Origin of the sequence: Effusibacillus consociatus (assembly GCF_042652925.1) — a bacterium.
Classification (GTDB): domain Bacteria; phylum Bacillota; class Bacilli; order Tumebacillales; family Effusibacillaceae; genus Effusibacillus; species Effusibacillus consociatus.
The window spans coordinates 1-57,671 of record NZ_JBHSHC010000002.1 but is presented as its reverse complement, the minus strand read 5'-3'; the positions used below and the strand labels follow the sequence as shown (position 1 = coordinate 57,671).

At 44.8% G+C, this 57,671-nt stretch carries 57 protein-coding genes and 2 pseudogenes (1 of these 59 running past the window's edge); 46 read left to right on the top strand and 13 right to left on the bottom strand.

Annotated elements, in window-relative coordinates; translation table 11 throughout:
* On the top strand, positions 1–1,098 hold the 3' portion of the coding sequence (gene betB, locus ACFO8Q_RS00315; RefSeq protein ID WP_380023430.1) for a betaine-aldehyde dehydrogenase. Its footprint begins 360 nt before the window's first position; 1,098 of the gene's 1,458 nt are visible here — the last part of the coding sequence; its start codon lies off the left edge, out of view; the stop codon is at positions 1,096–1,098.
* Between the two features lie 33 nt (positions 1,099–1,131).
* Positions 1,132–2,334, top strand: a complete 1,203-nt coding sequence (locus ACFO8Q_RS00310; protein WP_380023405.1) for an iron-containing alcohol dehydrogenase — start codon at positions 1,132–1,134, stop codon at positions 2,332–2,334.
* A gap of 85 nt (positions 2,335–2,419) precedes the next feature.
* Here ACFO8Q_RS00310 and ACFO8Q_RS00305 read toward each other — a convergent pair whose 3' ends face one another.
* Complete coding sequence (locus tag ACFO8Q_RS00305; RefSeq protein ID WP_380023404.1) at positions 2,420–2,836, bottom strand: DsbA family oxidoreductase; 417 nt, start codon at positions 2,834–2,836, stop codon at positions 2,420–2,422.
* A 94-nt stretch (positions 2,837–2,930) separates the two neighbouring features.
* On the bottom strand, positions 2,931–4,508 hold the full coding sequence (locus ACFO8Q_RS00300; RefSeq protein ID WP_380023402.1) for a glycine betaine uptake BCCT transporter: 1,578 nt from the start codon (positions 4,506–4,508) through the stop codon (positions 2,931–2,933).
* A gap of 395 nt (positions 4,509–4,903) precedes the next feature.
* Here ACFO8Q_RS00300 and ACFO8Q_RS00295 point away from each other — a divergent pair, with 395 nt between their 5' ends.
* From ACFO8Q_RS00295 to ACFO8Q_RS00210, 18 genes are all read left to right on the top strand, one after another.
* Positions 4,904–6,211 carry a glycine/sarcosine/betaine reductase component B subunit gene (locus ACFO8Q_RS00295; RefSeq protein ID WP_380023401.1) on the top strand — a complete coding sequence of 436 codons (1,308 nt, stop codon included), beginning with the start codon at positions 4,904–4,906 and terminating at the stop codon, positions 6,209–6,211.
* 11 nt (positions 6,212–6,222) lie between these two features.
* The gene (locus tag ACFO8Q_RS00290) at positions 6,223–7,536 is read left to right on the top strand and encodes a glycine/betaine/sarcosine/D-proline family reductase selenoprotein B (protein WP_380023400.1); all 1,314 of its coding nucleotides are present in this window, start codon (positions 6,223–6,225) and stop codon (positions 7,534–7,536) included.
* A 40-nt stretch (positions 7,537–7,576) separates the two neighbouring features.
* Complete coding sequence (gene trxB / locus ACFO8Q_RS00285; protein ID WP_380023399.1) at positions 7,577–8,542, top strand: thioredoxin-disulfide reductase; 966 nt, start codon at positions 7,577–7,579, stop codon at positions 8,540–8,542.
* 13 nt (positions 8,543–8,555) lie between these two features.
* On the top strand, positions 8,556–10,007 hold the full coding sequence (grdC, locus tag ACFO8Q_RS00280) for a glycine/sarcosine/betaine reductase complex component C subunit beta (RefSeq protein WP_380023396.1): 1,452 nt from the start codon (positions 8,556–8,558) through the stop codon (positions 10,005–10,007).
* Entirely contained in the window at positions 10,004–10,321 is a 318-nt protein-coding gene (locus ACFO8Q_RS00275) for a thioredoxin family protein (RefSeq protein WP_380023395.1), read from the top strand. Before grdC ends, ACFO8Q_RS00275 begins: the two co-directional genes overlap by 4 nt.
* 20 nt (positions 10,322–10,341) lie before the next feature.
* Positions 10,342–10,800 (top strand): glycine/sarcosine/betaine reductase complex selenoprotein A, encoded by a 459-nt coding sequence (grdA, locus tag ACFO8Q_RS00270; RefSeq protein ID WP_380023394.1) that lies wholly within the window; start codon positions 10,342–10,344, stop codon positions 10,798–10,800.
* Between the two features lie 216 nt (positions 10,801–11,016).
* Positions 11,017–11,364: a hypothetical protein gene (locus tag ACFO8Q_RS00265; protein WP_380023392.1), complete on the top strand. Its 348-nt coding sequence runs from the start codon at positions 11,017–11,019 to the stop codon at positions 11,362–11,364.
* Between the two features lie 42 nt (positions 11,365–11,406).
* Complete coding sequence (locus ACFO8Q_RS00260) at positions 11,407–12,621, top strand: site-2 protease family protein (protein ID WP_380023391.1); 1,215 nt, start codon at positions 11,407–11,409, stop codon at positions 12,619–12,621.
* 161 nt (positions 12,622–12,782) lie between these two features.
* Complete coding sequence (mrdA, locus tag ACFO8Q_RS00255; protein WP_380023390.1) at positions 12,783–14,666, top strand: penicillin-binding protein 2; 1,884 nt, start codon at positions 12,783–12,785, stop codon at positions 14,664–14,666.
* 162 nt (positions 14,667–14,828) lie between these two features.
* Positions 14,829–15,302 carry a lipid II flippase family protein gene (locus ACFO8Q_RS00250; protein WP_380023389.1) on the top strand — a complete coding sequence of 158 codons (474 nt, stop codon included), beginning with the start codon at positions 14,829–14,831 and terminating at the stop codon, positions 15,300–15,302.
* Complete coding sequence (locus tag ACFO8Q_RS00245; RefSeq protein ID WP_380023429.1) at positions 15,238–15,459, top strand: lipid II flippase family protein; 222 nt, start codon at positions 15,238–15,240, stop codon at positions 15,457–15,459. The genes ACFO8Q_RS00250 and ACFO8Q_RS00245 overlap by 65 nt, the downstream gene beginning before the upstream one ends.
* A 40-nt stretch (positions 15,460–15,499) precedes the next feature.
* Entirely contained in the window at positions 15,500–16,330 is an 831-nt protein-coding gene (locus tag ACFO8Q_RS00240; protein ID WP_380023388.1) for a D-amino acid aminotransferase, read from the top strand.
* Positions 16,331–16,381: 51 nt separating this feature from the next.
* Entirely contained in the window at positions 16,382–16,933 is a 552-nt protein-coding gene (locus ACFO8Q_RS00235) for an RNA polymerase sigma factor (RefSeq protein WP_380023387.1), read from the top strand.
* Positions 16,930–17,652: a DUF881 domain-containing protein gene (locus tag ACFO8Q_RS00230; RefSeq protein ID WP_380023386.1), complete on the top strand. Its 723-nt coding sequence runs from the start codon at positions 16,930–16,932 to the stop codon at positions 17,650–17,652. Before ACFO8Q_RS00235 ends, ACFO8Q_RS00230 begins: the two co-directional genes overlap by 4 nt.
* Before the next feature lie 109 nt (positions 17,653–17,761).
* Positions 17,762–18,283: a D-glycero-alpha-D-manno-heptose-1,7-bisphosphate 7-phosphatase gene (locus ACFO8Q_RS00225; RefSeq protein ID WP_380023384.1), complete on the top strand. Its 522-nt coding sequence runs from the start codon at positions 17,762–17,764 to the stop codon at positions 18,281–18,283.
* On the top strand, positions 18,280–19,665 hold the full coding sequence (locus tag ACFO8Q_RS00220) for a class II fumarate hydratase (RefSeq protein WP_380023383.1): 1,386 nt from the start codon (positions 18,280–18,282) through the stop codon (positions 19,663–19,665). The genes ACFO8Q_RS00225 and ACFO8Q_RS00220 overlap by 4 nt, the downstream gene beginning before the upstream one ends.
* A 136-nt stretch (positions 19,666–19,801) precedes the next feature.
* Complete coding sequence (locus ACFO8Q_RS00215; protein WP_380023382.1) at positions 19,802–20,383, top strand: hypothetical protein; 582 nt, start codon at positions 19,802–19,804, stop codon at positions 20,381–20,383.
* A gap of 160 nt (positions 20,384–20,543) precedes the next feature.
* Positions 20,544–20,705: a hypothetical protein gene (locus ACFO8Q_RS00210; RefSeq protein ID WP_380023381.1), complete on the top strand. Its 162-nt coding sequence runs from the start codon at positions 20,544–20,546 to the stop codon at positions 20,703–20,705.
* Positions 20,706–20,837: 132 nt separating this feature from the next.
* Here ACFO8Q_RS00210 and ACFO8Q_RS00205 read toward each other — a convergent pair whose 3' ends face one another.
* The 3 genes from ACFO8Q_RS00205 to ACFO8Q_RS00195 are packed head-to-tail and all read right to left on the bottom strand — an operon-like array spanning position 20,838 to position 24,040.
* On the bottom strand, positions 20,838–21,755 hold the full coding sequence (locus ACFO8Q_RS00205; protein WP_380023380.1) for an NAD-dependent epimerase/dehydratase family protein: 918 nt from the start codon (positions 21,753–21,755) through the stop codon (positions 20,838–20,840).
* 19 nt (positions 21,756–21,774) lie between these two features.
* Positions 21,775–22,740, bottom strand: coding sequence for an NAD-dependent epimerase/dehydratase family protein (locus ACFO8Q_RS00200; RefSeq protein ID WP_380023379.1), 966 nt, complete (start codon positions 22,738–22,740; stop codon positions 21,775–21,777).
* Between the two features lie 13 nt (positions 22,741–22,753).
* Positions 22,754–24,040, bottom strand: a complete 1,287-nt coding sequence (locus tag ACFO8Q_RS00195) for a nucleotide sugar dehydrogenase (RefSeq protein WP_380023427.1) — start codon at positions 24,038–24,040, stop codon at positions 22,754–22,756.
* 364 nt (positions 24,041–24,404) lie between these two features.
* Here ACFO8Q_RS00195 and ACFO8Q_RS00190 point away from each other — a divergent pair, with 364 nt between their 5' ends.
* From ACFO8Q_RS00190 to ACFO8Q_RS00165, 6 genes are all read left to right on the top strand, one after another.
* On the top strand, positions 24,405–25,655 hold the full coding sequence (locus ACFO8Q_RS00190; RefSeq protein WP_380023378.1) for a glycosyltransferase family 4 protein: 1,251 nt from the start codon (positions 24,405–24,407) through the stop codon (positions 25,653–25,655).
* The gene (locus ACFO8Q_RS00185; RefSeq protein WP_380023377.1) at positions 25,630–26,433 is read left to right on the top strand and encodes a hypothetical protein; all 804 of its coding nucleotides are present in this window, start codon (positions 25,630–25,632) and stop codon (positions 26,431–26,433) included. Before ACFO8Q_RS00190 ends, ACFO8Q_RS00185 begins: the two co-directional genes overlap by 26 nt.
* A gap of 158 nt (positions 26,434–26,591) precedes the next feature.
* The gene (locus ACFO8Q_RS00180) at positions 26,592–27,518 is read left to right on the top strand and encodes a hypothetical protein (RefSeq protein WP_380023375.1); all 927 of its coding nucleotides are present in this window, start codon (positions 26,592–26,594) and stop codon (positions 27,516–27,518) included.
* A 145-nt stretch (positions 27,519–27,663) separates the two neighbouring features.
* Positions 27,664–27,810: a hypothetical protein gene (locus tag ACFO8Q_RS00175; RefSeq protein ID WP_380023374.1), complete on the top strand. Its 147-nt coding sequence runs from the start codon at positions 27,664–27,666 to the stop codon at positions 27,808–27,810.
* Positions 27,803–29,197, top strand: a complete 1,395-nt coding sequence (locus ACFO8Q_RS00170) for an arsenic transporter (protein ID WP_380023372.1) — start codon at positions 27,803–27,805, stop codon at positions 29,195–29,197. The genes ACFO8Q_RS00175 and ACFO8Q_RS00170 overlap by 8 nt, the downstream gene beginning before the upstream one ends.
* Positions 29,198–29,214: 17 nt before the next feature.
* Entirely contained in the window at positions 29,215–29,877 is a 663-nt protein-coding gene (locus tag ACFO8Q_RS00165; RefSeq protein ID WP_380023371.1) for a DUF2642 domain-containing protein, read from the top strand.
* Positions 29,878–29,991: 114 nt separating this feature from the next.
* On the opposite strand, the gene ACFO8Q_RS00160 is transcribed toward ACFO8Q_RS00165, so the two are convergent.
* Both ACFO8Q_RS00160 and ACFO8Q_RS00155 read right to left on the bottom strand, forming a co-directional pair.
* The gene (locus ACFO8Q_RS00160; RefSeq protein WP_380023369.1) at positions 29,992–30,294 is read right to left on the bottom strand and encodes a hypothetical protein; all 303 of its coding nucleotides are present in this window, start codon (positions 30,292–30,294) and stop codon (positions 29,992–29,994) included.
* Between the two features lie 121 nt (positions 30,295–30,415).
* Positions 30,416–31,993 carry a glycosyltransferase gene (locus ACFO8Q_RS00155; protein ID WP_380023368.1) on the bottom strand — a complete coding sequence of 526 codons (1,578 nt, stop codon included), beginning with the start codon at positions 31,991–31,993 and terminating at the stop codon, positions 30,416–30,418.
* A 335-nt stretch (positions 31,994–32,328) separates the two neighbouring features.
* On the opposite strand from ACFO8Q_RS00155, the gene ACFO8Q_RS00150 reads away from it, so the two are divergent.
* From ACFO8Q_RS00150 to ACFO8Q_RS00140, 3 genes are all read left to right on the top strand, one after another.
* Entirely contained in the window at positions 32,329–33,762 is a 1,434-nt protein-coding gene (locus tag ACFO8Q_RS00150; protein WP_380023366.1) for a glycosyltransferase family 4 protein, read from the top strand.
* 91 nt (positions 33,763–33,853) lie between these two features.
* Positions 33,854–34,948 carry an inositol-3-phosphate synthase gene (locus ACFO8Q_RS00145; RefSeq protein WP_465251870.1) on the top strand — a complete coding sequence of 365 codons (1,095 nt, stop codon included), beginning with the start codon at positions 33,854–33,856 and terminating at the stop codon, positions 34,946–34,948.
* A 153-nt stretch (positions 34,949–35,101) separates the two neighbouring features.
* Positions 35,102–36,124, top strand: a complete 1,023-nt coding sequence (locus tag ACFO8Q_RS00140) for a mannose-1-phosphate guanylyltransferase (protein WP_380023364.1) — start codon at positions 35,102–35,104, stop codon at positions 36,122–36,124.
* Between the two features lie 6 nt (positions 36,125–36,130).
* Here ACFO8Q_RS00140 and ACFO8Q_RS00135 read toward each other — a convergent pair whose 3' ends face one another.
* Positions 36,131–37,165, bottom strand: coding sequence for a glycosyltransferase family 4 protein (locus ACFO8Q_RS00135; protein WP_380023363.1), 1,035 nt, complete (start codon positions 37,163–37,165; stop codon positions 36,131–36,133).
* Positions 37,166–37,310: 145 nt separating this feature from the next.
* Here ACFO8Q_RS00135 and ACFO8Q_RS00130 point away from each other — a divergent pair, with 145 nt between their 5' ends.
* From ACFO8Q_RS00130 to ACFO8Q_RS00075, 12 genes are all read left to right on the top strand, one after another.
* Positions 37,311–38,609, top strand: coding sequence for a glycosyltransferase (locus tag ACFO8Q_RS00130; protein ID WP_380023362.1), 1,299 nt, complete (start codon positions 37,311–37,313; stop codon positions 38,607–38,609).
* Positions 38,606–39,724: a glycosyltransferase gene (locus ACFO8Q_RS00125; protein ID WP_380023361.1), complete on the top strand. Its 1,119-nt coding sequence runs from the start codon at positions 38,606–38,608 to the stop codon at positions 39,722–39,724. Before ACFO8Q_RS00130 ends, ACFO8Q_RS00125 begins: the two co-directional genes overlap by 4 nt.
* A 5-nt stretch (positions 39,725–39,729) precedes the next feature.
* A complete protein-coding gene (locus ACFO8Q_RS00120; protein ID WP_380023360.1) occupies positions 39,730–40,785 on the top strand; it encodes a glycosyltransferase in 1,056 nt (351 codons plus the stop codon).
* Between the two features lie 47 nt (positions 40,786–40,832).
* A complete protein-coding gene (locus ACFO8Q_RS00115) occupies positions 40,833–41,753 on the top strand; it encodes a glycosyltransferase family 2 protein (RefSeq protein WP_380023359.1) in 921 nt (306 codons plus the stop codon).
* Between the two features lie 15 nt (positions 41,754–41,768).
* A complete protein-coding gene (locus tag ACFO8Q_RS00110; RefSeq protein ID WP_380023357.1) occupies positions 41,769–42,467 on the top strand; it encodes a glycosyltransferase family 2 protein in 699 nt (232 codons plus the stop codon).
* A gap of 128 nt (positions 42,468–42,595) precedes the next feature.
* Complete coding sequence (locus ACFO8Q_RS00105; protein WP_380023355.1) at positions 42,596–43,345, top strand: sugar phosphate nucleotidyltransferase; 750 nt, start codon at positions 42,596–42,598, stop codon at positions 43,343–43,345.
* A complete protein-coding gene (gene rfbB / locus ACFO8Q_RS00100) occupies positions 43,342–44,304 on the top strand; it encodes a dTDP-glucose 4,6-dehydratase (protein WP_380023354.1) in 963 nt (320 codons plus the stop codon). The genes ACFO8Q_RS00105 and rfbB overlap by 4 nt, the downstream gene beginning before the upstream one ends.
* Positions 44,305–44,326: 22 nt before the next feature.
* Positions 44,327–45,487 (top strand): glycosyltransferase family 4 protein, encoded by a 1,161-nt coding sequence (locus tag ACFO8Q_RS00095; RefSeq protein WP_380023352.1) that lies wholly within the window; start codon positions 44,327–44,329, stop codon positions 45,485–45,487.
* Between the two features lie 81 nt (positions 45,488–45,568).
* Positions 45,569–46,528, top strand: a complete 960-nt coding sequence (locus ACFO8Q_RS00090) for a GDP-mannose 4,6-dehydratase (protein ID WP_380023350.1) — start codon at positions 45,569–45,571, stop codon at positions 46,526–46,528.
* 31 nt (positions 46,529–46,559) lie between these two features.
* Positions 46,560–47,333, top strand: coding sequence for a glucose-1-phosphate cytidylyltransferase (gene rfbF / locus ACFO8Q_RS00085; RefSeq protein ID WP_380023348.1), 774 nt, complete (start codon positions 46,560–46,562; stop codon positions 47,331–47,333).
* 5 nt (positions 47,334–47,338) lie between these two features.
* A complete protein-coding gene (gene rfbG / locus ACFO8Q_RS00080; protein WP_380023426.1) occupies positions 47,339–48,430 on the top strand; it encodes a CDP-glucose 4,6-dehydratase in 1,092 nt (363 codons plus the stop codon).
* 58 nt (positions 48,431–48,488) lie between these two features.
* On the top strand, positions 48,489–49,433 hold the full coding sequence (locus ACFO8Q_RS00075) for a GDP-mannose 4,6-dehydratase (RefSeq protein WP_380023424.1): 945 nt from the start codon (positions 48,489–48,491) through the stop codon (positions 49,431–49,433).
* A 68-nt stretch (positions 49,434–49,501) separates the two neighbouring features.
* Here the strand turns inward: ACFO8Q_RS00075 and ACFO8Q_RS00070 are convergent, their stop codons facing one another.
* From ACFO8Q_RS00070 to ACFO8Q_RS00050, 5 genes are read right to left on the bottom strand one after another with little or no spacing between them, the layout of a single operon-like run.
* Entirely contained in the window at positions 49,502–50,518 is a 1,017-nt protein-coding gene (locus ACFO8Q_RS00070; RefSeq protein ID WP_380023347.1) for a glycosyltransferase family protein, read from the bottom strand.
* Positions 50,515–50,934 carry a methyltransferase domain-containing protein gene (locus tag ACFO8Q_RS00065; RefSeq protein ID WP_380023346.1) on the bottom strand — a complete coding sequence of 140 codons (420 nt, stop codon included), beginning with the start codon at positions 50,932–50,934 and terminating at the stop codon, positions 50,515–50,517. Before ACFO8Q_RS00065 ends, ACFO8Q_RS00070 begins: the two co-directional genes overlap by 4 nt.
* An 8-nt stretch (positions 50,935–50,942) precedes the next feature.
* Positions 50,943–52,175 carry a glycosyltransferase gene (locus tag ACFO8Q_RS00060; RefSeq protein WP_380023345.1) on the bottom strand — a complete coding sequence of 411 codons (1,233 nt, stop codon included), beginning with the start codon at positions 52,173–52,175 and terminating at the stop codon, positions 50,943–50,945.
* Complete coding sequence (locus ACFO8Q_RS00055; protein WP_380023343.1) at positions 52,172–53,215, bottom strand: glycosyltransferase family 4 protein; 1,044 nt, start codon at positions 53,213–53,215, stop codon at positions 52,172–52,174. Before ACFO8Q_RS00055 ends, ACFO8Q_RS00060 begins: the two co-directional genes overlap by 4 nt.
* A gap of 20 nt (positions 53,216–53,235) precedes the next feature.
* Positions 53,236–53,835 (bottom strand): class I SAM-dependent methyltransferase, encoded by a 600-nt coding sequence (locus tag ACFO8Q_RS00050; protein ID WP_380023341.1) that lies wholly within the window; start codon positions 53,833–53,835, stop codon positions 53,236–53,238.
* Positions 53,836–54,067: 232 nt separating this feature from the next.
* Here ACFO8Q_RS00050 and ACFO8Q_RS00045 point away from each other — a divergent pair, with 232 nt between their 5' ends.
* The 5 genes and pseudogenes from ACFO8Q_RS00045 to ACFO8Q_RS00025 form a co-directional block, all read left to right on the top strand.
* Positions 54,068–54,667: a class I SAM-dependent methyltransferase gene (locus ACFO8Q_RS00045; RefSeq protein ID WP_380023340.1), complete on the top strand. Its 600-nt coding sequence runs from the start codon at positions 54,068–54,070 to the stop codon at positions 54,665–54,667.
* A 25-nt stretch (positions 54,668–54,692) separates the two neighbouring features.
* Entirely contained in the window at positions 54,693–55,595 is a 903-nt protein-coding gene (locus ACFO8Q_RS00040) for a glycosyltransferase family 2 protein (protein WP_380023339.1), read from the top strand.
* 36 nt (positions 55,596–55,631) lie between these two features.
* Positions 55,632–56,086: pseudogene (locus ACFO8Q_RS00035) on the top strand (dTDP-4-dehydrorhamnose 3,5-epimerase family protein).
* A gap of 45 nt (positions 56,087–56,131) precedes the next feature.
* Positions 56,132–56,971: a dTDP-4-dehydrorhamnose reductase gene (rfbD, locus tag ACFO8Q_RS00030; RefSeq protein ID WP_380023338.1), complete on the top strand. Its 840-nt coding sequence runs from the start codon at positions 56,132–56,134 to the stop codon at positions 56,969–56,971.
* 501 nt (positions 56,972–57,472) lie between these two features.
* Positions 57,473–57,671 (top strand): annotated as a pseudogene (locus ACFO8Q_RS00025) (IS1634 family transposase); the annotation flags it as partial.

Here is a 57,671-nt window from a genome sequence, read left to right as displayed (position 1 = left end):
ATCGAATCTCCGAATCCGAATTCGGTGAGTCGAATGGTCCGGGAGCCGGTAGGCGTATGCGGACAAATTGCGCCTTGGAATTATCCTTTGCTGCAAGCTTCATGGAAAATCGCCCCTGCACTGGCAGCCGGAAATACAGTCGTGGTTAAACCCAGCGAGATCACCCCTTTAACAACTATTAAACTTGCAGAAATTATGGAAGAAGCAGGATTTCCTCCAGGCGTAGTGAATGTCGTGCTGGGTCCGGGTTCGACGGTTGGACAGGAAATAGCGGAAAACCATGATGTGGATCTGATTTCCTTCACGGGGGGCGGAGTTGCCGGAAGACAGATTATGCAGGCGGCGGCCGGGAATTTCAAGAAGATTTCGCTTGAATTAGGCGGCAAAAATCCGAACATCGTGTTTGCGGATGCCGATTTTGAAACAGCGGTGGACTATGCCCTGAATGCTGTCTTTTTCCATGCAGGTCAGGTATGTTCCGCCGGTGCACGACTCCTGGTGGAGGAATCCATACACGATCGATTCGTCGAGGCGGTCGTGAATCAAGCCAAGAACATACAAATGGGCAGCGGTTTTGATGAAAAAACCCAGATGGGACCTGTTATTTCCGCCGATCAGTTAGCAAGCGTCGAGAGATACATTCACATGGGAATCGAAGAAGGAGCGAAGCTGGTCTTGGGGGGAAAACGTCCAAATGTTCCGGAATTGCAAAAAGGATTTTTCATTGAACCGACGATTTTTACAAACTGTCATACTGAAATGCGAATTGTACAGGAAGAATCATTCGGCCCTGTCATGACAGTTGAAAAATTTGCAACGGAAGAAGAAGCGATCCGACTCGCCAATGACAGTGTCTATGGCTTGGCCGGGGCGGTGTGGACGCAGGACATGAACCGGGCGGAACGTGTTGTGAAGCGGCTGCGGATGGGTACCACGTGGATTAACGATTATCATCCATATTTCCCGCAAGCGCCATGGGGGGGATATAAGCAGTCCGGGATCGGCCGGGAATTAAGTCACGTCGGCTTAGAGGAATATACCGAAATCAAACATATCTACATGAATATTAATCCGCAACCGATGGGGTGGTTTAAATAAATTCAACTATCAAAAAAGAGAGGGGCAAAAAGTATGTTCATGCGTTTTGAGAGAATGGGAAGATTGAAGAGCTTTGAGATGCCGACTGTAGTGAAGCACGGAATTGGTGTGATTAAAGATGCCGGTCAAGAAGTGAAAAATTTGGGAGTTGCGAAAGTTCTGCTGGTGACCGACCCGGGCGTGCGAAAAATGGGACTCGCGGATCCCGTGATTAACAGCTTGAAAGAAGCCAATGTGGCGGTCGTCATTTTTGATCAAGTGGAGCCTAACCCTTCCATTCATATCGTTGCAAAAGGAACAGAGATGTATTTGCAAAACAAATGTGACGGGCTTGTGGCTGTCGGCGGGGGGAGCTCGATGGATACCGCCAAAGCGATCGGGGTTGAGGTGGTTCACGGGGAACCCGTATTGAATTATGAATGCGCGGAAGGGAAGAAGCCCCTTGCAAAACGAATTCCCCCTCTGACCACGATTCCCACTACAGCCGGTACGGGAAGTGAAGTCACACAGTGGGCTGTGATTACAGACCCCTATCGTAAATTTAAATTTAATGTAGGCGGGCCCCTCATTGCAGCTCACTTGACGATTATTGATCCCGAACTCCATATTTCGATGCCTCCGCGAATTACAGCAGCGACCGGGATCGATGCTTTGTCTCATGCGATTGAGTGTTATACCTGTCACTATGCTCAACCCATGACAGATGCGGTCGCATTATTGGCGATGGAATATATCGCGAAATATTTGCGACGGGCATACTCAAACGGAAAAGATATTGAGGCTCGATACGGAATGGCGAAAGCTGCCATGCTTGCAGGATTGTCCTACGGCAGTGAATCTGCCGGCGCCGCCCATGCGATGGCACAAACGCTCGGAGGTATTATTCCGGTGGCGCATGGAGAATGTGTGGCCGCGATGCTCGGACCGGTGATGGAGTACAACTGGATGGGAGAACCTGAAAAATTCGCCCGCATCGCACAAGCTCTAGGCGTGAACATCCATGGTTTAGCTCTCGAGGAAGCAGCAAAAGCGGCTGTAAGAGAAGTTTACCGGTTGGTGAAGGACGTCCAAATTCCAACTTTGGAACAACAAGGAGTTCCTGCTGACATGATCCCGCAATTGGCAGAGGAAGCTTTTAAAGATCCGCAAACAGTGGGAAATCCTCGGGATATTAATGTGAAGGGGTATGAGTGGATCTATCGCCGTTGCTATAACTTGGAACCTTCCACTATTTAAAACGGAGTCTTCGACAGAATAAAAAGAATTACCGGCAAACCCATATGAGGCTTGCCGGTCCTTTAAATTGAAGGAACAGGTATATCTAACAACATCCATCAACACCACAAGTAAGTCCCTCGGGGACTTGCGCTTGTTGTTTTTGCAGCTCTTCGTGAATCACCTTTTCCAATGCAGATTGACTATACATTCCACGTAAAACTCGTTCACCAATCACAAAAGTGGGAACAGCCGTAATATTAGCCTCATGATAGGCGTGATCCAAAGCTTTTTTATGTGCTTCCTTGTATTTTCTGATCTCAAGAGCTTCTTTGAATTCCTTTGTGCTTAGGTCGATTTCACCCGCAAGCTTTGTTAAAACTTCAATGTTCCCAATGTCTTGCTCTTCCTGAAAGAACGCTGTAAACATGCGATGATTGTATTCGTTTGCCTTTCCATGCTCCTTGGCATACTGGTACCCTTCAAATGCAAGATGGGTGTGAGGTTGCGGCAGCTGCTTCAAGCGGACCCTCCGCCAAAAAGCAAAAAGGTCAAACATAATCGGAGTACACTCGGATTTTTAGAGTCATGTTGCATTTCCTCCTATATCCTGAATTTTATAAAGTATATATTTTTTGTTCAGTAACCTCCGTTACAGAATTTCCAATTTCATTTTCACTTTCACTTTCAGCTGTATGTCCATGGTTGGCTGCCATCTCATTTTTTAATCCTTTCAACAATGCCCAGCACATGATGACCATCACGATAGCGAAAGGAAAAGCAGCCGTTACGGAGGCGGTTTGCAAAGCCTCAAGTCCTCCGCTTAAAAGCAGGACAATTGCGACAAACGCCTGGATGGTGCCCCATGTGATCTTGATCTTATTGGAGGGATTCAAATTTCCCTGTTCGCTCAGCATTCCCAATACAAATGTGGAAGTGTCGGCGACCGTAATGTAGTAGGTGACAATGATTATGAACCCAAGCACGTTTAACAGGGAAGTGAAAGGAAAGAGCTCGAAAAGTTTGAACAAGGCCAGCGATACGTCGGCGGTTACCTGTTTGGCCAAGGCGGCATTCCCGAGATTATGAATAAAATGGAGTACGGAACCGCCGAAGACGGAAAGCCAAACAAATGTCCCCAGGGTGGGCGCAAGCAATACGCCGAACACAAACTCCTTTATCGTCCGGCCTTTCGAGATGCGGGCAATAAACATCCCGACAAACGGTGCCCAGGCAATCCACCATGCCCAATAAAACAAGGTCCAGTTGGCCAACCATTCATCTTTTTTGAAAGGTTCCAGGCGCAGACTCATGGATGGCAAATTGTTGATATAACTGCCCATGGTATGGATCAAGGTCTTGAAAATTTGTGTTGTGGGGCCGAGTACCAGCATCACCGCCATAATCAGAAACGACAGGATCATGGTTGTATTGGACAGGTATTTGATGCCCCGTTCCAGTCCCGTACTAATCGAAATCATATATAAAACGGCGGCGACAGCAATAACCAAAATCTGAACTGTGGTGGAATTAGGGGTAGCAAACAAGGAATTCATTCCACCTGCAACCTGCATGGCTCCCAGCCCCAAAGAAGTAGCGATCCCGAATACTGTGGCAAACACGGCCAGAATATCGATCGTCTTGCCAATGGGGCCGTGAATCCTGTTTCCAAGCAGCGGATAGAAAGCGGAGCTGACGAGTGCAGGAAGCTTTTTCTTAAATTGAAAGAAGGCGAGACTTAAACCGATCACCGTATAGATGGCCCAAGGGTGAAGTCCCCAGTGGAAAAAAGTGTACTGCATCGAGAGGCTTGCCGATTCCGCTGTGGATCCCGTACCGTAAGGCGGTGAGACATAATGATAGACAGGTTCCGCAACTCCCCAGAATACGATCCCTATACCCATGCCTGCACCAAACAACATGGCCAGCCACGAACCTGTACCAAAGCTTGGACGATCGGTATCATCTCCCAATCGGATGTTTCCGAAACGGGAAAAACATAAATAAACGGAAAAACAGAGGAACAACATTGCTGCGATCAGATAAAACCAGCCAAATTGATCGATGGTCGTTTTTAGAAATGTGGAAGAAATGGCCGATAAACTTTCGTTAAAGAAAATGCCCAGCAAAATAAAAATGCTGGTAAGCAATAACGACACACGAAAGACGATTCTGCTGTTTCTGTTTTGTTCCACCACACTAAGCCCTCCTTATGGATCTTCCCGTATGGAATCCCGACCTGGGTCCACGGAAGTGAGGGTCATCTGCAGAAAATTGTTCCCCTGGATACGGTCATGCAGTGAAAAACCTCCTTCTGCGCCTTTCCTACGACAATGCAATCGCTTATAAAAAATCGTACTGCATAGTCTTATCGGTTGTTGATTATGATTATATAGTAATCATGATTATTTTGGAATATAAAATTTAGAATATTCACTAAAAGTTTCAACGAATCTATTATTCTGTCTAAAAAAGCTAGTGAATACCCTGTTTAAAAATTTTGGAAATATTCTTTACAAAATCTCTAATCATGATTATTATATAATCAAGTTCTAAAAATCTAAATGCAATCTTCTGAAGGGGGAAAGTTATGAGATTGGAAATGGGGAATTTTTATGTCAAAGATGTTGTCTTTGGAGCCGCCACCTCCTTCCAAGATGGCGTGCTGACCATTCATAAAGACGAAGCGTTAAGTGTAGTTCTTCAAGATGACCATATCACCGAGGTTGATCTGGTGATCGCAAAACCGGGGGACCCAATTCGTATCACACCGGTCAAGGAGGCGATTGAACCGCGGTGCAAGGTTTCCGGCGGCGTGATGTTCCCTGGTGTACTCAATAAATTGATGCCTGCGGGCAGCGGACGGACTCATGCCTTGAAAGGCAGCTGTGTATTGGCTGTCGGAAAACGGTGGGGAGGATTTCAGGACGGTCTGATCGATATGAGCGGACCGGGTGCCAAGCAGACGATATTCTCGCAATTGATCAACATCTGCCTGGTCGCCGATACGGACGAAGAATTTGAACGATATGAGCAGCAAAAGAAAAATAAAGCTCTGCGCTGGGCAGGCATGCGCTTGGCGGAATATATCGGGAACTGTGTGAAAAATATGGAACCCGAAGAACTTGAGATTTTCGAGCTTCCTTCTCTGGATCAGCGAAGTGAAAAAGTCCGGAATCTGCCGGGCGTCGTTTACGTTATGCAGCTTCAATCTCAAATGCTTGAAAACGGTTACAATGCATTGGTTTACGGGTGGGATTCGAATCATATGCTGCCAACCTATATGCATCCCAATGAATTGCTGGATGGAGCTGTCATCTCAGGAAGTTTTATGCCCTGCTCATCCAAAATCTCCACCTATCAGCACGTTAACAATGCGACGATTAAGCGTCTGCTGAGCGAACATGGCAAGACTCTCAACTTCTTGGGAGTGATCGTTTCCAACCTGAATGTTCAGTTGGAAGAGAAAACCCGCTCCGCACTTTTTGTTCGCCAATTGGCCACCGCCTTGGGAGCACAGGGCGCCATTGTTTGCGAGGAAGGCTACGGGAATCCGGATGCGGATTTCATAGCAGTGTTTAATGCGTTGGAGGAGGCCGGCATCAAAACGGTCGGGATAACAAATGAGTGCACAGGACGTGACGGACGTTCCCAATCGCTCGTGGACTTGTCGGAAAAGGCGGATGCGATCGTTTCAACTGGCAACGTTTCACAGCTGCTGAAACTGCCACCGATGGAAATTGTGATTGGAGATCTTGAATCCCTGGCGCGGGACGGGAACTCCGGAGGTTGGGAAGGAAGCGTCAAAGAAGACGGTTCCATTGAAATGGAGAATAACGGGATGTTCTGCTCGGATGCGAACACCGGGGAGTATTACAAAACGGTAGTTGATTATTAGGGGGGTGCCGGATGAAAAGGGCCATTCATTATATCAATCAGTTTTTTGGACAAATAGGCGGGGAGGAGAAAGCCGACTACGAGCCTGACATCAGGGAAGGCGCAGTAGGACCGGGGCTCCTTCTGAAAAACCTGTTGGCCCCTGAAGTGGATCTCACTCATACGATCATTTGCGGCGATAACTTCTTCGGGTCCAGAAAAGAGGAAGCCATCACCAGAATTCTTCACTTTCTGGAAGACAAGGAATTCGATTTTTTCATTGCAGGACCGGCTTTCCTTGCTGGACGATACGGTTTTGCGTGCGCTGAAATCTGCAAAGCGGTGGAAGAAAAATTCGGAGTTCAGGTCATTACCAGCATGCACGCGGAAAATCCGGCTGTGGAAATGTTCCGCAAGGAGTTGTACATCTTCTCGGGCGGCAACAGTGCGTCCGCAATGAGAAAAGACGTACCCGTGATGGCCGATTTCGTAAAAAAGCTTGCGACAGGAGCGGAACTGGGCCCTGCCAAAGAGGAAGGATATTTCCCGCGCGGAATCCGCTTGGAGTCGTTTGTCACCCCACCGGTTTCCGGGGCGGACCGTGTCGTCGATATGCTGCTCAAAAAATTAAATGGAGAGCCGTTTGAGACGGAAATGCCGATACCACAAATTGACCGGGTGCCAATTGCTTCCCCCGCAGATTTGAGCACGGCGACAGTCGCTTTTGTAAGTTCCGGCGGGATTGTGCCTGTCGGCAACCCCGATCGTATCCAATCCGCTTCGGCAACCAAATGGGGGAAATACAACATTTCCGGGCTGGATTCTTTACAGGCGGGCGAATGGCAGACCATTCATGCCGGATTCGACCCTTCCTTTGCTAATGAGAACCCGAACGTGATCGTCCCTCTGGATGCACTGCGCGAGTATGAAAGAGAAGGGAAAATCGGCAGGATTCATGAGTACATTTATTGCACGGTCGGAACCGGGACGACTCAGGCTGACGCAAGCCGGATGGGACGGGAAATTGCCCAGCAGCTTCGCGATGCGAATGTTCAGGCGGTAATTCTCACTTCCACCTGAGGAACCTGTACTCGTTGCGGCGCAACGATTACGAAAGAAATTGAAAGGAGTGGCATTCCGATCGTACAGATGGCAAACCTGGTTTCGATTGCGACAACAGTCGGCGCGAACCGGATTGTACCTACAGTTTCCATCCCTTATCCGCTGGGGAATCCAAACGCTTCCCCGGAAGACCAGTGGAAACTTCGGAAGCATCGAGTGGGGGTTGCCTTGGAGGCACTGGCGACCGACGTCCAGGAAGCGACCGTTTTTGAAGTGAAGATCTGATGAGAGGCATGGCTGCAGTTCGGGAGAGGGGTGAGCTCAAGTGACCACCGATAAAGTCTACGACGTGATTATAGCAGGAGCAGGTCCAGGAGGAATGACCGCGGCCGTCTATACTTCACGGGCAAACATGAAAACCTTGATGATTGAAAAAGGGATTCCGGGCGGTCAGATGGTGAATACGGAAGACATAGAGAATTATCCCGGTTATGAATCGATTCAGGGACCTGAACTCTCGGAAAAAATGTTCGAACACGCAAAAAAATTTGGGACGGACTATCTTCGAGGCCATATCAAACAGATTCGAGACGGTTATCCCTATAAAACAGTGACCGTAGACGAACAAGAATTTAAGACAAAATCGGTTATTGTGGCTACCGGTGCGGAGCATCGGAAACTGGGGGTACCGGGGGAGCAGGAGTTTTCCGGCCGGGGTGTATCGTATTGTGCAGTTTGTGACGGTGCTTTCTTCGCTGATTTGGAGCTGGTGGTTATCGGAGGCGGGGATTCGGCCGTTGAAGAAGCCTTATTTTTGACCCGGTTTGCAAGCAAAGTCACCATTATTCACCGCCGGGACACATTGCGAGCCCAGAAAATCATCCAAAAACGGGCTTTTGAGAATGAAAAAATTGCATTTATCTGGAATCATCAAGTCAAAGAAATTCGTGGAGACGATATGGTTTCCGGTGTTTTGATTCAGGACACGGTGAACGGCGAGGAGTGTGAATATCCCTGCCAAGGCGTGTTTATCTATGTTGGAATGGATCCCATTTCGGAATGTGTAAAAGAGCTCGGAATTACGAACGAGTCCGGATACATTCTGACTGATGGGAACATGCGGACGAAGGTGCCCGGCATATTTGCCGCTGGTGACGTGAGGGAAAAAACTTTGCGCCAGGTGGTAACCGCTACAGGGGATGGAAGCTTGGCTGCTCTAGCTGCCCAACATTATGTAGAAGATCTGGAAGAAAAGTTGAAAGAACAAATGGTTGGTTCAAACCTCCAGTAAAGCAGGTGGTTCTATGTTTACACCGGTCATCAAAGGAACATCGAATGTGATTGTTCACACTCCCAGTTTGGTGAGGCATGGCTCGAAGCCGGAAAGAGAAATCCAAAAGGATCCCTCTCTTCTTGATAAGATCTTGGGGAATCTCAGGAGTTATGAAGAAGCAGTCGCATATCCGCCCAATCAAGTGTTTATTGGGAATCTGAGACCGAGCGGGCTTCTCGGTTTTGAGGGGCCCTGGTACAAATCAGCGGTAAGCGATGCGAAACGATTTGGTTCCAGCGGGGAAATAATGCCTGAAGACGAGTTTTACGGCTGGTTAAAAATATCAGATGAGTATGAGTTGGTTCTGCTGGAAGAAGGATTTTTGTCAGACTTGAAATTCAAATTGGAACATCATCCTTTACTCACTGCCAATGATCTGAAACGATTAGGGAATGGGGTAAGCGAAGCACTTATCGAAGAAAAAATTTCGTCAGCTCATGCGATTCCCCTTTATATCGAGAAAACGAAATTGATCGGATGCATGTTGGGGGGGCATGAAGAAGACCACAATCTCATTGCGGAGATTCTGTTGGAAAACCTGTGCAATAAGGCTTCAGGTCTTGTGGCTATGCGCCATGCACTAAAATCATTCGATATCAATCCGGAACAGATCGATTATCTAATCGGCTGTGATGAGGAGGCGGTGGGGGACCGTTATCAGCGCGGCGGGGGAAATATGGCAAAATCGATCGCCGAACTTGCGGGATGCGTGAATGCGAGCGGGTCCGACATTAAGTCGTTCTGCTGTGCTCCAACTCATGCGGTGGTTGTTGCCGCAAGTCTTGTTCAGTCTGGACTTTACAATGAAGTACTGGTCATTGGCGGGGGATGTATGGCGAAACTGGGCATGAAATATGCCGGTCATTTGAAACATAAAATGCCGATTTTGGAAGATCAGATGGGAGCCATTGCCATCCTTGTAGGCCGGGATGATGGGAAAAGTCCTGTGATCAGGCTCGATGCGGTCGGAAAACACAATATCGCTGCAGGCTCTTCTGCACAGGCGATCTACCGATCACTGGTTGTGGATCCATTGGAACGGATCGGGAAACGAATCTTGGATGTCGATAAATATGCTGTGGAAATGCACAATCCGGAAGTAACTGAACCAAATGGAAACGGCAATGTTCCGAGGACTAACTATCGGACGATTGCCGGTATGGCGGTATTAAAAGGAGAAATGGCGAAAGAGAAGATTCCGGACTTTGAAATCTCTTATGGGATGCCGGGATTTTCACCCACACAAGGGCATATTGCGGCTGCCATTCCATTTTTGGTTCATGCCAGGGAAATGATCATGAATCAGGAAATCAAGAACGCCATGTTTGTCGCGAAAGGGAGCCTGTTCCTAGGTAAAATGACAAAATTGTCTGATGGAATGTCGTTTCTGATTGAGAAAAACAAAGGGGTGAAAGTGGGATGAGGGAAGTCAACAAAGAGAATTTTGCGAGTGAAGTGATTGAATCGGAAAAACCGGTCCTGGTTGATATTTGGGGACCAACTTGTCAGCCTTGTTTGGCGCTCATGCCGCAAGTGGAAGAACTGGCAAAAGTCTACGATGAAAAAGTCAAAATCGTAAAGCTGAACAGTGCGCAAAATCGACGGCTTTGCGTTGACCTGCGTGTGATTGGGTTACCCGCTTTTCTGTTGTTTAAAGACGGCCAGGAAGTCGGACGATTGAGCAGCAAAGAAATCAGTATTCATGATGTGGAGAATCTGCTGAAAACTGCTATTTAATCAAGGGAGGAATAAGTGCTATGGTAAAAGGCAAAAAAGTATTTGTGATTGGAGAGCGGGACGGGGTCCCGGCTCCGGCTGTCGCGGAGTGTGTGCAGGCAGCAGGCGGCGAAGTTGTCTTCATGGATACCCAGTGCTTTGTCTGAACGGCTGCGGGAGCAATGGACCTGGAGGTTCAAGGGGCGTTAAAGAAAGCGGCCGAATCGTATGGGAATGAAAACGTATTGGTCATTCTAGGTTCACCGGATGCTGACAGTGCAGACATCTATGCGGAAACGGTTACGCTTGGCGACCCCACTTATGCCGGTCCATTGGCAGGAGTCTCGTTGAGGCTCACAGTTTATCACATCTTGGAAGATGAGATCAAAGCGTTGATACCGGAAACGATCTATCAGGAGCAAGTCGGTTTGGCCGAACTATCGCTGGACAAAGAGGCGATTTGCGTGACGATGAGAAACGCCCGGGAGAAATTGTTGTAAGGAGTAGCAATCAAAAGAGTTAACATCAAGAGGATTCGATGAAAAAAGACCTATACAAACCTGAAGAATGGTTTGTATAGGTCTTTTTGTGCCAAATTCATGTCCGTAACAAGTATCCGCATGAGGCATTAGCCGCGACAGGCTGTCTGGCTTCTACATATGGTGAGGTATGAAATTGATAAAGAGAAGAGCCTAAATCTGAAAGGAGGCAGAATCTTGGCACATCCATTCTACTATCAATGTCTTTCTTGCCTAAACCAGCCTGTGACAGTTCGCCTGGTAACCGGTGAAACTCATTGCGGTGTTCTTCAGCGGGTCACTCAAGAGGGCATCTATCTCAGCCCTCTACCCGGTCATGCGTCAACTTCAAAGAATCAATCAAAAGTATGCACAGCCGATAATAAAGAAAACCGTACTCCCGACGGGAAGGAAGTTTTCTTTGCACCTTTCTTCTTTCCCTTTGGTTTATTGGCTGGATTTACTTTAGGATTGGCTACGGGAGCTCTTGCCAGACCTTATCCGTATTACCCTTACGGGGGATACGGGGGGTACCCCTATTACTAGCAGGAATCGGTGCGACAGGAGGACCGTGTAGGTGAAATCTGCATGGTTCTTTTTTTTGCGGAAGAGTCGGATGGAAGAAGAGGGATTGGAGAAAATATGGTATATTTCTGGAAGAGATATGCATTCGTCAGGGTGAAAAACGAAGGAAGAGGGATTCGTTCAGTGGAGAAAAGACGCCGGTCAAACAAATGGAAAACCATTGGCGGTCTGGGAACGCTATTGGCCGCTTTCGGGGGGAAGCTTAAATTTTTGATTCCCCTTCTCAAATTCGGCAAAGTGGGGGGAACCATCTGGAGTATGGCTTTGATGGTCGGAGCGTATGCTCTGATTTATCCATGGACATTTGCCTTGGGGATTGCGATTATGCTGCTGATTCATGAAATGGGTCACGTGATTGCGGCAAGGCGAAAAGGGCTGCCTGTTTCCGCTCCCGCTTTTATTCCTTTTCTCGGTGCCATGATTACCATGAAAAAGCAGCCGGCGGACGCCGAAACCGAAGCTTATATCGCATATGGAGGGCCGCTGATCGGCACTGTGGGGGCTGTACTTGTCTTGGGAGCGGCAATGGCAACGGATTACACGCCTCTCTACGCTGTAGCACAGATCGGATTTTTCCTGAATTTGATCAATCTGCTGCCCATACATCCGCTAGACGGCGGACGAATCGTCACGGCTATTTCCCGTTGGCTCTGGGGAGTTGGACTAATAGGCGGTTTGGTTGTCATTCTCTATCTGAAAGCGATTCTTTTCTTATTGATCTGGGCTTTATTTGCATGGGAATTGTATAAAGGATATGTCAGAAAGAAGAAACCGGGAAGAGAAGCCACGATCCATCGGGAATTACCTGTGAACCGTCAAATTTTTGAGGAACTTGGGGGAATCGTTCCCGGGGAAGCTCATCGACGGGAACTGCCTTTCGTGCAATACTGCCGACTCGAGGACAAACAGCATCTTTGCACCGTCTTTTATCCGGGGGTCGGACGCATTACGGACTATCCTTTTGAACAAGGTCATATTCACAAAATCGAGTTGTACATGACGACCTGGCAGGGCGATCAAGGAAAGTTGCATATTAAAATCACTTATGATCCATACCCTGAATATCGTTATGAAACGATACGGGAAGAGGAATATTATCAAGTATCCTCGCGGACCAGAATCACTTATGGCGTTGCCTATTTCGGACTGGCGGCCGTACTCGGATGGTTAATGTATTTCACTGCTGTTTCGATCCCTGTCCCCCCGGTTGCCGGCTGAACTTTTAAAGCTGCCCAAAGTTCCGTTATGATCCTAAAAACTGGTCATAGCGGAATTTTTTTCTCCAAAATTGGTCATCGATTTTTCATAGTTTGAACACATTTTTTCGTTATAATGATAGAGGCTGTTATTGTGTGTGAAAGGAGTTTTCATAGATAGAGATGGAAAAACAATCCCAATACAACGGGCGACTCTATATTTTGTTTCTCATATTATTCATAGGTTTGGTGATCCTGCTCTTGCGGCTTAGTTTTATCCAATTGGGGAAGGCGGAGGAATTCGCAGCTACGGCAGAGGCCAATCGGTATGCCCAACAGGTGATTCCTGCTCCCCGGGGGAGATTTTTGGATCGAAGCGGTGAGGTGCTGGTTGATAACAAACCCAGTTTTACGATTCAATTTACCGGTCATGACGACAACGTGAAACAACATATCGAAAAGATAGCGGAACAATTGGTTCCGGTTTTGTCTGACGAGAAAGAAAAAATCTCGAAAGAAGATCTGATTTCCATTATGAAAGGGGAAAAGGACGATCTTCCGCCGTCGACTCCAAGAAAGTTGAAAGTAAAAGCGACAGCACAACAGGTTGCGTATGTGAAAGAACATTTGCATGAGCTGCCGGGCGTATCCGTTGTACCGGAAGCGATGCGGGATTATCCTCTCAAGACATTCGCTTCCCACGTCATCGGGTATTTGGGTCCGATCACCAGGGAGAATTGGCCGAAGTATCAAGGCAAGGGATATCGAATGACAGACAGGGTTGGCTATACCGGATTGGAGGCTCAGTACGAAGAATATTTGAAAGGAACGGATGGAGCGAACCGGGTGGAAGTAAATATAAACGGTCAGCCGGTTCATCATGATGACACCGGGGCTTATACGGAAAAGAAACCGGTTCCCGGCAACGACTTGGTTCTGACTCTCAATAAAAAGCTGCAGTTGGCAACGGAAGAGGCTTTGGCGGAAAGAGTCAACGCTCTGAAAGAAAAAACCAAGGTGAGAAATGCGGCTGCGGTCGCGATGGATCCAAATACAGGGGAAGTTCTTGCTATGGCGAGTTACCCGTCTTTTGATCCGAATCATTGGGTGAACGGAATTTCACCTCAAAATTACAAGATGTTTCAACCGGCGGAGTTTAACCACGCGGTTGAATTTCCTTATGCGCCAGGTTCTACTGTGAAAATGCTGACAACCATGGTTGGCCTCAAAGAAGGAGTTGTCAAACCGGAGGAAAGGATCTTCGATTCCGGAGTCACTAACATATCCGGATTTAAAGCCAAATCATGGAGTTCAGGGCTTGGGTGGAATAACGGCAAGGAAGCAATTGCAAAGTCCAGTAATGCCTATATGTTTACGATTGGGATGCGTCTGGCCAAGCACAATATGATTGGACAAACCAATATGAAAAATTGGATGGAACAATATGATAAGCCCGCCGTGAACAAATTCCTGCAGTACCAAAAAGACTTCGGACTTGGTGTCAAGACCGGAATCGATCTTCCTTATGAAGCGGTCGGGGAACATTATTATGGTGAATATGAATCAATCAATCTGCCATTCTTGGCGATTGGACAGAACCAGACGCGTACTCCGCTCCAACTGACCCAGTATGTAAGCACAATTGCAAACGGCGGCAAAAGAATGAAGCCGTTTCTGGTGAAAGAGATTGTCGATCCGAATCAAAATGTGATTAAGAAAACGGAACCTGAGGTGTTGAATACTGTTTCTTTCAGCCCGGAGATTATACAGTATGTACGTGAGGGCATGTGGCAGGTGACTCACGAAAAGTATGGAACCGCGTATTCCATTTTTGCAAATAAATCCTATAACGTGGCAGGAAAAACGGGAACTGCGGAAACAGGCCGGAAGACCGAAAATTATTGGTTTGTCGGATATGCTCCCTATGAGAACCCCCAAATTGTAATAGCAGTGGTGGTGCCCGAAGGACCTGTAGGAGCGCATTCCTACGAATTGTGGGGACCCATCGCCGAAAAAATGTTGGATACATTCTTTGGGGTCACCGAAGCCGACAAAACGAAAAAATAACATCTTTCTCGGAGATATATGCATATGTATATATCTCTTTTTTGTTTTTCCAGTATAATGAAATTCGCCTCCAAAAGGGATATTTTTTTCAAGAAGATTGCCGATTTCAGTGTGGTAAAATAGGGAATAGATTTCTTCTGGAATCGAACTGAGGTGCTTGAAATGATCGACAAGATCCTGCTGATCTGTGTGTTCACCCTGACGATCCACATGATTGAGACTCTGTCACATTCTGTCCGACTGGCTGGAGTTCGCGTGGGGAAGTTGGCGGTGGCCCTTTCTCTATTCAATATTGCGGCGATTGTATCGAGAACTGCCAACACTTTTCAGGCTACTTTGACCGGGGGATTGGTGGATGAAGCGAGAGTCGGTCAGGAGGCAGATGTTCTCAAGGATCAATTTCATATTATACTGGGGTCTGCATCTGTTGGAACGTTACTTGGGATGCTTTTACTTCCCACGTTTGTCGTTTTGTTTTCGCGTGCGATCGTGCATTTGGAGCGGGCGGGCTCTGTATGCTTCCGTTCTTACGACGGAATACAGTTCTACCGCACAATCCGCGTCCGGCTGGATCAACGGGCTGGCAATGATCCTGTTGGTCATCTTTGTAGATCCCAAAATCGCGTTGTTGACTGAACAGGTCATGGAAGGACGGCAGGAGCGTCGGGAAATCGATAAAATCGTTGGTTTGCTGATGTTGTCGAGATTGCTGGGAACCATTCTCGCTCAAGCGCTGCTTGTGCCGGCCGCTTATTGGATTGTATGGATTTGTCCTTTGTTTCATGTAAAATAGAAGGGTAACAGACCAGATATTTAAGAGAGGGTGGCAGACCATGATCGTTTACGTAAACGGACAATGGTTGGATGATTCTAGCGCAACCGTATCCTTTCAGGACCGGGCGTTTGTGTTTGCTGATGCGGTATATGAAGTTGTACATATTTATAATGGATCCTATTTTAAACTGGATCTTCATCTGGACAGGATGCAGAAGGGACTTGATAAACTGCGGATTCAGTCTCAGGTAAACGATCTGATCCCGGTATTTAACGAGCTGCTGAATCGCAATCCGGAAGTCAAACGCGGATCGCTTTATGTTCAGATCTCCCGCGGTGAAGCGCCTCGTGCACACGGACTGCCAAAATTAAAAGAACCGACCGTTGTGGTGTATGTCAGACCGCTTACACCGGATCCAAGGATCTGGGAGCAGGGCGGACGGGCCACTTTTGTGGAAGATTTGCGCTGGCAGATGTGCAATATTAAAACGACAGGCCTGCTCCTGAATTGCATGGCGAAAGAGGAAGCGTTGGAGCGCGGCTGTGATGATGCAATTTTTCACCGGGGTGAGATCGTAACGGAGGCGTCCGCTTCGAATCTCTTCATTGTAAAAAAAGGCACCCTTGTCACGCATCCCACAGGTCCATGGATTCTGCCGGGGATTACGCGGCATGTGGTGATTGAACTTGCCAAGACACTGGGCATTCCCGTGAAAGAGGAGCAGTTCACCAAGGATGATCTATTGTCTGCAGATGAGTTGTTCTTGACTGGAACGATGAGTGAAGTGTCGCCTTATGTGGAAGTCGATGGGAACAAAATTGGCACCGGTGAAGTCGGACCCGTGACCAAAAGAATTCAGGAAGCATTTCGAAAGGAAACGGGCATCTGAATATCCCGGAATATATAGACTATGGCCGAATCCAAGGAAAGGAGGGGCGGAATGCAGAACTTTACCGAACGGTTTCAAGAAATATATTCGGCTCACTTTCGCGATATCTACAGTTACGTAGCATACTCTGTCGGGTCGCAAAGTGAAGCGGAAGACCTGACACAGGAAGTTTTCTTGAAAGCATACCGTGCCCTCGGTTCTTTTCGCGGCGATGCGGAAGTTCGCACGTGGTTGTATGCGATCGCACGAAATACATTACGCAGCTATTTCACTCGCAAAAAACCTGCTGCCGCAGGAGAAGAAGAATTGGCGTCACTTGCATCTCCTGACTCCTCTCCCGAGCAGGTTGTAACCGATCGCGAACGTTTGGGTCTATTACAGAAAGCACTGCTGCAGTTAAACGAAACGCAAAGGACTGTCGTAATTCTTCGCAACATTCATGGCTATTCCACAAGGGAAGCCGCTCAGATTTTGAATTGCACAGAAACGAATATAAAGGTTCAATTGTTTCGTGCATTGCGTAAACTTCGCAAAATACTGGAGGTCGACCCGTCGTTTGTACTGGAAAGGACCGTTGCTTCGGAGGAGGTGAGACCGCTGTGAGCCGAAAACAGAAGCTGGATCAAGTAACGGATTTGTTGTCGTCTCTTAACCCGTTGGAACCGAGACCAGGACTGGAACAGGAGATTTTTGCAAGAATTGCTCAAGAGCCGGTTCCGGACGAGCCCCGAAAACAAAGGGACTGGAGTTGGGTTCGCTCGATCGCAGCGGTCGTCTCATTCATCGGGGCATTGATTCTCATTGGTGCTTTCTTTTATTCCGGACAACAGCAAGCGAATATGAGTGGGGCAGCAAATAATCCTGCAGGTTTAGCCGTAAAGGATTCTGCCTCAAATCAAATACCGGCAGACGCAGCGAAGGGGGCTAAAAAATCAGCTGTTCTCACATCCGATGCAGTCCCTGCTTTAAGCAGAGGAGTGAAGCTCACCCTGAAAGAACCGGCCAGTTTCAAAGATCAGGAAGAAGCAAAGCGTGTGGGAGAAGCTGTCACACCGGAAGATTTAAGCGAAATTCTGAAGGAGTTATATGACGCAGGTGCCGAATGGGTATCTGTGAATCATGTGAGGGTATCCCCGGAGGATCACGCAGAGTGGCAGGGACAATCCCTCAGTGTGAGAGGACAGCCGTTAGCTCCACCTTATGTGGTTGAGGTAAGTGGGGATCCGACAGAACTTCGGCAGGCGATTGAACGAAAAGGTTCCCGCATCGACACTCTCAAACGGGCAGCAAAGATTGATCCGACAATCGAAACGATAAAGTAGACAAACCGTGGCTTTCCAAACGATATGTTTTGGGGGCTGCGGTTTTTATTTCGAACACATGAAGATGGGGAATCGTGGTAAAGACTAGGATGTGAAGGAGGGGTTGCAGATGGGAGGAAAAGCGGTATTCCTCGACCGTGACGGTGTGATTAATGATCATGTTCGACCTGTGAACGGGCCGGATGATCTGATTCTGTTTCCCGGGGTCGGGCAGTCGATTAAGCGTTTGCAGGATGCGGGGTATAAAGTTTTTGTCGTAACCAACCAGGGGGGAGTTGGCCTGGGGTACATGACCGAGGAAGATCTCCAGCAAGTTCATAATAAAATGCTCCATGAGATCTCCAGGGATGGAGCGGAGATAGATGATATCCGGTATTGTGCACATAAGCCCCGTGCCGGGTGCGCATGCCGAAAGCCGGAGCCGGGCATGATTCACGATTTGGCTGAAAAATATAACATTGATTTAAAGCAAAGTTTTATGGTGGGAGACAGGGACTTTGATATACAGGCTGGCCGCCGGGCGGGTACCAGAACCATTTTTATCGGGAAGGGTCATGCAGATGCGGATGCAATTGCAGCAAATCTCCCGCAAGCGGTGGATTTAATCCTAAAGGAGGGAATTCCTCAATGACCGAGTTTCGAGTAGCGAAAGATTCTTTGGGAGAAGTTCGGGTACCCGTGAATGCTTACTATGGCGCTCAAACGGAAAGGGCGCGACATAACTTTCCGATCTCCGGACTTCGCTTGCCTGCCCGTTTTATCCGGGCTCAAGGAATTATCAAACGAGCGGCAGCCATCGCAAACCGGGATGTGGGAGAACTTGATCCGGAGAAAGCGGCTGCCATTATTCAGGCAGCCGAGGAAGTAATTGACGGGAAATTTAATGAGTACTTTGTAGTGGATGTATATCAGGCGGGAGCCGGAACCTCACAGAACATGAACGCGAATGAAGTAATCGCCAACCGTGCCTGTGAGCTGCTGGGCGGCAAGCGAGGGGACACGTCGCTTGTTCATCCGAACGATCATGTGAATATGGCACAATCAACGAATGACACAATTCATGTGGCTATGAATATTGCGGCTATGGAAGCCATTACCCACGATTTGCTGCCAAACATTCTTCATCTGGAAGAAGAGCTTTTTAAGAAAGCAAAGCAATGGGATTCGATCATAAAATCGGGTCGGACACACCTCCAGGATGCGGTTCCCATGCGGCTTGGACAGGAGTTCGGGGGGTATGCAAACGCAGTGAAGATGCGGCGGGAGATGCTGAAGCATGTAAGTGAGCGACTGCTGCTGATCGGCTTGGGCGGCAACGCGGTGGGAACCGGAATTAATGCCCACCCCGATTATTCGGAAAAAGCGATTGCGGAGGTAGCCCGTTTTACCAATCTTCCGTTCCGGAAACCGGAAAATTACTTTACTTTTGTGCAGAATCCGGATGCGGCGGTGGAAGTCAGCGGTCAACTGCGCTCGCTGGCAACTACGATCATGAAAATTGCGAACGATATTCGCTTGCTGTCATCGGGCCCCCGAACAGGATTGGCCGAGATTCAACTGCCGGCCGTCCAACCGGGCTCTTCCATTATGCCCGGGAAAGTGAACCCTGTATTGCCCGAAATGATGAATATGATCTGCTATCAGGTATTTGGCTGCGACATGACCGTTGCTTCGGCAGGAACCGCGTCTCAATTTGAATTAAATGTAATGATGCCTGTAATGGCTTACAATTTGCTCCACGCAATACAGATTCTTTCAACCGGAGTACGGGCGTTCACTGACAAATGCATTGTTGGCATGGAAGCGAACGAAGAACGGTGTTTATACTATGCAGAGATGAGCACCTCAGTTGCAACCGCTCTCAATCCCTTGATCGGGTACGATCGGGCGGCCGAAATTGCAAAGAAAGCATATGCGCAAAATAAATCGGTTCGGGAGATTGCCTGGGCTGAGGGAATTTCTGATGACCAACTGGCGGACTATCTGAATTTACGCGAGATGACCGGTAAATAGAGATCGCCTTGCAACAGAAAGAAGGATACACGGCAAACGCCCATTTTTATAGGGGCAAGCGCCCTTTTTCACAATTCGGCATATTCTGCAGTGTGCCCGATATCCGGGCAAGAATCCAGGGAGGGGAGTTTGCCGCATGAGTAAAGAAGAGAATGTATTGACACCGGGGAATGAAGTTTCTGAAAGAGAGGGAATGCTGAAAGGGACTGACACGAGTGATTGGGAGGGAACAACAGTTCCGGGCCAATCGCCAACACCGGGTTTTGTATGGGATCAGGTTCCTTATGCACCGCCGTTTCACATAGCGCAGGGAACCGCATATCCACAAATGTATCAGGTCCCAACGAATTACTTTCAAGAATTCCCGCACCTCACAAATTCAATTGTCGGGGAGAGAACAACAGACGGAGAAAATCACCAATTGCCTTGGGGAAATCCCTATGGATATCCGTTAAGCCACTACGGATACTCGCCATACTCCTACTATCAGTCCTATCAGCATAATCACGATCAAGCAACCGAAGCTTCCCAGTTGGCTACTACTGACACTGCACGAGACAATCAGGGAGATACCCGGCTTTTCCCGTTCTTTCCTCCATTTGGATTCGGTTTTGGCTTTCCGTTCTTTCCGAGGCCTTTCTTTCCCGGACCGTTCTTTGGACCTTTCTTTCCAAGACCTTTCTTTCCGGGACCATTTTTCCCAAGACCGTGGTGGTAATAACAACAAAACGGCTCTTCCGGAATTCCGGGCGGGCCTTTCTTTTAGAGGTGGATGTGGACAAGCCGGTATTTTGTCACGAAACATTCAAAAAACTCAGTGGACATTTTTCAGATAATTTGTATAATAGTGTTTAAATACTTTCAGGAGGGATCAGAACATGAAACAAGTGGAGCCTTGCGCGCTTTGCCAAGAATTGACCGATATAGAGAAAGAGACCCCGTCCTACATGCGGGAGCATTTTATTGATGGTGCCGGACAGCTGTGTGAGCATTGTTATGAAGACATTGCACAGAACAAGGAATGGCACAATTTGCTGTAAAGAATAGACGAAACCTCCTGCCGGGCGGCAGGAGGTTTTTGTTTACTGGAAGCAGTGCTATTATGTGGATGGCAGGAGCCCGGACCGGCTAAAAAAGGGCTAACGTTTAGGAGGAAGCATGAGCGAATCAGCTCAAGCTTCCTGCATAAGCAAATGATAGCTTTCCTCCAATCCGTGAACTATATCATATTTGGGCTGCCATCCCAATTTCTCATAAGCTTTCCTATTATCCAGACAGCTGTGTTTAATGTCTCCAGGTCTTTCCTGCTCATACACAACAGGAAGATCGGTGCCGTGAAGCTTGCTTAATAGGCGGACCACCTGATTAATAGATGTACGGGTGGACGTTCCTACTTGAATCACGTCCTGTTTGCCATGTTGAAAAGCTGCCAGATTAGCGGCTACTACATCTTTTACATAGACGAAATCCCGCGTTTGTTCTCCGTCTCCATGGATACGAAGGGGCAATCCTTTTTTGATTCGATCCAGAAAGATCGCAACCACTCCCCCTTCTCCTTTTGGGGTTTGCCGGGGACCATAAACATTTGCGTAACGCAAAATCGTGTACGGGAGTCCGTACAACCGATGAAAGATCCGTATATAGGCTTCTGGTGTTAATTTGGAGACTCCGTAATAGGAAATTGGATCAGTGGGATCATCTTCCGTGATTCGATCCGTGTTGAGATCCCCGTACACCGCACAGGATGATGCATAAATGATTTTTTTGACTGACGCCTGGCGGCAAGCCTCAAGCACGTTTACTGTTCCAATTATATTGACTTGTGCATCATATCCGGGATCATGGATGGACCGTTGTACGTCGACTTGGGCCGCTTGGTGAAATACTGCGTCCGGCCGTTCACGCAGGATTAAATCTTTGGCCTCTTGGCTGCGGATATCCAGAAAATGAAAGGTAGCTCCCGGGTTTATATACTCCCCGGAACCGGTGGCTAAATTGTCAATTACATGCACCTTGGCCCCTGCCGTAACGAGCGTGTCAACGAGATGAGACCCTATAAATCCAGCCCCTCCGGTTACGATGGCCTTCATTTCCATTACCTCCGAGGTGTTAGGTGTTGTTTTGGCGATACCATTCAATGGTTTTTTTCAGCCCGTCTTCCAGCCCGACCGTGGGCGAGTATCCCAAAACCATCTTGGAACGGGTCAGGTCGGGAATCCGTGCCGGCATGTCTTCATACCCGGGTCCGTAGGCTTTCTCATACGGCACCTGAACAATCGGGGAGGATGAACCAGTAAGCTCCCGAATTGTTGAGGCCAAGCTGCGAATTGTTATCGGTCGATCGGAGCCGATATTAAAAGCCAGCCCGTTTGCCTGTCGGTCCATGGCAGCCAGAGTCCCCGCAACAGTATCTTGAATGTATGTGAAGCATCGGGATTGTGTTCCATCTCCATATACTTCAATCGGGTGGTTGTTTAACGCCGCACGAATAAAGCGGGGCACGACGCCGCCATATTGCGAAGAGGTTTGGCGGGGACCATAGGCATTGAAATAACGAACCACCGTTATAGGCAACCCTTTTTCCGCATAAGCAAAGCACAGGTGTTCATCAATCGCTTTGGCGGTTGCATAACACCAGCGGTGTACGGAGGGAGCCCCCAACACACGATTCGAGTCTTCTTTAAAGGGGAGGTTCTCGTTCTTTCCATAAATTTCCGAAGTAGATGCAAAAATTACTTTGACACGTTTTTGATAAGCCAGTTCAAGAACATTTCTGGTTCCGTCTATATTCCCTTCTATCACTTTTAACGGATTCTCCACGGTGTTTTTTACACCCAGAATTGCCGCCAGATGGAATATCACATCACTGCGATCGATCAATTCTTGCAGCACGTTGCGGTTTAACACGGAATCATGAACAAATGTGTGTTCCGGATGATGCTTCACATTGTTTAAAAAATCGGGTTTTCCTGTCGATAGGTCATCCAACGTCCATACCTGATGTCCCAACTGCAAGAGACGTTCCACGAGATGGGACCCGATGAATCCGGCTCCACCTGTGACAAGGATTTTCATGAGTGTCCCCCCTTTACAGTAAAACCACGTTGCCGAGATGTTTGAATTTACCGGTAGCATTTCTTGTATCAATCACCAGTGGTGAATAGGTGACGATCGATTCATAGGGAAGGCCGGTATGATCAGTTAAAATCAAAGTGCAATCATGGTGCTGAACATATCTCCGAGTGAGAGAACTTCTTTTAATTTGAATTCCCCCCACCTCAATCTCTTCAATAAAGGGATCATAGAAATTGACTTTGGCTCCTCTTGCAAGAAGCCCTTCGATAATTTTGAGTGCCGTCGACTCCCGAAGATCATTCACATCTTTCTTGTAGGTCACTCCGATCACAAGGATGCGGCTGTCCTTAAGAGGCTTTGCGGAAAGCTGCTTTTCAACCTTTTCAATTAAAAACTCGGGCATCCGTTCGTTAATCTGATGAGCAATATCAATGAATTTCAAATCGAAATTGTGAGTTTTCGCTTTCCATGAGAGATAGAGAGGATCCACCGGGATACAGTGTCCGCCGATTCCCGGGCCAGGATAATAGGGAGTAAAACCGTACGGCTTTGTGCTGGCCGCAGCGATTACCTCCCAAAGGTCGATCTTCATCACATCACACAACATGGCCAGTTCATTCATGAATGAAATATTGACCAAGCGTTGACTGTTCTCAAGAAGCTTTGTCATTTCTGCGGCCCTGGCGGAAGATACGACAACTACCTGCTTAAAGATAGTTTCATAGAGACGTTTCCCGAACTCAGTACACTTTTGTGTTACTCCCCCGACTACTTTAGGAATGTCATCCAAAGCATATTTATCTTGGCCGGGGTCGATGCGTTCTGGGGAATAGACCAACGATATGTCTCTTCCAACTTTCATTCCTTTCGACTCAATAAGCGGTAATAGTTCTTCCTCTGTGGTTCCCGGATATGTGGAGCTTTCTAAAATCACCAATTGGCCATAACTCAGATAGGGCAACGCATTTTTCAGAGCTTCCCGGACAAATCGCAGGTCAGGTTTCACCTGTTCATCCAGTGGGGTTGGAACGCAGATGATTACTGCATCCACATTTTGAATAACATCATAGGAGCTGCCGACATGGAATCGGCCCTTGGCAAACATGTTTTTTATATCTCCATGGGGAAAATCGGATAGATAGCTTTGTCTTTTTGAGAGTTTCTGAATCTTGTTTGGATCGAGATCGATTCCATAAACTGTATGTCCTTTATTGAGAAATAAACGGGCGAGCGGCAGACCTACATACCCCAGCCCAATTATTGCAACCGTGTAATGAATAGCATTTTCCAATTCAATCACCTCTTTCCGTAAAATTAGAACTTGTTTGATTCCCCCCATTTCTCGGTACTGAACCAGATGAGGGATTCTTTTGCTTTCTATCCTACGAGGAGAACCTTTTAATGGTAATAGACAAGTATCCTCACGCGTCGAAAAATAGATAAATCACTCTGGGCAATCTGCACAAAAGCGGCGAATTCCTGTGATCACGCGATTTTTTTAAAAAGTCGATCGGGATATTTCGGGGTGGAGATATAAGCGGGACACTATTTTGGCTAGTTTTCAAAATAGCTAGATACCCATATGAAAATGGACGATTAACTCTTTCAAAAGATGGTAAGCGGACATAGGATATAGCGACTTCGGTCAGGAAAGGGTGGGAGGAATGCGAATATTACTGGCAACATATTGGTATCTTCCGCATGTCGGAGGGGTATCAACCTATGTGTATTTGTTAAAACGGGAGTTGGAGCGGATGGGGCACCAAGTTGACATCTTCGCCCATCACCCGGATATGCAGAAATACTACATGCCAAACAATGGACGCTATCTTGAAAAATCAAAGGTCAAGGATCTGATCTACGAAAAAGTGCTTCGGTACTATGATGAAAGGCTTCCACAGGTAGACCCTTGGATCCGTTGGAGGGAAATCGAGAGGTACAGTTTCGAAGCGGCGGCCACTGTCTTTGGTTTGGCCAAATACGATTTGATTCACACCCAGGATATCATCTCTACACGGGCGCTTTGGCGGGTCAAAGAGAAACGGACTCCTTTGATCTCAACGATTCATGGATGTCTGGCGACCGAATTCCTTTACTCGGGAGAGGTAAAGGACAGAAATTCTCTACCCTGGCATTATGTGGCTTCCGAAGAATATTTCGGAGCGATGTCGAGTGACATTACGATTGTGCCTACGCAATGGCTGAAGAATTTGCTGGTGCAGGATTTTAGAGTTTCTGAATCCCAACTGGTTGTGGTTCCCTATGGAATGGATATTTCCTCTTTCCAGAAAAAAATGGGAAGCAGTTCAAAACTGATTCGTCCCGGCGATAAGAAAATTCTCGCTTGTCCTGCCCGGTTAGTACCTGTGAAGGGACATGAGCATCTGTTGAGCGCCCTCGCAAGGCTCAAACAGGACCGGGACGACTGGATATGCTGGCTGATTGGAGACGGCCCGTTGCGGGAGAACTTGGAACAGCAAAGCAGGAGCCTAAATCTCGAACAACACGTGAGTTTCCTGGGGAATCGGGATGATGTTCCTGTTCTGCTAAGGCAAGCGGATATATTCGTGCTTCCCAGCCTGCAAGATAATTTGCCTTTCTCCGTAATGGAAGCCCAGGTAGCCGGCAAACCGGTTGTAGTGTCGAACGCGGGAGGAATACCGGAAATGGTGGAGCACGGGGAAACGGGCTTGATCTCACCTGCAGGCGACAGTGAGTCGTTGTATCAAAATCTAAAAAAAGTCATTGAAGATGACTCTCTCCGGGCACAGATTGCCGAAAGTGCAAAAGAATGGGGAATGCTTCAATGGTCTCTTGATACAATGATGGATCGTACGTTGTGCGTATATGAAAGAGTAATTCCGAAATTGAGAAAAGGAGTGGTCCCACTTGCCCGACAAAGAAAAACAAACTAAGAAAAAGAAAAGCGAGAAAAAGAAACGTCGTGATGAGCGGGAAAAAAATAAAAAAGAGAAAGCGAAGAAAAAAGAAATGAAAGCCAAGAAAAAAGAAGAAAAGGCGAAGAAAAAGGCTAAGAAAAAAGAAATGAAGGCGAAGGAAAAGGCCAAGCAAAAAGAAAAGAAGGCAAAGTCGAACAAAGAAAAGAAGGCAGATAACAAGCAAAAGGAAAACAAGAACCACAGTTCTCAGAAACAACAGAGCATTAAAGATGCTGTTGCGTTTTTCAGACAACGGGCAAATTTGCAAAAACAGCTAAAGAAAAAGCAATTGGTCATGAGTAAGGAGAACTTCGACGTTACAGAAAACGAAGAGATGGAAAATGAAGCTGAAATGGAAAACGAAAATGCTATGGAAAAAGAAGTCGAGAACGAAGATGAGACGGAAAGTGAAAAAAATGAAGACACGCTGGAATACGCCGTGCCATTGAATGAAAATTGGAACTCTTTGAGCACGGGAACCAATTTATATGATTCGATTTTCGGATTTCAAGTAGACACTCCCAATGTTTGGCCGGATCCCACAGTGTGGAATATCGTTTACGCCGCTGTACCGGCGGACTACACCATTCCGGATCCGGTGTTTATTAACGAATTATCGCAGCGGGTGGCCTGGAATTTGGTTCAGGAAACGCTTCCGGAGGACAATTCGTCAAATTTCAATAACTTTATCGAAGCCCTTATCCAACCTCCTGGACAAACAAAAGGAGAGGGTACTATATCCGACTCCCAATGATCCGAGGGCTAGGCTGCTAATCCAGGTTGATTGTCATAGTTTCCAATGTGCACTAGTGGAATTAGTTGAAATAAGGCGAATGCTTGGTACAACCATAATGCAAACTGCGTATTCATGCAGTATCACGGGAAATGACAAATGAAAGGGGACAAATGCCAGTGGAAAAGGAAATGACTCTACCAATTCTTGAGTCGCTCGTCGGAAAAGTTGTACGAATCAATAAAGGGGGACCGGAATCCAAAACCGGAAAATTGTTGGCTGTTCAGTCAGATTATGTGGTAATGGAAACCATCAATGAACAGAATCAAAAATCGGAAGAAAAAGCCAAAGGAAAATCGAAAGAAAAAGCCGCAGAACAATCCGGCGGAGTAGCCCTGCAGACATTGCAAGAAATGACAAATGCCACTCAGATTGTATACTATCGCACCCATCACATTAAAAGCGTTAAAGAAGATACTACGGATATTAGCGGTCTTACACTCCCGTCTGATGAAGAGGAAACTTCGGAGTATATCGAAGCTCAGGACTTCCATCAGATGCTGGGAGGTTTCTTGAACGAGTGTGTTCGGATTGACAGAGGAGGACCGGAATCCAGATGCGGTTGGTTGCTCGCTGTAAAACCGGATCACCTGGTGCTGCAAACTAAAGAAGATGGAGTTCTGTATTACAATCTTGAGCACATTAAAAGCATCAGTTCAGAGATGCTTAGCGACAATCAATTACAGAGCGGTTTGTCCGCTGATATGTCCCTAACGTATCTGGATGCCGATGATTTTAACGAGTTGTTTGAAGGCATGAAATACTATTGGGTAAAAATCAATCGTGGGGGTCCTGAAAGTATCGAGGGGATTCTGGTAGACGGTGCAGATGATCACATTGTGTTGGCCGTCGGTAAGGAAGTGCACCGAATTTCCACATTCCACATTCGGAATATCAGCCTTGGAGCCCAATCGCAGCAAAATACGAACGGCGGGAACAGTAACTCCGAGCAAAACGCAGAGCAAAAGAGCTCAGATAAACAGAAAAACAGCAAGAAAAAAGACAAGAAAAAAGACGGCAAGAAAAAAGACAAAAAGAAAAAATAGCGGTTGGCGGTTAGGAATAGGAAATCGCCTCGCAATCGACACTTAGTGAGCCACCCGTTTTAAGCAGTGAAGCAGTATCTGAAGGAAAAGTAAATGAGTCGGCTAAAAAAGCCTTGATAATTCAACGGGCGGAGAGGAGGATACGATGTTAATTGCAATTTTCATTGTGTTGGCTGGCTGCACACTCTATTTTCTGCTAAAACCGCCTAGTATTGCCCCGGAAACAGAAATGGTCATACATCAGAAAGTGGATGTCCCGGTATACGGTTACGAGGCGAATTCGAATGTTTGACGTGACAGCAGTCCTAACTCTAATTATATTTGCTCTCACGGTCCTCTTCATAATGTGGAGGCCGCATGGAATTAATGAGACAATCTCGACAACGGTGGGTGCGGCATTAATCCTTCTGTTGGGAGTAGTTCCTTTTTCAGATGTTTACCGAATATTGGGGATTGTCAACGGAGCCTCAATCACCATTCTATCCACAATTGCAATGTCAATTGTGCTGGAAAGCATCGGGTTTTTTCGCTGGGTGGCGTTCAACCTTATCCACAATGCGAAGGGTTCGGGGGGTGTCCTTTACTGGTACGTCAATCTTCTCTGTTTCTTGATGACCCTGTTTTTCAATAACGATGGAAGTATTCTCATTACGACACCTATCATCATACAAACTGTGACGATCTTGAATCTGAGACGAAATCAGAAGATGCCGTATCTGTTGTCCGGTGCACTGGTGGCGACCGCAGCCAGTGCACCGATTGGCGTTAGCAACCTGGCCAATCTGATCGCCTTGAAAATTGTCGGTTTGGACTTGAATACTTATGCTGCAATGATGTTTGTTCCGTCGATGATAGGCATTGCTGTGATCACACTGCTTCTTTTCATGTATTTCAGAAAAGAGATCCCAAAGAAGATCCCCGTTTTTTCAAGAACATCGTTCCCCCTCTCACTGATCCAAGAGTGGAAACACCCACAGAATCGAATACGGCATCCGTTGGCCGATCCTCCACAGAATCAAGCGCCAGATACCGGTTACGCTATCGATTGGTGGATGTTCCGTGTCTGTATAACAATCGTAATTTTGGTCAGAGCCAGTTTTTTCATTTTTTCAAGCTTAGGGATTTCGATTGAGTGGATCGCCATTATTGGTGCACTGCTTCTGATCGCTGTCAGATGGTATCGTAAGGGTATGGGGGCTTATGATGTAATAAAGAAAACTCCCTGGCACATCCTGATTTTTGCCTTCAGTATATATGTAATTGTCTATGGACTCCGGAATTCCGGTTTGATCATGCTTGTCGTTGAACAATTGCGCGACCCTGTGGCATCGAATCATCTGAATGCGAGTTTACTAATGGGAGTGTTTCTGACCGTCCTGTCAAATGTGTGCAACAATCTACCGTCCGTGATGATCGGCACTCTGGCCCTGACAGAAATGGGCTTGGACATGCAAACTCTCCAGATCGCTTATCTGGCTAACATTATCGGTAGTGATATTGGGGCACTAATCACTCCGATGGGAACTTTGGCAACATTAATCTGGATGTTCATTTTGAGAAAGAACGGAATCATAGTGTCATGGAACGAGTATCTGAGAATTACCATGCTTGTGATCCCAATCGGATTGATCATTAGTCTGTTGAGTCTCTATTTATGGACCAGGTGGTTATTTTTTTAAAGGCAGGAGGTGCAAAGATGAGTTATTTTCAATACATCGGAAAAACGGTCGATTTGGAGATTTCGGGTAAAGTCAAGCGAACAGGACTGCTTATAGACTGTGGATTGGACATTTTGGTAATCTATGATGGGAAGCATTTTCTTTATATACCGTATTTTCATATCCAACAGCTGAAATTGAACAAATCGAATGATTACGAAATCCAGAATCCGTCCGGTTCCCCCATTGATAATCAACAGGATCCGATCTCTTATCGAAAGATCCTCAACAATGCAAAGAGATTTTTATTGGAGATTTATGTAACAGGAAAACAGCCAATCTATGGTTACTTGACTAACATACTAAGCAATTATCTTGTGTTTTACTCCCCGGTTTATAAGACGATGTTTATTCCTATTAACCATCTGAAATGGTTAATTCCAAAGGATCCTGCCATAACTCCCTATTTACTTATCAAACAGCAGCCGGCCGCCAATCCCTCACATCTCACCCTGGCCCGTACGTTCCGCGAACAATTGGAAAAGCTGGAAGGCAGCATTGTGATCTTTGATTTAGGAGAAGATCCGCATAGGGTGGGAAAGCTCGAAAAGATACAAAACAATGTTGTTGAACTGGTCTTGGCAGAGGGTGACAAAGTATACTTACACCTTCAACATCTTAAAACCGTTCATTTGCCTTGATTTTCGAATGACCTTCAACGCCCTAAATTCGGTAGGGCGTTTTTCTATTTAGTAAAGCAAAGAACCGTATAGGGTATTTCTATACGGTCCTTTAAAGAGGATTTCTGCCGAGCTTTATTTTTTTTGATCGAAATCCGGTTTCATCAAGTCTGTTCCCGGTCCTGTACCAGGGGCAGTTCCCGGTCCTGTATTTGGGCCTGTTCCGGGACCAGTAAACGGCCCGGATCCGGGCATCCTTTCAGACCCGTCTTCGGATTCGACTTCCTCTGTGGGAGATTCGATTGCAACCGGTCGTTTCCGTTTAGGTTTTATTCCTACCCATAAATTTTTTGGTTGTTCCTTTTTCAGCTCTTTGGTTATATCGACCAGTTTCTTGACCGCTTTTACTTCGACTTGTTTAACTTTTTTCCGAATCATGTGTGAAACCCTCCCATCCGTATTAAGATGTTGTACACTACAATGTATTCTCGAATAGTGAAAAAGCGTTTGGACGTTTTGTGGAGCCGTTCACCCAATTGAGCTTTTCCGGGCGTTGTTTTTAAAATTCCAGATCAAATGACCAGAAGCCGGCTGCGGGAACTGAAATTCTAATCGTCTGGGTACCTATATTCGGCCCCAAACAGGTTAAGGCATAATTCCCGGGCTGTACATCCCGAATCAGGTATTCTCCGTTCTGGTTCGTTCTGACGCTGTTCAGAACCACTCCTGCCATATCAATTAAATGAACACAAGCCTCCGGGACCTCTTTATTACCGCCGTTGATTCGCACGCGGCCCCCTAATCTGGCCGCGTTGGGAAACGAGAGACCCTTCTTTTTGAGTTCTCCATATCTTTCTTTTAAATCGAGAGCAAATGGAAGATCGGGAATGTTGAAAAGGGACTTTTGTGTGGAGTTCTGCACTGTACGTTTGGAATCGAGAGCTTTCCGATACACGGACAGGGTCCGTTCTGCCATAACTTCAGCATGCCATTCTGCACGGGCACGGTGTATTGCTTCTTGGGAAATTCGAGTATACAAATCCTCGTCATTCAAAAGAAGAAGCGTTTTTTGATATAACTGATCGATGTCCTTGGGTTCGACAAGCATTCCATTTTTGAGGTCTTCAATCAATTCCACGATGCCGCCTACCTTTGATGCGATAACCGGTTTTCCAACTGTCTGGGCCTCAATGACCGCAAACGGGAGATTGTCCTGCAAAGACGGAAGCACAACTAGATCCGCAAGTGAGAGAAGGGCCGGCACATCTGATCGATCTCCCAGAAAAACTACGTGGTTTTGAAGTCCAAGTTGTTCCACCTGCTTCTCCAAGTCCCTTCTCATTACCCCGTCCCCAATCAACCAGCAGACAATGTCATTTCGTTGTTGAATAAGCAACTGCATGGCCCTTAAAAGGTAAATTTGTCCTTTAATGGTTACTAAACGGGCGGGACAGGCGATCACCTTTCTCCCCGCTTTTTCAGGGATTTGTCCTGTCGGCCGCAATCTTTCCCCAAACATCTGCGGGTCAATGCCATAGGGAATGATATGTGTTTTCGGGTGGGAGATTCGGAAACTGGAGAGGCGCTTGGAAAGCCACTGGCTGGGGAGGATTAGGTGGTCTGATGGCATGGCCCCGTAAAATTCTTCAAGCGCTAAATATTCTTGTTCTAAAGGAGTACGTGAGTGAATTTCCCCATTCACAATCCATTCGGTCGCCAGACAACCGTGAATCGTAGCGACGAGGGCCGCAGGAGCCGGTTTCGCCCGCGAGCATGAAAAAGTGGAAAAAATGTCCTGGGTATGAATGAGATCGTAGGAATCAAGTCCGATTTGTCTGCAGGCCATCTCAAACGCATATTTTTCTGCCTCATGCCGAGTCATCCAGGGAGTCAGAGTCATTTGATATTGCCGATATCCCTCGATGAGAGCCGGTTCTATCAGATGGCGAAGAGAATTTTTTTCCACTATTTGCTGTTCACCCTGCTTGAGCAGGTAAAACTTCGTTAAATCCGGGTGATGTGCAAGAATGTCCACTTCATGGCCCATATCCGCCAAGCGATTGTACAAGGTCTCCACATATGTCGATACCCCTCCGATATGTGGAAGGGGCCAGTATGTCGTCAAAAGAATTCGCAAAAAAGCTCTCCTCCTCTCCCTCTCTTCATTAAGTCGTAGTGGCAGTAAGCCTATCGACATCTTTTTTATCCTATGCAGCGCGGATGCCTGTTGCTTTACACGATTGTCCGGGTACGGATGCTAATACAGACAGCTGACGAATGTGATTCGTCCAAACCTTTCCAGTCGACCAACATATACTGAAATCACGTGTGGTCCAATCAGGATCTATCAAGTATAAAACCATATTCAACAAAAATCTGCCAAACGGCTATCGAATTGCGGATCTCAGATTGTTAAGAAGAATGTTTGACGCATATTAGTTAATTGACGTCTTAAGAAAGGAGGAATTCTCATTGAAAATTCTTTTGGTAACCTACTGGTATCTTCCACATGTCGGCGGGGTAAACACCTACATTGAAATGTTAAAGAAAGAGTTTGAAGAACATGGTCATCAAGTTGATGTATTGGCTCATTATCCGGACATGAAAAATATCTACCTGGTCAATACGGGTAAGATTATTGATAAATCACCGGTAAAAGATATTGTATACGACGAAGTATATCGCTATTATCACAACAATTTGAGTCATGTCGATCCTTGGATTCGCTGGAGGGAAATTGAGCGATATACCTTTGAGCTCATGGCAACTTTATTCAATTTGGATCAATATGATTTAATTCACAGTCAAGATATTGTATCAACCCGGGCCTTATGGAGAGTCAAACCGAATCACGTTCCCCTAGTTGCTACCATCCACGGTATACTTGCCACCGAACACCTGAATTCCGGCCAGATTGCGAGCAAGGACAGTTTTCCCTGGAAATATGCTGAGGAAGAAGAATTCTATGGACATATATCGTCGGATCAGACGATTGTTTCTACAAAATGGCAGAAAGAAGAACTAAGCAGCAAATTTCGAATTCCGAAAGACAAGCTCAATGTGATACGTTATGGAATCGAGTTATCTTCTTTTCTTGTACAAATGAACCGTGAGCCCTCTCCGCCTGTACAAAAGGATCCCAATCAACTCGTTATTGCCTGTCCGGCACGACTGGTTCCTGAGAAAGGCCATCAAACTCTTATAGAAGCACTAAGCATCCTAAAAGAAAAACGGGATGACTTCGTTTGTTGGCTCATTGGAGATGGTTTGCTGCGAAAGGAACTTGAAACATATTGCGAGCAGAAAGGCATAACACACAAAATCATATTTATGGGAAACCGTACGGATGTTCCTGCCCTATTGAATAAGGCTGACATAATGGTGCTTCCGTCCCTGCAGGAAATGCATTCATTCGCGATTATGGAAGCAGCCATCGCAGGTCTTCCCATTGTGGCTTCCAATGTCGGTGGAATACCTGAAATGATTGAGCATGGAAAAACCGGTTTGATTTTCGAAAAAGAACACAGTACCCAACTGGCTGACCGACTGTTCGAGGTGATGAGCAATGAAAAAATTCGCAATCAATTGGGCAAGGACGCCAAAGCATGGGGGATGAAGGAGTTTACATCGAAAGCAGTCTATGAACGTACGATGGCTGTATATAATCAGGCACTTCAAACATCAACATCGGTAAGCCGAAGTACCGTTGAAGCCCCCGACCTGGACGGACAGTATGGTTTAACGAATTCTGGCGGTATTCAAAGATATTATCCTGAGAGTATTTTTAAATTTGACGTGATGAGACAATTCGACCCCGATGTATGGGATTCTGTTGTGAATAGTTTACCTCTTGACTATTCAATTCCGGATACGTCATTTGTCCAAACTCTAATAAAAAAACCCTAACATGAAATCCCGACTGCGAACAATCTTGCATACACTATGATAGTTGCTTTCGTCAACATGAGACATGTTGCGGAATAAGGGAGGAATCATTTTGTCGAAAATCAGGGTGGCTATTGTCGGTGTTGGAAATTGTGCTTCCTCCTTGCTGCAGGGGATTTATTATTACAAGACTCTCAGTGATGATCAAGCAGTTGGGTTAATGCATCCCGAGGTCGGTGGTTATTTGCCCGGAGATATCGAGATTGCAGCTGCATTTGACGTTGATTCCCGCAAGGTGGGTAAACCTCTGAACGAAGCCATTTTTGCCTCACCTAACTGTACAAAAGTATTTGTTAAAGAAATGAACCAACATCCTGTCATCGTAAAAAAAGGACATCTTCTCGATGGGATCTCGAGCCATATGCAAGCTTACCCGGTGGAACGACGTTTTCTTTTGTCAGATGAACCGGATTGTGATGTAGTTACCGAGTTGAGAAACAGTGGGGCTGAAATCTTGATCAACTATTTGCCGGTGGGCAGTGTACAGGCTGCGGAATTTTATGCTCGATGTGCACTGGAAGCGGGAGTTGCGTTTGTCAATTGTATCCCTGTTTTTATCGGTTCGGATCCGGTCTGGGTTAGCCGATTCGAGCATGCCGGACTGCCGATTATCGGGGATGACATCAAATCGCAAATAGGAGCAACGATTGTTCATAGGATTTTGACCCGATTGTGTGAAGAACGAGGTGTCAGAATCGACCATACTTATCAATTAAACATGGGGGGAAATACCGATTTTTTGAATATGTTAAATCGTGAGCGGCTCACGATGAAGAAAACTTCGAAAACAGAAGCTGTACAGTCCCAATTGGAGACGCCTCTTGCAGAACAAAACATTCATGTCGGTCCGAGCGACTATGTTCCTTGGCTGGACGACAACAAAATTTGCTATGTGCGGATGGAAGGAACACAATTCGGGGGAGTGAAATTCAACCTGGATCTGAAACTGTCGGTGGAGGATTCCCCTAACAGTGCCGGAGTTGTGATCGATATTATTCGCTGCTGTAAGCTGGCGCTGGATCGAGGGGTATCGGGCGCTCTGCCTTCGATTGCCGCTTATACTATGAAACATCCGCTTGTCCAATACACCGATGAGGAAGCACGAATTCTTATGGAAAAATTCATCAAAGGTGAAATCGACAGATAAAGGATGAAAATGCCGCTCCTGAATGCAGGGGAGGCATTTACTTTTATTTTTTGATCAAAAGGTCAAACGCCGTTTCCGTTTACGGGAGGAATTAATATGCTGAAAAGTAAATGGCTCGGGAAAATGGTGGAAGTATGTAGGAGGTAGGTAGTCTTGTTAAAAGCAGTTATCATGGCCGGGGGGAATGGCACCCGACTATGGCCGAAAAGCCAGCCTGATTTGCCCAAGCAGTTCATCCCAATTCTAGACGGGCAATCGATGTTGCAAAAAACGGTATCCAGATTGGCATCCTTTCTATCGTATCGAGATATCTATGTCGTTACGGTAGACAAGTACGTTTCGTATGTAAAGGAACAGACCGATTTACCTGATGAAAATATTATCGTGGAACCCGATTCGAAAGATACTGCGGCTTGTATAGGCCTGACCGCCATTCGATTTCTGCATCACGATCAGGACCCTGTCTTGATTACGCTCCCGTCCGATCATTATATCGATGGGGACGATGCATTTCGTGATGCCTTACTTACAGCCTATCATCAAGCTGCCAAAGTTCCATGTGTGGTTACGGTGGGCATCAAACCCAACAGACCGGAAACGGCATACGGATACATTAAGGTGGAAGAGGTTTTCGATGATAACGTAATGCCTGTAGAAAAATTTACTGAAAAACCGGATTTGTCAACAGCACTAAGATGGATTAAAGTACCGCACTTTTATTGGAACAGCGGCATTTTTGTCTGGAGAGCATCTGTCATCAGGGAACTTATTGAGCAGCATATGCCAAGGTTATCGGAAGGTTTGCGGAAAATTCAGGCCGGAATCGGGAAACCGGAAGAGAAGTCAATCTTAAAACAAGAGTATATGAAACTGAACAAGATGTCGATTGATTACGGTGTTATCGAGAAGGCTTCCTGTATCTATCTGGTGCCGGGTTCCTTTGTTTGGGATGACATGGGCAATTGGACGTCGTTGGAAAGACTGATTGAGAAAGACCGCAACGGGAATGTGGTGATTGGTGAACACAAACTTTTAAATACCCATAATTGTATTGTTTACAGTGAAAAAGTTTTCATTGGAGCCATTGGAATAGAAGACCTGATCATCACAGTGACCGATCAGGCCGTCCTGATCTGTCGTAAGGACAAGGAACAGGAGATTAAAAAGTTAATGTAAAGTGAATCATTTGCACCATTCTTTAATTTTTCTTTCCAACTCCTTCACCAAATTTTCATAGGAATATTGAGAAAGTGCCCGTTCTCTGGCTTTCATGCTCATCTTCTGCAAAACGATGGGATTGATTAGAAGATCTATCACGGCATCCGCGAAAGATTGATAAAAATTTTGATCATAATCAGGTAATGAATAGATCAATCTGCCTGTCTCGCCGTCTTGGACAGTAGTAACAAGGGCCCCCTGACCGGTTGCAACTGTCGGAGTTCCGGCAGCTTGACATTCCATGGAAGCCAGGCAGAACATTTCATAAGGCCCGTCACACGGATAGATATGAAGCATACTGGTTTTTTGTTCCTCGATCAATTGCTGGCGAGAAATTTTGCCTAAATACCGAACTCCTTCCATTCCCTTGAACATTTCCCGGTATTTTTCGATTCCTGGTTCAAAACCCCAGAGACTGTAATCCATTGTGATTACCAGCGTTACATCAGGCACTTGCTTTTTTATCAGCGAGTAGATCAGTGGGACATGTTGAAGCCCGCGTTCCGGGGCAGAACAGAAGATTAATTGATTCTTTGTTTTGGGCATCATTTGTTGGTATTCTTCTGTTTCAACTCCCAAACGGGCTTCATAAAACTTGTTCCTGTCGATATGAAAAATATTGCCCATTAATTTGGTATGAAAAGGACTTATTGTAATGATTTTGTCAATATAGTGCAGATCTTTCTCTACTGTGTTGTCACCCGGATCAATGCACCAATGAATCTTGCACAACGCTTGAACATCTTTATGGGGCAAGGAACAGCGAAAACTGATAAACACATCCCAATATTCATCTAACTTCCATGAGGAATAGTGGCGATACGTTACCTTGTTGTAAACACCCTCCCTTGAGGTACTGTTGAAGACGGTCACCTCATGACGTTTTGCAAGCTCACGGGTAATACGTATCAGGGCTAATTGTGAACCCCCGACTCCCTTTGTTTCAAGATCGTTGTCATTCCAATCAAATGACGAATCGTAATAAAACGCGATTTTCATAGATACCACTTTCCTCTGAGTCAGGTTTTTTACATTTTATGTTCGAGGCTAGCCTAAATGAACAGTATTCTATAACCATTTCTGGAAGAGGGGAATAACCTGTTTTTGAATAAGAAATTGATCGAGAAAAAAGAGGGTGTTGTTTTTGACAAACCGTCCTAAGGTCACTGCAATGTACTATGTGAAAAATGAAGAGGAGTTTGCTCCGTATTCGATTCTTTCAATTTATAACGTGGTGGATGAAATTGTCGTGGTTGACAATGGCTCCACGGACCGAACCCGGGAACGATTGAGTGCATTTGACAAGATCCGATGGTTTGAATATCAAACGGAGGATTTTTCCGAATTGGGAAATTTCGCTCTTTCCAAGTGTCAGGGAGAGTGGATTTTAAAACTGGATGCAGACGAAGTCTTTTATCAGGAAATAGAAGAGGTTCTCCCGGTTCTTACCGAATACGATCAGATTGACGGATATACCTGTCTTTTTTTTAATTTGATGTTTGGTTGGGACCAAATGCAGAATGTCAGCAAAGATGATGGTCGTTTCCAACGGATTTTTCTCTTTCAAAACCGTCCTGGAATCAAATATATAAATCCTATCCATGAATCGTTGATCGGGATCGGTTCCGTGATTGCCGAGTCAGGTCTGGATTACGTTCATTACGGATATGCGAAACCGATGGAATTTATCTTGAGTAAACTAAAACAATATGCAAGAAAAATGGGGGAACCTTACTTCTACGAAGGAAGAACGGCAAAACACCTGTTGGAACAAGCGGAGAGGAGGCCCTTTCCATTTGAGCATCCGGAAGTGATAAAAGAGTATATCAAACAAAAAGGCTATAGCGGAGGAACTCCAAAACCCCGCAAGGACATCCAACAGTTAAGGCAGTATTTGGATCAGATCGTTGCCTCCAAAGATACAAGAATCGAACAGAAGCCGGAGAACAAGGGAAGATCTCTGGAAATCGGTGCCTTGCCGAGTTGTATCAGTCTGGGATTTGAACATTTGGATATTCGCCCTCTGCCTCATGTGAATATTGTTGGAGATATCCGAAATATCCCTGTGGAAGACAATACTTATGACCAGGTAATTGTTCCCGGATACTTGATGGAGCATCTGCCTTATCACGATATAGTAAAAGCTCTTGGGGAATGCTGCAGAGTAGCCAAAGCGGGCGGTTACGTAATGGTTCGAGTATATGACGGTCGTCAAATTGCAACCGCCTATGCCAAAGGGGAAATCAGCAACGAAAATTTCAACAAATTGATATTTGGAGACGATAGGCAGGGATGGGAAAGACATCGTTGCATTCTTGACAATGCCACAATTCGAGAAATGATGGCAAAAGCCGGATTTGAAAATATCAATCTTGAGTATTACGAGAATTGGATGATCCAAATCGCTGGAAGAAAACCGGTTTCTCAGAGGGATGTAGAATGAAATTGACTCTTATGGGACCTGTATTTGATGCTTCCGGCTATGCTGAAGCTGCACGTTCCATTATTTTCGGTCTTGCTGACCGGGGATATACTCTTCGTGTGATCCCCAGAGACTGGAGCCAATTAGACGCAGGGTTACCTTTCCTGCAAAAACAAAAACTGATCGAACTCTGCGATTCAGAGATCCTTCCGGAAGGTCCGATCCTGCAGATCTGTATCGCCCAAGATTTTCACCCGATTTCCGGCAGAATCAATATCGGAATGACTATGTCGGAATGCGACCGTTTACCTCCACATTGGGTGGAAAAATGCAATCAAATGGATCAGATATGGGTTCCGTCAACATTTAACCAGCAAACCTTTTTTAGCAGTGGAGTCTATAAAGAAAAAATAAAGGTTGTTCCCCTTGGAGTGAACGTGAATCGTTTTCATCCGGCGGTTCCTCCCATGACTTTGCAGGAGCGAGGACGTTTTGTTTTTTTATCGAACTTTGAATGGATTCCACGAAAGGGATATGATCTCCTGCTGAGTGCTTATCTGGAGGAATTTTCAGGATCTGATCCGGTTTTATTGGTAATTAAAGCATATGACGGAAGTGAATTTGATCCAAGCGGAACCAAAATGCATCGTACATGGAACGAAATGATCACGAATCTGGGAATTAAGAACCCTCCCGCATTAAAACTTCTTACACGAGGCATGTCATATGATGAAATTCCATCCTTTTATTCGGCAGGACATTGCTATATTATCCCGACACGTGGAGAAGGATGGAATCTGCCGGCGCTTGAAGCCATGTCAACCGGAATCCCGATCATTACTACCGATTGGTCAGCTCACCTGGATTTTATAAATGACGAAAATGGCTATCTAATAGGAGTAGAAAGACTTGAACCGATCCCAAAGTATGGAATTCCCAATGATGCGGTATACGACGGTGCCCGATGGGCCGTTCCGTCATTAGCAGATACTCGCAAATGGATGAGGTTTGCAGTTGAACATTCGGAAGATATTAAAGAAAAAGGGACTCGCGCAAGAGAACACGTTATCCGTTTTTGGAGCACCGGGAAAATGCTAGAACGCATCCTTACCTTGTTGGGGACAATGGAGGGGTAACTCTAATGGCAACGATTGGAATGGTCATTCCCACCTGGGGAAAAGTATGCGGAGTGGCCGATTATACCAAGCAGCTGATTCAGAACACTACGAATAAACAGAATAAAATCAAAGTTTATTCGGAAATGAATGAGGATCTTCCATCTATTATAAAAAAAGATTCTATAGATATTGTTCATTTTCAATATGAATATTCAGTTTATGATCTAAATACTTTATACCGAGCTATGGTCGAATTAAACCGTAAACAGGTACCAATAATCACCACTCTTCATTCGTGGTGCAGTGACCTTGCAGTGTATAATCGTCAAATCTCAGAGATGAGTTCGCTGGTTATTGTTCATTCAAAAGCAGTTGAGCGATTGTGCATCTCTCACGGTTATCCCCGCGAAAAGCTGGTAGTAATGCCGATTGGATGCCGTTTATTTCCTCTTGAAGAAAAAGAAAAAACAAAAATGTTATTTAACATTACCGGTTATCCTTGCATAGGCTTCTTTGGTTTTCCGTTTCCTCACAAAGGAATACTCAATCTAATCAATGCAATAAACGAGCTGAAGATCTACTTTCCCGATATAAAAGGTTACTTTTTCGCCCATTATCCCAACTCCCTGGACGAGAATCATCCCTATTACTCTTTTCAACAAGAATTACAGCGGCAATTTGATAAAAACTCTCATTTGATATGGATAAAAGAATTTTTGCCAGAATCCCTAATTGTCAATTTACTTCATACCATGGATGTTAATGTTCTTCCGTACGAGCCTCACAATTATCAAGGGGTCTCTTCGGCGGCCAAAATGCTGCTGGCCGCGAAAAGACCGGTTCTTACCACTGATAATCTGTTTTTTTCCGACTTAAAGGATGAAGTTTATAAGATATCGGACAGTAAAGTAGATACTATTGCCAGTTCATTATGTCAGATGTTGTTGGACAGTACTCTGCGAGAACGATTGATTTCAAAGGCTAATCTATATCTTGAAAAAAATAGTTGGACACAAATTGGGAACTGTTATCGTGAACTTTATCAGAAATTCATAGAAGCAAGTGATGGGATGGAGTAAGACATGACCAAAGTTTTGATGTGCATGATCTGGAGGTGTTAGGGCAAATGAATCCTTTAATTAGTATTATTATCCCTCTATTCAACCAATACCAAGTGACCGAACAGTGCTTGAACAGCATTTTTAAGAAAACTGGCATTCCTTATGAATTAATCCTGATTGACAACGGATCCACAGATGGTACAAGAGAAAAAATCAGCCGTTTAGAGGTGAAGGATTATGATCAACTTAAAAACTTGCAAATCATATACAACCGGGACAATTTAGGAGTGGCAAAAGCTTGGAATCAAGGAATCAAGCAAGCGAATGGGGATTTTATTTGTATTTGTAATAACGATATTGTGGTGTCTAAAAACTGGCTTCCTCCACTAGTTGAACAAATGAGAAGCAATTTGAATTTGGGAATGGTAAGCCCGGTCGAGAATTTTTATATTCGAGTTCATGCCGGGCGGAATCAATTTCCTGAAGAGTATGAATTTCTCAGTTCCAGGCCGGGACCACAACCTACCCTCGAATCCCTTGACGAATATTACAACGGCTTTGAACGTTTCGCTGCTTCCTTTACCGAAAAGTACCGATCACAGCAATACTTTGATGAGTTATTTTCAATCGTTCTGATTCGTAAGGAACTGTTTGAAGAGATCGGCTTGTTTGAAGAAGGATTCGGTCTTGCTTTTTGGGAAGATGTTGATTTTGTCCAAAGAACTCTGCTCAGTGAAAAGTTTTCAGATATTATGGTTTATCCAGGGAGTTATGTCCACCATTACGGGAATGTAACCAGTTCGCTATTTATCCAATTAGGTTCGCGTCAATTTGAAAGTTCTGCCGTGAATTTTACAAGAAAATGGGGAGATGTAGGTGACAGTATTTATCAAAAATTAAAAATGGGTTCTCTCAACAGTGAAGAAATGAAAAGATTGCGTAACGAAATTCGTCCTTTAGTATCTTTTCTCAACGGTCACACGTAATTAGGGGGGGCTTTGATGGATGATCCTAAAGTATCGGTTATCTTAACAAGTTACAATAAACCGCAATTTGTAGGACAAGCGATCGAAAGCGTACTTCAGCAAACGATGGCTGATTTTGAATTGTTTATTATGGATGATAACTCAAATCAGAAGACAGAGGATGTATTTCGTGCGTATTTAAATGATTCCCGTGTACATTATCATAGATCTGATGTAGAAGATGAGGAGCGCCCCAAGAAAACCCGTTATGCAGTTCTTATTAATCAGGCTCTATCATTGGCCAAGGGTCAATATATCAGTTACTTAACGGATGACAATTATTATCACAAGAAACGACTAGAGATTATGAGTAAATTCCTCGATGACAACCCGGATATAAAAGTCGCTTATTCCGCTCAACAAGTGACGGACATCGATTTAACCATAACAATCAGAAAGACTTTGGGAGTGTTGAAAAAAGCTGCAGGGCTTGTTGACCATTGTAGTGTAATGCATAGGCGCAGTATTTTAGATGGAATTTTGCAGAAGTACGGAAGTTATTGGGATGAGGATCCAAAATGTTGGGGATATGGCGACGCGGTTTTCTGGGACAGAATGAATGAGTCCTGGCCGTTTTATCCCATTGATCAGGTACTGGACTATAATATACGGACCCCTCTGTCCTTTCTTGTCAGGATGAGTCTACGAATGGACCCCTTTAAGTTAGATACTTAATTTCTCCATCAAATATTTTAGACGAATCAATCATTTCATCTATTCCCACGGATGCATACTTTAGTCAAAGAGTCGAGGTTCTCGGCGTCAATTAAGGACCAACAAGATGCTCTATGGAGGAATGGAAATTGAAAGGTATCATTCTTGCCGGAGGAACTGGTTCCCGACTTTATCCATTGACGAAAGTGACAAATAAACACTTGCTGCCAGTTGGGAAATACCCGATGATTTATTATCCCCTCTATAAACTGCTCAAGGGTGGCATTCAAGAAATCCTGATCATAACAGGTCGGGAGCATATGGGGGATGTGGTGAACCTATTGGGCAGCGGTCGTGAGTTTGGTGTCACCTTCACCTATAAAGTACAGGATCATCCGGGAGGTATCGCTCATGCCTTAGGGTTGGCGGAGAAGTTTGTACAAGGCGAGTTGATGACCGTAATTCTTGGCGATAATGTTTTCTCCGACGATATTCTTCCTTATATAGAAAAATTCAGGGAACAAGGGAAGGGTGCCAAGATACTTATTAAACATGTCGAAGATCCCAGGCGATACGGAGTAGTGGAACTCAACGGCAATAAGATAGCCTCCATCGAAGAAAAACCACGTGTTCCCAAGAGTAATTATGCGGTAACCGGAATTTACATGTATGACAGCAATGTGTTTGATATCATTAAATCTTTAAAGCCTTCCGACCGCGGTGAACTGGAGATTACCGATGTCAACAATGCTTATATTGTGCGAAACGAGCTCACCTATGATGTTCTGCAGGGCTGGTGGACCGATACAGGAACTCATTCCTCCCTTTTTCAGGCGAATGGATTGGTTAAGGATATGGATTTGGATTTCACAGAAGCCATTAAAGAGGAGAACTTATGAAATTACTTATTACTGGTGGCGCTGGTTTTATCGGCAGCAATTTTGTTCGCTTCATGATTCACAAGTACCCTGATTATCGGATCATTAACCTTGATCGGCTGACTTATGCGGGGAAACTTGAAAACCTGAACGATGTTGCTAACCGTCCCCACTATCAATTTGTGAAAGGTGATATTTGTGATCGGCAGTTGGTAGAATCCCTTGTGGCGGGGGAAACAGTGGACACTATTGTAAATTTTGCTGCAGAATCGCACGTAGACCGCAGCATCGCTCAACCGGATATTTTTGTCCGAACGAATGTTTTAGGTAGCCAGGTGTTGCTTGATGCAGCTCGAAAATACAATGTCAAGAAGTTTGTACAGATTTCCACTGATGAGGTATATGGCGCTCTGGGGGAAACTGGCTTTTTTTCTGAAGAGACGCCTCTCTGTCCTAACAGTCCTTATTCTTCAAGCAAAGCGGGGGCTGATCTATTGGTTCGTGCTTACCATGAAACTTATAAGATACCTGTAAATATCACCCGCTGCTCCAACAACTACGGTCCTTACCAGTATCCTGAGAAGCTTATTCCGCTTATAATTTCCAACGCACTGCAGGATAAGGAACTTCCGGTTTATGGGGATGGAACACATATTCGTGATTGGCTGCACGTGGAAGATCATTGTTCGGCTATTGATCTAGTGATTCATAAAGGGAAGCCGGGCGAAGTATACAATGTAGGTGGAAGGAATGAATGGGCAAATATCGATATCGTAAAGATGATATTGTCTATATTGAACAAACCGGAAAGTTTGATTCGTTTCGTCCAAGATCGCCCCGGTCATGACCGTCGTTATGCGATAGATTCAACTAAGATTCGAACCGGACTGGGGTGGACACCAAAATATACCTTTGAAACAGGAATTAAAGAAACGGTGCAATGGTACATTGACAACCGGGAATGGTGGACACGGCCTTAGAAAAGGAGGCGGGTGATTCTCCGTGAACATACAAAAGGTGATGCTGGTAAGTCATCACGCTCATCCACAAATAGTGACCGGGGCGGAGAAAGCTTTACTGATGTTTGGATCGGCCTGTCAGAGTGTTCATTTAGAAGTACTTTGGATTAGTCCCACACCCGGTTTGTCCTATGAAAGAGCCATACAAATGGGTATGGATACCCGGCTGGTTTCCTTTCCTTTTTTATGGAATCTTATCTATAATCCTAACGAGTTAGTTGAAGAGTTGAGCATTTTTCAACAAGCAGCAGATGACAGTGAACTAAATGAAGTGATAGCGACTTATTCCCCGGACTTAATTGTTTCCAATAGTGCCATTAATGGGATGCCGGCGTTGATTGCACGTAAAAGAAAAATCCCTGTTTGGTGGTACATTCACGAAGTGATTCCCAAGCTTGACGGGATCGATCGTTTTCTGTCCATGATTCACTCCCATTCGGATCGAGTCCTTGTGCCCTCTATGACCGTTGCACAGTCAATTTCGCAGGGAAATAATACCGCAAGCTCTGTTCAACTCCTGCCTTATGGCGTTGAAATCCCCTCCTATCCTTCACTTATAGGGAATAGACAAAAAGTCCGCAATCAAAACGGATGGACTTACAATCATGTTGTGATCGGATGGTTTGGATCGGTCTATCAGGGAAAGGGCTTATTGGAATTAATACGTGCTTGTTCTTTTCTCAAAAATCAAGAAAAAACGATCATTCTCTTGGCTGCGGGAAATATAGGGGATCCCGGATATTTCAATGTTTGCCAGGAAGAAGCGAAACTACTTGAATCAGTGGAGTTTAGGTATTTGGGCGCACTTCCTCATATTGAAGAAGTTCTCGCTTCTGTCGATATGGTAGTTGTACCAAGCATAGTTGAAGAAGCTTTTCCTAATGTCGCTCTTGAAGCCATGTCATTTGGAAAACCTGTTGTCGCCTTTGAATCCGGGGGCTTGAAAGAAATCGTGGTCAATGGAGAAACCGGGTTGTTGGCTGGCACAGGGGATATTGTTTTATTAAGTTCTTACATTCAAGATCTCGTTCATGAGTCTGCTAAAAGAGTGAGAATGGGGACAAAGGGCCGGAAACGTGCTGTGAATTTGTTTCGGAAGGAAATATTTCAAAGAAGGGTACAAAAAATCATCCAACAAAAATAAAGGGCCCCCATTTTAATAACCATTTCAAATAGCAAGGAATAATTTGTATTTGAATGAGATTAACAGGGGAAGGATGACACCATGACAAAAGCTTTGATCACAGGTATCACGGGATTTGCGGGAAGCCATCTGGCAGAATGGCTGTTAAACAACAAAAAAGACGTTGAGGTATACGGAACTTATCGACTCAGGAGCCGGATGGAACATATCCAGCATATTCTAAACGATATCCATTTGGTGGAATGTGAATTAAAAGATCCTCACTCGGTTAACGAGATGATGAAAACCATCAAACCGGATTTCATTTTTCATCTAGCGGCTCAAAGTTTCGTGCCTACGTCATGGAATTCACCGGCAGAGACGATTTTAGTCAATCAGATTGGACAGGTAAATCTGTTTGAGGCGGCTCTTAAGTACTGTCCTGATTGTACGATCCAAATTGCATGTTCCAGCGAGGAGTATGGCCAAGTCTATCCCGACGAAGTTCCGATCAAAGAAGATAACCCTCTTCGTCCATTAAGCCCATATGCGGTAAGCAAAGTGGGGCAGGACTATTTGGGATACCAGTATAATCAAAGTTACGGCCTTAAAGTCATTCGAACCCGCACTTTCAACCACACTGGTCCCCGCCGGGGTGAAGCATTTGTGACTTCGAACTTTGCCAAGCAAATTGCTGAAATTGAAAAGGGGATTAAGCCTCCCGTCCTTTATGTTGGCAATTTGCAGGCAAAACGTGACTTTACCGATGTGAGAGACGTGGTAAGAGGCTATTGGTTAGCGGTAGAAAAAGGTGTTCCCGGGGAAGTCTACAATATCGCTTCCGGTGTTACCTATACGATTGAAGATATGTTAAATAAATTGCTTGGACTCAGTTCAGCCAAAATAGAAATTCAGCAGGATCCAAGCAGAATGAGACCGTCGGATGTCGAGATCCTATTAGGGAACTATGACAAGTTCCATCAACAAACCGGATGGAAACCGGAAATTCCATTTAAGCAAACCTTGCAGGATCTACTGGAGTATTGGCGGTCAAGAGTTTAAGGGGGATATGCTACAGGGGTGAAATGTGGATATGAAAGTGGTGATTCTTGCAGGGGGATTTGGAACGCGAATCAGTGAAGAATCTCATCTGAAGCCAAAACCGATGATTGAAATCGGAGACAAACCCATACTCTGGCACATAATGAAAATCTACTCTTATTACGGATTTAATGATTTTGTCATCTGTTTGGGCTATAAAGGTTATCGGGTCAAAGAGTATTTTGCCGATTATTTTTTGCATGAAACGGATATCACTTTTAATTTTCGAAACCAGAACGAAAGAATTATTCATAATCATACCGTTGAGCCCTGGCAAGTAACTTTGCTGGACACAGGAAAAGATACGATGACGGGTGGAAGGGTGAAGCGAATACAGCCTTATATAGGGAATGAACCGTTTTTGTTAACTTATGGCGATGGAGTTTCTGATGTAAATATTAAAGAATTGGTAGAATATCATCGTTCACACGGCAAGTTGGCGACAGTGACAGCGACACAGCCGACTGGCAGATTTGGGGCTTTAAGCTTGGATCTCAATAACCGGGTTGAGGGCTTTCAAGAAAAACCGAAGGGCGATGGAGGATGGATAAACGCGGGTTTCTTTGTTATGCAGCCGCAGGTTTTTGATTATCTGGAGGGCGATCATACGATATTGGAGATGGACCCTTTACAAAACCTGGCCAGAGATGACCAGCTTATGGCTTATAAATATTCCGGGTTTTGGCATCCAATGGATACGATGCGGGATAAGAATTATTTAGAAGAATTATGGAAATCCGGGAAAGCTCCCTGGAAAAAATGGTGAACAAAATGCTGGATCACGCGTTTTGGAACAATAAAAAGGTTTTTGTTACCGGTCATACCGGATTTAAAGGTTCTTGGCTATGTTTGTGGCTTTACTCTTTAGGTGCGAAAGTAACAGGATACTCGTTACAGCCACCAACGAATCCGAGTATGTTTCAGTTGTGTCAAATCGATCAATTGGTTAGCTCAATTACGGCCGATATAAGAGACATAAAGCGATTGCGGGAATCTCTGTTTAACGCCGATCCGGATATTGTGATCCATATGGCTGCACAGCCTCTCGTTCGAGAGTCCTATCAAAGTCCCGCAGAAACGTATGAAATCAATGTAATGGGAACGATAAATCTTTTTGAAGCGGTAAGAAGTGCGGTCAATCAAGGAAAACGCATCAAATCAGTAATTAATGTAACCTCGGATAAATGCTATCAAAATCGAGAATGGTCATGGGGTTATCGGGAAAACGATTCTCTGGGAGGTTATGATCCCTATTCCAGCAGCAAAGCTTGCTCGGAGTTAATCACTTCTTCTTACCGGAGCTCTTTTTTTCATCCAAAAGAGTATGCGAAGCATGGTGTGGGGCTTGCCTCCGCAAGGGCGGGCAACGTGATTGGCGGCGGTGATTGGGCTGCCGATCGCCTGCTTCCTGATTGCATTCGTGCGCTTTTAACCGGAAAAGAAATAATGATTCGAAACCCGAAAGCGACGAGACCGTGGCAGCATGTACTGGAACCTGTAAGCGGATATTTGTTATTGGCTGAGAAGTTGTATCAAAACGGGCCGATCTATGCAGAAGGGTGGAATTTTGGTCCGAATGATGATGATGTAAAACCGGTTGAATGGATTGTGAAGGAAGTATGTGAAAAATGGGGTGAAAATGCGGGATACAAAATCGTACAAGGAAATCAGCCCCATGAAGCAGGTTTTTTAAAATTGGATTGCTCAAAGGCGAAATGGAAGTTAGGGTGGAATCCCAGGTGGGACCTGGAACATGCGATCTGTAAAGTGATCGAGTGGACACGGATTTATCGGAAAAATCAAGATCTAAAGGCAATAAGCTTGAAACAGATAGAAGAATATACAAAAGCGAGTGATTGCTAATACCCATCATAAAAGAAAGGATGGAGCAACTACGGAACGATTCTGGAAAGACCGGAAAGTGTTGATTACGGGGTGTACCGGATTTCTCGGTTCTTGGCTATCTAATTCGCTAGTTAAGGCGGAAGCGATTGTAATTGGCTTGGTTCGGGGAGGAAATCTTGTAAATTCCCACCTCTTTCGATTGGGCTGCCAGAAACAAATGAATCTTGTGTATGGAAGAGTGGAAGATTTTAAAACCTTACTGAGGGTCATGAGTGAGCATGAGGTGGATACTGTTTTCCATCTTGCTGCCCAGGCGATTGTCGGAAAGGCTTCACAGGATTCGTTGGCTACTTTTGAAACCAATATCAAAGGTACATGGAATGTATTAGAAGCCGCAAGACGAACTCCAAGTGTTAAGCGGGTACTAGTGGCTTCCAGCGACAAGGTATATGGGACCTGTGATGTTCTTCCCTGTGTAGAAACAACCCCCTTGCAAGCGATATATCCTTATGATGTTTCGAAAAGTTGCGTAGAACATCTATGCGCTTGCTACGTCCATTCTTTCAATCTTCCGGTGTCCATCACCCGGTGCGGTAATGTTTTTGGCGGAGGAGACCTCAATTATAATCGGTTGATACCAGGGACTATTTATTCCCTTTTTAAGGGGAATTCTCCTGTGATTCGCAGTGAAGGTTCGTCTATTCGGGATTATCTTTATGTCGAAGATGGAGTAGAAGCTTACCTTTGCTTAGCGGAAAAGATGGAGGAGCTTAAATTGTCCGGAGAAGCGTTTAATTTTAGTCTTGGATCTCCCGTTTCTGCGAAGCAGTTAGTGCAACAGATAATCGAATTAATGGATAGTCAATTAAAACCTGTTATTTTAAGCGAGACGTCAAAGGAAATCCAAAATATGTTTCTATCATCACAAAAAGCCAAAAAAATTCTGGGTTGGCAGCCTAAACATTCCCTAGATCAAGGACTGCGCAAAACTATTCAGTGGTATAGAGAATTTTTGAGTTAAATAAAAAAAGACAGTCCTCTTTTGTTAAGTATCTGACAATAGAGGACTATCTTTATGTTAGTTTATTTCTAAGCCTTCTTGATTACGTTTAAATATTTTTTTGCTATTGCGGTCCATGCGTTATCTTGAATGTATTTTCCCTGTTCAAGATTCTCTTCTTCCATTGAAAGTGCTTCCTTAAGCGCTATCTTCAATTGCTCCTTGGTTTTAACCTTGGTTAGTACCGGTTCAGGTAGGTCCGCAAACCAAGCTACGTCGTTGACAATCACCGGCCTTCGAGTGGCCAGAGCATGACGAGCAGCACTGGATGAGACATAGGCATCAATTTCATGATACCATAGTACGATCACGTCGGAAGCAGCCAATCTTTTGATGAGTTCAGGAAGTGGGTACCACTCTGTCAAGCAGATTAAATGTGGGGAAGTTATCCGACAATTATTGGTGGAATCCAATACCATAAATGTATATCCAAGTTCCAGACAAACATCTGAAATCAGTTGATAATCAGTCCGGCCTAATCCGAAAGTTGAAACAATAGAGCCTGTTAACCCATATCGTTGACGCAATTCTTCTTTTGTTTCATTAGGCGGCTCAGGTACCCCTTGCGGAATATAAATGGATGCTGGAATAACTAGTTGAAGTCCTTTTGAAAGGGTCACCCTATTTTTGACCAGATGAAAAGGAAAGGAGGGTCCTATACAAGAATCATGAAAGGCGACAATAACGTTAATATCTTTCTGTTCCATCAGCTCTAGAAACGCCTGCAACTGGTGGTCATTAATAATCCCGTTTTGGTATTGAACGATCATGAGTTCAATATTGCGCCGACCGATCTCTTTCTCGATCAGGTCCAGATCAAATTTATGGGAGATACTCCAGGCGGCTGCATAAAAACATTCAACAGCCTGAATATCTGACGGAGGAACCGTAATCGACCACTTCCGATCATCCCGGATGGCATCGCCTCCAAAGTTGCCGAAAACAGTTGCCGAATATCCCAATTTTTCGAAGGCCCTGTATAATTTGACACTGTATTCGGCGATTCCGCACTTCATCGCATAAGAACTTAGAATCCCTATATTCATAAATTCTCCACTTTCATACACTTTGTCGATTGAATTTCCATATTTAATTCATCCAGCTTATTGACTTGAGTATTTTCAAACCCGGCCATGTCTAAAAGATTTGTCAATCTCGAGACATCAAACCCCGTTTCAATGAAGTCCGTTTCATCAACTTGATTCCCATACACCAACAGATCCAAGTCAGAAAATTTTATTTTGCCTTCCATATATCTTTTGGCAATCCACTCTAAATTGGGGACTTGAATGATCAGCCGCCCACCTGGTTTCAAGACGCGATTATACTCTTTAAGAATTTCCGGTACATCGTGTCTTGACTTTCGGTGCAGCAGGAAGTGAGAAAATAAGGTATCGACTGATTGATCTGGTAAGGAGAGTGACAGTTGGTTGTCATGGCGAGAAATATGATATTCATGCATTTTCCGATTCACCCCTTAAAAGCCCGGATACATGTTGCTTGATCATCTGGTCCGTTAAGCGAGTGTACTCTTGTAAATCCGGATTGGTACAGGATTTGGGTTAAACTCTCAACAGAAAAGCCGACTCTGTGGAAGTTCTCCTTATAGTCCTCGTGACCGTATACCCATGTTTCAAAGTGGTTAAAATCCCACCCGTCCATTCTCTCAACATAAGCTTTCACATAACTATGAAGATTGGGACCGAATATTTCAACGAATCCCCCCGGACGGAGAACTCTTAACCACTCTGTTAAAATAGGAATGACTTCTTTCCTGGGGATATGTTCCAAAATGTTATATGCAGCGATTTCATCCACGCTGTTCTCGCCAAAAGGCAGTTGGCGGGCATCCGCTACAAATTCAATATGGGGCAATGGTCGAATATCCAAATGTAGGTATCCCGGCAAAGGATGGTCTCCGGCTCCAATCTCAAGCCGAAACGGAGTAGTTTTGATTTTGTTTAATCCATCATATGATTCAGAGCGATACAGTTCCAACAATTCCTCCTTGTAAGGGAGCCATTTCTGCATAAAATAGTTTGTGTTTCGCGTCATTTGCGGTATGGGGCCATCCGTGTTAATAAATCCCGTTCTGTGGGCATAATGTAAAACCCGCGTAGCTTTGGCCAAGAGAGAATATCCAAGGCTCTTTATGCGGAGGGAAAAGTCAGCCTCTTCATTCCAGAAGGGGCTATAACCCCAATCAAAATAGCCGATTCTCTTGAAAAGGTTGCGGTAAACACAACAATATCCAGTCAATAAGTCCACTTTTATTCCATTGACTTGCGGCAGCGGAAGATTGACTGTGTGAACCCTGATGCCAAAATTTTCGTCAAGCAAAACTCCTTCATGGCCTACGCCACCAATCGTTTCATCCTTGAATGGTTCCAATAATGGTGTAAGCCAGTCTTCACCAACTTCAACATCGTTATCCAGTATGGCTACAAATTCGCCTTCGGCCAGTTCAAAGCCGAAATTTCGAGCACATGAGCCGTAATTTGTTTCTTTAAATACAGTTTTAATATGTGGATGTTTTTGCACCAGTTCTTCAAAGTAATTTCTCGTTCCGTCGGTACAACCATTATCCACCAGTATCAATTCATAATTTGACTTTGTATGTCTTAAAACAGATTCTACACATAACCGGGTATAGTGCAGATTATTGAATGCGATCACTACAATGGATGTTAATCCTTTGATCATCCTAACAACTCCTTAAATTTATTCATCCATTCCTTTGCCAATTTTGCATAATCAAACTCAGACAGCGATCTCGCTCTGGCTTGATTCGAAATCTGTTCCAATTTCTTGGGATTTTTGAGCAGGGAAATTATGCAGTCCGCAAATTCTTGATGAAAATCAGGGTTCTCAAAAGGATTTGAGTCAATCAGATAGCCGGAGTACCCATGGGCAACGGTAGTTTCAAGAGCTCCCTTCTTTGTTGCGATTGTTGGAGTGCCAGCAGCCTGGCATTCCAAAGAAGAGATGCAGCACAGTTCGTTTACAATACAAGGATATACATGAAGCACACTTGTTTTTTGATGGTAAATTAGTTCTTCCCTAGGGACTTTCCCAAGAAAACGGACCCTTGGATCCTTAGAAAAGATCTCTCTATAATACGAATTACCAGGGTCTGCATGTCCCCATAGAGTAAAGTCACTGGTAACAATCAGACTCACATCGGGAATTTCGGAAGATACAATAAAGAATATGTGTTCCAGAAGAGCCAAACCCCGATTGGGTACTGAACAATAAATGAGCTGATTTTTAACTTTATCGATTTTATCCTTGTACAAATCGGATGAAATTCCACAAGTGGTTTCAAAGATCATGTGTCTGGGAATTTGATAATTCTTCATCAAGTGTTCGGTGTGAAAAGGACTAATCGTAAAAACAGAATCGATGTAAGGCAATGTCTGTTGCCAACTTTGGACCCAGGTTTCACTGTCCTCCATAGACCAATGAATTTTCACCTTGCTGTTAAGATCTGGCAACAAAGGTGTACGCGAAATAGAAATAAACACGTCGAAGTTTTCTTCCTTATTTAGTAATGAATGATCAACATAATTTACCCCATGAAACTGGCCTGGTTTTGAAGTTGGTTTATAAACGTACACTTGGTTGTGTTTTGCGAGTTCTCTTGCCATACTGACTAAAGCGCCTTCAGTTCCTCCGATTCCTCTTCCTTCAAAATCTTCGTCCGACCAGTCCCAAGTCTGGCTGAAATGAAAACCGATCTTCATAGTGGATCCTCCTTCGGCGGTTACTTAGAATGAGTACGTTGTGCCACGAATAATCCATGGCTTGTAGCCGGTATGTCTTCTACCCTCCATTGATCCGAATCTTGTACGCACTCGTCGATTACTTTTTTTACATCCGGCCAAGTGGAATCGTGGAACACAATCCACCCGTTTTCAACAATGTATGGAAACCAATCCCGGTATTCTTCCAAAACAACTTCATACTCGTGTCCGTCATCGATATGCAGTAAACCAATGGGTTTTTTCCAGTTCTTAACGATGTCCGAAGATTCTGCTCTTAGCGGAAAAACAAGGTCGTTGACGCCGACTTTATGAATATTTTGTTGGAAATTCGCATATAAATGTTCCCCTGTGATTCCATCTAAATTTAAGTTCCAAGGATCTACCGCATAAACCGTGGCTCGGTGACCGTATTTGCTTCCCGAAGCCAGAAAACAGGTGGAACGCCCTTGAAAACTGCCGATTTCCACGATCGATAAGTGGCTGGGAACTATGCTGGCAAGATAGGCAAGATACCGCCCTTCATCTGTTTTTACCGCACTCCAGCTATCGATCGCTTCTATCTCTGGCTCATTCGGTAGTATCAAAGGACGAATAGCCATTTTAATCCACTCCTTTTTTGGCCGTATTCTATTCATCTGTATGTATGGACTGGTGAAATGGAAACAAGACATCATCATCAAAAAATAGTCCATTATTTGCACGGCCAACGGAAGAATCTCGCTATAGATCAATTTGGTGTGACTTGAGGAGGATGCACCGTTTCCAGTTCATCATTGATTACATAAAAATATATGAAGAAGAAGTTTCCAACAAATAATCCAGGAGGTTTCCATGCCTAAATTAATTCTTCCGAATGAAAATGAGTTAAATAATGTGGAAGGTATTCTCGCTTTGGATGAAGGGCGTCACTTAGCTTACTGTGCCAGTATTGTCCCTAAAGATCAAAATATAGTCGAAATTGGTGGTTTAAAAGGAAAGGCAACCTGTTTTTGCGGGATGGGGAGTTTTTATGGAAACAGAGCTCGTGTTTATTCTCTAGATCCGTGGGACTTGCATTACGGGGAAATTGGGAAGACGTATCATTCTGAGTTTCAGGAAAACGTGAAGCAATTTGAATTGGAATCGATTGTTACATCTATTGTCGGATACTCATATGAGGTAGTTAAAAACTGGAACGCTCCCATCGGACTTCTGTTTATTGATGGGGATCACTATTATGATTCAGTCCGCAAGGACTATGAGTTATGGGCACCATTCATTGCAGAAGGAGGATGGATTGCGTTTCATGATATAAACGATATCTGGCCTGATGTCAAAAGGGTGATAGATGAAATGATCATTCCGTCCGACTTATGGAGTCATAAAATGGTTCTGCCCACAGATTACGGCTTTTTTATGGCGAGAAGAAATCACGTTCCGTTTCACAGATGACAGGCAGAAGGTGGGGTGAAGGACTTTGAATGACTTAATCAGCATTGTCATTCCGTTATATAACCAATACCATGTCACGGAACAGTGCCTGAACAGCATTTTCCAGAAAACAGATATTCCGTATGAATTGATATTAATTGACAACGGCTCAACAGATTTAACAAGAGAAAAAATAAGCCAGTTGGATGGCAGTCAGTTTCAGCATCTCAAGGAATTAAAAATTATTTATAATCAAGAAAACCTGGGAGTCGCAAAAGCATGGAACCAGGGAATAAAGTATGCCAGAGGAGATTTTATCTGTATTTGCAATAACGACATTGTGGTCTCTAAAAACTGGCTTTCCTCTCTAATTGAAAAAATGCGCGGTAATTCGAATCTAGGTATGATTAGTCCTGTCGATAATGTTTATATTATGAGCTATCCCCACCGCTTTCCAGAAGAGGACAAATTTTTAAGGTCCAGACTTCCGTTTCAACAAACACTTCAATCCATTGAACAGTTTTATAACGGTTTTGAACAATTTGCTGCTTCATTTACTGAAAAACATAAATCGAAAGAGTTCTTTCACGTAAGCTTTTCTTTAGCCATTATTCGCAAACAACTGATTGAAGAAATCGGGTTGTTTGAAGAAGAGATGGGAATTGCCTTTTGGGAAGATGTTGATTTTGTCCAGAGAGCACTACTTAATGAAAATTTTTCGGAAATGATGGTCTATCCCGGAAGCTATATTCATCATTATGGAAGTGTCACCAGTTCAATATTTGGTATGCCGCAATTGATTAGATCCGCACACAAATTTTCGGAAAAATGGGGGAGCGTAGGGAACAGTATTACGGAAAAATTGGCACAAGGTCTTTTAAACAAAGAAGAACTGCACAGATTGCGTGTTGAAATACGCCGGTTACTACCATTTATTACTAATAAGTAAAGTGAACATCAGCGTCTTAGGGAAGGATGACTCTCTTTGATTGAAGGGGTAAAAATAAAAAAATGCTGAAACATACCGATGACCGCGGTTATTTCATGGAAGTCCTGCGTGACGATGATCGAATGTTAGACCGATTTGGTCAGTTGTCAGCTTCCCTAAGTTATCCAGGAGTTATTAAAGCTTTTCATTATCATAAAAAACAGGATGATATTTGGTTTTTTCCTTGTGGGAATGCTCAGGTGGTCCTTTATGACATGCGAGATGAATCTTCAACCTATAAACAAACTGATGTTTATTACATGGGTGAAAATAATCCGATCACTCTTTTCATTCCACGCGGAGTAGCTCACGGATACAGGGTACTTGGCAATGAACCCGCCATTATTACCTATTTGACGAATCTCTCCTATGATCCAAATGATCCAGATGAATATAGAATCCCTTATAATGACCCTGAAATCGGATTCGATTGGACGACAAAGTTCAAGTAACCGTTCGTGGAACGTAAGGAGCTTAATTATAGGGGTTGTGTTTCTATGAAAATTGCAATTACGGGTGCGAACGGGCAGTTAGGACACGATCTGGTCAATCTTCTGTCCCATGATCACCAAGTATTCGGTTTAAGCAGGCAAGTGATGGATATTACCAACTTCCCCCAAGTTGTTGAAACCGTTCAAAGAATTAAGCCGGATGCCATTATCCATGCGGCCGCTTATACTCGGGTGGATGAGGCCGAGCATACACAGGACAAGGCATATCTCGTGAATACCTATGGAACTCGTAATGTGGCTATATCAGCCCAACAAGCAGGGTCAAAGATGATTTATATTAGCACCGACTATGTATTTGACGGACAAAGCTCAACTCCATATAAAGAATTCGATTCTCCCAATCCGCTCACTGTGTATGGGAAGTCTAAGCTGGCCGCTGAGGAAATAGTGAAGAATTTTTCCAATAAATATTTCATTGTGAGAACTTCATGGCTATACGGGCAGTATGGACAGAACTTTGTAAAGACAATGTTAACATTGGCACAACTTCGAAAAGAATTGCCTGTAGTTTTTGACCAAATCGGCTCTCCCACCTATACAGTGGACCTTGCTTATTTTCTCAAAGATTTGCTGCAAACAGAGCTATACGGGATTTATCATGCCTCCAACACTGGTGCATGTTCGTGGTATGAATTTGCAAAAGCTGTTTTTGAAGAAGCAGGTTTGGATATAAAGCTAAATCCTGTTGAAACCAAAGATTTTCCACGTCCGGCACGGAGGCCTGCCTATTCCGTTCTTGATCACATGGCCATTCGATTGAATGGATTGTCCGATTTTCGAACTTGGAGAGATGCTTTAAAAGAATTTGTAGGTCAACTTATTTGAAAGAGGAGAGGTTTTGAGTGAGTTCGGTTACCCGGGATATTCATAAAAATGGGATATGTTTCAAAGTTACTCCAAACTTGTTTTGGGACAGTTTTCATTTATGGGAAGTCGATAACTTTAAAAATTTTGGATCGATTTCTAACACCGGAATCCACGTATCTGGATATTGGAGCCTGGATTGGCCCCACTTTATTATACGGGGCCCATAAAGCAAAGCATGTTTATGGGATTGAACCAGACTAGTACTGCATATCAAGAACTTACTAGTGCCCCTTCAGCAAACGTAGTTTGACAAAAACCCGGGTTCGACAGTATAGGCCTAAAAGCAGGCACCCCAAGGGGTGCTGTGGATAACTGAAATCCTTATGTGGTGCGGTTTTTCAGACTTTTCCACAGGCACTAAAGCGCTAAAAAATCTGAAAATCTGTAGGCACTAAATTTATGTGGATAAGTACGATTTTCTGTTGTATTTTACGTAGTTATACATTGTATCATGTAGTTATGTACATACGACAAATTTCCCGCAAGAATAAAAATGGAACGACCACCCGTTACGTTCAGCTCGCACACAATGAGCGCAACCCCGTTACCGGTACGCCACAAGCGAAGGTGCTCTATCATTTTGGCCGTGCCGATGAGTTAGACACCGAAGGCTTGAAGCGTTTGGCTGCCAGCATTCATCGTTTTATCGGCGAACCGC

Coding starts and splice junctions, on each gene's coding strand:
- ACFO8Q_RS00310 (WP_380023405.1), top strand. CDS start 1,132: ATGTTCATGCGTTTTGAGAGAATGGGAAGATTGAAGAGCTTTGAGATG.
- ACFO8Q_RS00295 (WP_380023401.1), top strand. CDS start 4,904: ATGAGATTGGAAATGGGGAATTTTTATGTCAAAGATGTTGTCTTTGGA.
- grdC (WP_380023396.1), top strand. CDS start 8,556: ATGTTTACACCGGTCATCAAAGGAACATCGAATGTGATTGTTCACACT.
- ACFO8Q_RS00275 (WP_380023395.1), top strand. CDS start 10,004: ATGAGGGAAGTCAACAAAGAGAATTTTGCGAGTGAAGTGATTGAATCG.
- ACFO8Q_RS00260 (WP_380023391.1), top strand. CDS start 11,407: ATGGTTCTTTTTTTTGCGGAAGAGTCGGATGGAAGAAGAGGGATTGGA.
- mrdA (WP_380023390.1), top strand. CDS start 12,783: ATGGAAAAACAATCCCAATACAACGGGCGACTCTATATTTTGTTTCTC.
- ACFO8Q_RS00250 (WP_380023389.1), top strand. CDS start 14,829: ATGATCGACAAGATCCTGCTGATCTGTGTGTTCACCCTGACGATCCAC.
- ACFO8Q_RS00240 (WP_380023388.1), top strand. CDS start 15,500: ATGATCGTTTACGTAAACGGACAATGGTTGGATGATTCTAGCGCAACC.
- ACFO8Q_RS00235 (WP_380023387.1), top strand. CDS start 16,382: ATGCAGAACTTTACCGAACGGTTTCAAGAAATATATTCGGCTCACTTT.
- ACFO8Q_RS00225 (WP_380023384.1), top strand. CDS start 17,762: ATGGGAGGAAAAGCGGTATTCCTCGACCGTGACGGTGTGATTAATGAT.
- ACFO8Q_RS00220 (WP_380023383.1), top strand. CDS start 18,280: ATGACCGAGTTTCGAGTAGCGAAAGATTCTTTGGGAGAAGTTCGGGTA.
- ACFO8Q_RS00215 (WP_380023382.1), top strand. CDS start 19,802: ATGAGTAAAGAAGAGAATGTATTGACACCGGGGAATGAAGTTTCTGAA.
- ACFO8Q_RS00210 (WP_380023381.1), top strand. CDS start 20,544: ATGAAACAAGTGGAGCCTTGCGCGCTTTGCCAAGAATTGACCGATATA.
- ACFO8Q_RS00205 (WP_380023380.1), bottom strand. CDS start 21,755: ATGAAGGCCATCGTAACCGGAGGGGCTGGATTTATAGGGTCTCATCTC.
- ACFO8Q_RS00200 (WP_380023379.1), bottom strand. CDS start 22,740: ATGAAAATCCTTGTCACAGGTGGAGCCGGATTCATCGGGTCCCATCTC.
- ACFO8Q_RS00190 (WP_380023378.1), top strand. CDS start 24,405: ATGCGAATATTACTGGCAACATATTGGTATCTTCCGCATGTCGGAGGG.
- ACFO8Q_RS00175 (WP_380023374.1), top strand. CDS start 27,664: ATGTTAATTGCAATTTTCATTGTGTTGGCTGGCTGCACACTCTATTTT.
- ACFO8Q_RS00170 (WP_380023372.1), top strand. CDS start 27,803: ATGTTTGACGTGACAGCAGTCCTAACTCTAATTATATTTGCTCTCACG.
- ACFO8Q_RS00165 (WP_380023371.1), top strand. CDS start 29,215: ATGAGTTATTTTCAATACATCGGAAAAACGGTCGATTTGGAGATTTCG.
- ACFO8Q_RS00160 (WP_380023369.1), bottom strand. CDS start 30,294: ATGATTCGGAAAAAAGTTAAACAAGTCGAAGTAAAAGCGGTCAAGAAA.
- ACFO8Q_RS00135 (WP_380023363.1), bottom strand. CDS start 37,165: ATGAAAATCGCGTTTTATTACGATTCGTCATTTGATTGGAATGACAAC.
- ACFO8Q_RS00125 (WP_380023361.1), top strand. CDS start 38,606: ATGAAATTGACTCTTATGGGACCTGTATTTGATGCTTCCGGCTATGCT.
- ACFO8Q_RS00120 (WP_380023360.1), top strand. CDS start 39,730: ATGGCAACGATTGGAATGGTCATTCCCACCTGGGGAAAAGTATGCGGA.
- ACFO8Q_RS00115 (WP_380023359.1), top strand. CDS start 40,833: ATGAATCCTTTAATTAGTATTATTATCCCTCTATTCAACCAATACCAA.
- ACFO8Q_RS00110 (WP_380023357.1), top strand. CDS start 41,769: ATGGATGATCCTAAAGTATCGGTTATCTTAACAAGTTACAATAAACCG.
- rfbB (WP_380023354.1), top strand. CDS start 43,342: ATGAAATTACTTATTACTGGTGGCGCTGGTTTTATCGGCAGCAATTTT.
- ACFO8Q_RS00090 (WP_380023350.1), top strand. CDS start 45,569: ATGACAAAAGCTTTGATCACAGGTATCACGGGATTTGCGGGAAGCCAT.
- rfbF (WP_380023348.1), top strand. CDS start 46,560: ATGAAAGTGGTGATTCTTGCAGGGGGATTTGGAACGCGAATCAGTGAA.
- rfbG (WP_380023426.1), top strand. CDS start 47,339: ATGCTGGATCACGCGTTTTGGAACAATAAAAAGGTTTTTGTTACCGGT.
- ACFO8Q_RS00070 (WP_380023347.1), bottom strand. CDS start 50,518: ATGAATATAGGGATTCTAAGTTCTTATGCGATGAAGTGCGGAATCGCC.
- ACFO8Q_RS00065 (WP_380023346.1), bottom strand. CDS start 50,934: ATGCATGAATATCATATTTCTCGCCATGACAACCAACTGTCACTCTCC.
- ACFO8Q_RS00060 (WP_380023345.1), bottom strand. CDS start 52,175: ATGATCAAAGGATTAACATCCATTGTAGTGATCGCATTCAATAATCTG.
- ACFO8Q_RS00055 (WP_380023343.1), bottom strand. CDS start 53,215: ATGAAGATCGGTTTTCATTTCAGCCAGACTTGGGACTGGTCGGACGAA.
- ACFO8Q_RS00050 (WP_380023341.1), bottom strand. CDS start 53,835: ATGGCTATTCGTCCTTTGATACTACCGAATGAGCCAGAGATAGAAGCG.
- ACFO8Q_RS00045 (WP_380023340.1), top strand. CDS start 54,068: ATGCCTAAATTAATTCTTCCGAATGAAAATGAGTTAAATAATGTGGAA.
- rfbD (WP_380023338.1), top strand. CDS start 56,132: ATGAAAATTGCAATTACGGGTGCGAACGGGCAGTTAGGACACGATCTG.